We start from the raw sequence: 42300 nt of genomic DNA, 5'->3' as shown, positions 1-42300 counted from the left end.
CCCCTTGACACCGGACACCCCACGCTTAACTACATGGCGTTGGATCTAGATCCGCACAGGACCAGAGGGTCCTTGCCGTCGATGCAGTTCTCCAGCTCGCTGAGGCCGGTGAGTGTCTTGGTGACATCCCACAGCTGGTTCATCGCGTCGTTGAACGCGGGGCCCATGGAGAGGATTTCGCACATGATCTCCTTGTGCATGCACCAGCGGACGGGGGTTGTCCGTCAAATCGCAGTTGGGGTCGAGCGGGCCGCATCGGTACTGCTTGCGCGCCTGCGCCCCGGGGGAGTTCTCCGCCGCTTCCTTGGCCTTGAGGAGTTCCTTGCGCCGGGCCTCTTCCTCCTCCCGCTGCTTCTTGATCGCGATCTTGAACGCGTCGGCGGTCGCGTCCAGGGCCGCTCCCGCGTCCTTGCCGGCCGCTATCGCGGAATCACGGGCCTGGTCTGCCGCGACCCATGCCTGAGACGCGAAGGCCTGAGCGTTCTCGGCGGACACCGTGGCCGTCGCGGCGGAAGCGGCGGCGTTGTCGGCGGCACGATTGGCGTTGTTCGCCGCGTCACGGGCCGTGTTCGCGGATTTGGCGGCGGCAGTGGCGGATGCCTCGGCGTCCTTGGCGTGCTGAGTGGCCTCATCTGCGTAGGTCTGGGCCCGGCCGACCAATTCCTTGGCCTGCTTGGCGTACTTGTCCGCCTCGGCCGCCGCCTTGCGAGCCGTGGCCGCGACCTTCTGCGCGGTCGCGGCGTCATGCTGTGCCGTGGCGGCGATCTCCGCGGCTTCCGAGATCATCTGCTGGACCTGGGCGACATGCGTGGCTGCCAGAAGGTCCTTGCGCTGCGCCATGTACTGCCCCGACGCGATGAAGGCGTGCAGCATCTGCGGCGAGCCGTCGAGGGCGATACGTGCCGCGGACTTGACCTCGGGGCCACCGCTGCCGATAGCTGTGCGGCTCGGACGCGTTCGTCCTCGCCGCGCGCTACGTACTGGGTCGTGGTGAGAAACGTCCGGTAGGCATCGATGGTCCCGGCCTCCAGGCGGCCCGGCCCGTGCGTCCGACTTCGGGACCGCCCTCCGAGATGGCCTGTGCGATCGCGACCCGGAACGCCTCCTCCCCGGCCTCGTACTGTCCGACCTCCAGGAACGTGCCGATCGCGGCCGCATCACCCTTCAGCGCCACGTCCGCCGCGTCGCGCACCTGCTTGATCGAGCTGTCCGCGGCCAACCGCTCCACACGGACCCGCTCATCCTGCTCCGCGGCTTCACTCCAGCAGTTGCGGATGTAATCGAGCACCACCGCGTCTGTGCCACCGAGGGCCGATTCGGCGGCGGCACGCCCCCACGGGCTGCCGCTCTGCATGGCCTGCAGGGCGAGCTTGCGTCCGTCGGCGGCGATGGCCGCGGTGTCGGCCCCGGGCCGATCGGCCGCCGCGGCCAGACGGCGTGCCTCTGCCTCCCGGGCCAGCCGCCGCTCGACCGCCCGGGCCTCATCGGCTTGGCGCGCCTCGTACTCGGCCTTGGCGTCCTTGGCCCGCTCGATGCCCGCATTGGTACGGCCGAGCAGTTCCTCGGCCTCGACCTCACGGGCCAGTGTGTACACGGCCTGGGCCTTCGCCACGGCGTCCGTCGCCGCATCGGCCGCCTCGGTGGCCGCCACGGCGTGCGCGGTGGACCGATCCGCGGCCTCGGCCGCCTCGACGGCGTGGTCCGCGGCGTCGTCGGCCGCCTTCGCCGCGTTGTTCGCGTGCTTCGCCGCGGAACGGGCCTCGTCCCGCGCCTGTCCGGCCGCGGTGGCGGCCTTGCGCGCCAGCGCCGCCGCGGTGGCAGCACGCGCCTGTACGGCCTGGGCGGAGCTCCGATCGGCGAACCCGCTCGCCGCCACAGCGGCGTCCGCGGCCAGAATGGCGTTCGCGCCCGCGCTCGCGGCGGAAGCGGCGGCGTCCCCGGCGGCCGTCGCCGCCGTATCCGCCTGGTCAGCGGCGTCGGCCGCCAGCTCGGGCCCTTGGCCGCCTTCCGGGCGTTCTCCGCCGCCTTGCGTGCCGCAGCGGCGTTCCCGGCGTCCACCGCGGTGTCCGCGGCCGCGCCGCGCGCCTTCGCTGCGGCCAATGCCGCGTCCCAGGCGGCCGCGGCCGCCTGGGACGCGGCATTGGCCGCGATGCGCGCCGAGTTGTTGGCCGCGTTCGCAGCGTTGATGGCCTTCTGCGCCGACGCGGCGGCCTGGGAAGCCGCCTTCGCCGCACGCCCTGTCGCCTGGGACGCCTTGTTCGTGTCGTTCTTCGCCGCCTCGGCCTCGGCGGCCGCCTTCCTCGCGGCCTCCTTCGCCGCCTCGGTCTCCTTGGCCGCCTGACGCCCCGCCTCCTTGGCCTGCGCGGCCAGATCCGCAACCGTCGCGTGCTCCTGATCGCGCGACCGCGCGACGAATTGGCCGACTTCCAGGAATTCCTGGATGTCCTGCGCGGTCCCGCCCAGAGCCAGGCGCCCGGCCGCCTGCACAGCGGGTCCACCGACGCTGATGATCTGTACCAGCTAAACCCTGTTGTCCTGCTCGCGCCGGCTGTACTAACCCGAGTTGAGGAAAGTCCGCATGTCCTCCGCAGAACCCGCCAGAACCGCCCGTCCGGTCTCCTGCACCTCCGGACCGCCCACGCCGATGATCTGGGCCACCAGCACGCGCTGGTCCTGTTCGAGCGGTTCCTGCCAGCCCGTCCACAAGAACTCCCACAAATTCTCGGGAGGCCCTGCCAACGCGGCGCGGGCGGCAGCCAGCAGTTCCTTGCCCCCGACACCGGCGAGCTGCGCCACCCCCACCCGGTTGTCCTGGATGGCGTCGTCGCCCGCCCCGGCGAGGAAACGCATGACGTCTTCGTCGGTGCCCGTGAGAGCCGCCTCGGCAGCAGCCTTCACGGCGGGACCGCCGGACTTCCAGAGGTCGACGACCACTCCCCGCTGGGAGAGCGAAACCGCCGGCACCTCGCCGGGATCCGTCGGCGGTTCCGCCGCAGTGGCCGGTGCGGAGCCGAGCAGCCCCACCATCAGCGAAAAGGCCAGCAAATACGGGAAAATCGCGCCTACCACCCGTAGCGCGCCCCGAAGAGCATCGCCCGTTCAATCACTCTGTTCACAAATAATCCGCCTTGAGCGCAAGGAATTCACAATGATTACGAATATCAACCGGGAAGACTACCCACACCCATCACCCCACCTCCATCCATTGGGCGATTTTCTTCGCACCCTCCCATTTCACCTATGTGGCACGTACAAACAAAAATCGCCCGAATTGGAATCTTTGCGGTTCAATTCCACACGGCGAGCCCGGTGCCATGTCATTCGTCCGGAATGAATTCGATGGCGCCGCTCGCCGGAGCCGTTCAGGGTCTTCGCGGGAGGAGCGGATCGCCGATGCAGCCGAAGACGGATCACGGAACACCGGCACGGAAACCACAGACTGATTTCCGGTCGTTTCGTCGCAGAGAAGAGTCGTTCCGTCGAAGAGAAGGTCCGGGCGGACCGGCGAAGGACGGCTCGGCCGGGCATCGGGCCGACTCCTTCCCCGTACCGATGTGCCCGCCGCCCGCACACGGCCGGCCGCCCATCTCTCGGGCCCGGCCGCCGCACGCGCGTCAGCATGGCGCGGTTGCCCACACCGGTCGCGGGGATGAGCGGGGCATCGGCCCCGACCTGGCGCCGCCCGGCCGGCGGATCCCGTACAAGGGGTAGAGGTCCGAACACCCTTATGCTTTCCAGGCGAATCGACTCTCCGAAAGGCACACGACGTGAACTACAGGGTGCAGCCCACCGCCCAGATCGACGAGACCGCCGAGATCGGGGCAGGGAGCAGCGTCTGGGAGCTGGCGCAGATCCGCGAGGGAGCCAGGCTCGGCGAGGGTTGCGTCGTCGGCCGCGGTGCGTACGTGGGTACCGGCGTACGCATCGGCGACAACGTGAAGCTGCAGAACTACGCCCTGGTCTACGAGCCCGCGGAGCTCGGTGACGGTGTCTTCGTCGGGCCCGCCGTGGTCCTCACCAACGACCACAACCCGCGGTCGGTCGACCCCGAGGGAAAGCAGAAGCGGGGCGGCGACTGGGAGGCCGTGGGCGTGAAGGTCGCGGAGGGCGCGTCCCTCGGCGCGCGCTCCGTCTGCGTCGCGCCCGTCAGCGTCGGTCGCTGGGCCATGGTGGCGGCTGGCGCCGTCGTCACGAAGGATGTGCCGGACTTCGCCCTGGTCGTGGGGGTCCCGGCCCGACGGATCGGCTGGGTCGGCCGGGCCGGCGTGCGTCTGGTCGAGCAGGCCGGCGAACCGGGCGTGTGGAAGTGCCCGACGAGCGGCGCGCTGTACGAGGAGAAGGACGGCGTCCTTTCCGAGCGCGGTGAGTGATTCCCACTCGCGAGCGGCTCGACGCCGCACGACGTTCCGACCGACGCCTCCGCGGGGCGCCGCCGACGTCCGGTCCCCGTCCCCTCCCTCGGCCACCGTGCGCATGACCTCCGGCGGGCTTCCTCCGGCGCGCTCCCGGAAGATGCCCAGGCCGACCGAGGCCCTGCTTCCCGCCCCTCACCGGTACCAGGCACCCCGCGCTGGCCGCCCCTCGTTCCGGAGGCGGCCGGCCCTCCTCGGCGGTGTGCCGTGGAGGGCCCTTCGGACCAGGCCTGTCGCCGTCTCGTCGTCATGTACCCGCGATAAGCTGTCGAACGGTGCGCCGCGCGTATGTGCGACAAGCCCGAAATGGTCGCCCACCCCACTGTCAGGGTGCAGAGCGAACGTGCGAAAGGATCCAAATGAATAGCCACGTGCTCTATCTCGCACACGGCAGTTACCGAGTGCGAGCGGCACGCGAGCACGTGAAGAGACTGGCGGCGGCCGGCGATCGGGTCCTGCTGGTCGCGCCCCGCACCGAGGAGTGGACGGACCTCGTCGCGGAGCTGGAGACCTCCGACGGCGTCGAGATCGTCCAGCTCGACCCCGACAAGCACGGGTCTGTCCTGAAAGCGGCCAAGAAGGTCGTGCTGTCGAAGTCGGGGCCCGCCGCCTCCGTGGACACGGTCGTCGCCGGTGACGCGCAGTGCCTGCCGACGGCGTGGGCGCTGAAGAAGCTCCGCCCCGCGATCACGCTCCGGCTGGAGCCGTACGACACCCAGGGGCGCACCGCGGAGCCCGCCGACATCGCCGTCGTGACGCCGTGGTACCCGTCACCGAACAACCCTTTCGCGGGCGCTTTCGTCAAGATGACCACGCGCAGCGTGGCGGACCGCTTCGAGCGTGTGTCGATCATTCACACCGAGGACTGGTCCGGGCGCGCCGACGCCGCGCTGAACGACGCCATCAAGATCACAACGGACCGCCTCCAGGACCAGCGGGAACTGGTCCCGGTGCTGGACACCCAGGAAGGCGCGCTGCTGCGCGTACCGGTGCCTCTCGTCCACCGCAAGAACTACAGCCCCTGGGTGGCGGCCCAGGAGACCGCGCTGCGCAAGGCGCTGCCCGGTGGTCGGATCAAGGCGCCGGTCATCCATGCGCACGCCGGGATCTACGGCGGCGCGCTCGCCATGCGGCTGGCGCAGCCGGATGCCCGCATCGTGGTCACGGAGCACGCCACTTTCCTGGACAAGGTCTTCTCCCAGCCGGCGGCACGCGCGATCTACCGTGCCGTACTGGAGAGGGCGGACGCCTTCCTGTGCGTCAGTCGGTACCTCCGCGACCAGATCGCAGCGGAATTCCCCGATCTCGGGGACAAGTTGCAGGTCGTCCCGAACGTCATCGACTTCGACTCGTTCTCTCCCGGCTGCGTCTACTCCCCAAGCCTGCTCAAGTGGCTGTACATCGGCCGGCTGGTCAAGCACAAGGGAGTGCGTGAGCTGCTGGAGGCGTTCGCGCTCGTCGCCGAGAAGGAGCCTCTGGCCACGCTCACCCTGGTCGGCAGCGGCGCCATGGAGGACGAACTCCTCTCGCGCGCCGAGGAGTTGGGGGTGGCCGACCGGTTCCAGATCCTTCCTCCCGTCGCTCCGGACGAAGTGAACGGTCTGATGCACCGGTACGACCTGCTCGTCCACGCGAGCAAGATCGAGACGTTCGGCATGACGATAGTCGAGGCCGTCGCCGCCGGGCTGCCGGTGCTCGTCGCGCGGAGCTTCGGGCCCGAGGAGACCCTGGCGGGCATCGAGGACCAGGCGGGGGCGCTGATGGACGTCAGCGACGACCCGGTGGTCATCGCCGACGCCTACTGGGACCTCCGCTCGCGCGTTGCCGGACTCGATCTGCCCGCGGCGCGCGCGGAGCTGGAGCGACGGTACGGCGCTCCGGCCGTGGCCGAGCAGCTGATGAGCGTCTACCAGGGCCGCCCCTTGCCCGTGGCGGCGGCCGCAGTCGCGACGCGGAGCGAGAAGACCGCGCCGGCGGAAGGCCGCGACGCCGCCGCGGCGGCGTCCGGGTCCGGGCCGAAGGACCTCGAAGCGCCCGCGGCGGGTTCGGCGGGCCGGGCGGTGCTGCTCGCCCTCACTCCGCCCAAGTCGCGCCGCGTCGCGGACTTCGCGAATCACCTGCTGGAACGCGGCGTTCACGTCACCGTGGTCACAGCCAACACCTCGGCGTGGCACCGAACGAAGCTGGACCCTCGCGTGGGCCTGGTGAGCATCGAGCAAGGAGAGAAGAAGCTCCTGATTCCTCGCGGCGAGCGCTTCCTGGTCTATCGGGTGCCGCGCGCCGTCCTGGGCCGGGCCCGCAGGACCGCCCAGAAGAAGCGGAAGTCCATCACGCCCGAGCTCCTGGTCGCCGCTGTGCAGCGAGGCCACAGAAAGGCCGCGAACGCGTTCCACAAGAAGGTGTTCAACCGCGGCTACCAGGAGGTTCGGCCGCAGCTGCTCTCCCGGATCGCGCGTCGCGAGGCGCTGCCCGAACTGCGGCTGGATCTCACGGACCACGTGTTCGTGTGCGACATCAACAGCACGGTCACCGGGTGGAAGTGGGCCAAGGCCTATCCGAACCTCACGGTGACGACCAACCTCGACCGCACCCTGTACTCCCCGCAGGACGCGTGACCACAATGGGGCCCGGCAGGACGGCCGGGCCCCATCGGCCCCTTCGGGATCTCCTGCGTCGGCGTGTGGTTCGCCGACAGCGCGTTCCCATGGCATCGCCCCGCCCTCCGCTCGTGGAGGACGGGGCGATGCCGTGTGCTCGCGGTCCGGCCGACATCCCCGCCGAGGACCGCCGTCATCCGTGACGGGCACGTGACGGCGGTCGCTCTTCCGGGCCGGCGCTCTCAGCTCGTGACCGGACGGCCCACGATTTCCCTCAGACGCTCCTCGAAGGGCACGAGAACGGCTTCCCGCGTGTAGGCGTCGGCATGGCTGCGGGCGGCTTCACGCTGTTCCGGTCCCAGATCCTTGGCCGCCTTCCCCGCCGCCACCATCGACGACGCCAGGGCGTCGACGTCGAGGCTGTTCGCGTTGAACCACAGCGGATAGCCCTCGAGCACGTCCTGGGCCGCGATGCCCGGTGCGTGAACGGAGACGATGGGGTGTCCGAACGCCATGTACTCGAAGATCTTGCCCGAGGTGACGTACTTCCCGCCGCCTGCCAGGAACACCAGCACATCGGCGTCCTCGTAGACCTTGCCCACCTCTGTCTTGGAAACGGGCCCGCAGTAGCGGAGGCCGGTGTCCTCCTCGCCGCGCTCGCCGACGTCGCCGTCCAGGCCGAGACGCTGGAGCAACGCCTGCGGGCTGTTCTTGAAGAATCCCAGATGCCCGTGGATCTGCAGCTCGGCACCGGCCAGTTCAGGATGCTGACGCGCGATCTTGAACGCGGCGGCCATCTCCTCCACCGGCTGCTTGGCGGTGAGTGTGCCGAGGTAGGCGAACTTGAGCGGGCGCTCCGCCTTCCCGGGCTCGACCGTTCCCCTCTCCGGCTCCGATGCCGTGACAGCGGGGATCACATCGGCGTCCCAGCCGTTCGGGACCACCATCATGCGGTCGGCCACGTCCGGATAACGCTCCGCGTGCCAGTTCCGCAGCGCCTCGTTCACGAAGACCGCCGCGGACGCCCGCTGGAGGGCACGCTTCTCCCAACTCCATGCGACATGCCCGTCCGCGAAGGCCGGCTCGTCGGTGAAGAGGTCCAGAGTCCAGGAGTCGCGGTAGTCCATGACGTACGGAACTCCCGTGAGGCGGTTGAACAGCCAGGCAGCCCCGAACGAGGCGAACGGGTTCCCCGTCGCGACGACGACGTCGAATCGCTTCCTCGCGTGCAGCTTCAGCCCGCGTGCCACCGACGCCCAGGCCCATGAGGCATAGCGCTCGGGGAAGACCTTCTCCTGGCCGAAATCGTAGAGACGGCGCGCCATGAGCGGGAAGGTGCGGCGCAGCTTGCTGTAGCTGCGGAGGTCCTGCTGCCAGGAGTACTGGTTCAGCGCCGGGCGCTCGACTCGGATGCGCGGGTCGACGGTCTCGGAGAGACCTTCGTCGACCGAGCCGATGACGTCGTAGAGGAAGTCGAGCGGTGCGGCGCAGACGGTTACGTCCCAGTCCTTCTCCGCCAGGTGGTTGGCCGTGGCCCTGGCCCGGTACACGCCGCTGGCGCGCGAGGGCGGGAAGTAGAAGGCCAGATACAGCACCCGAGGGCGTCGACCGCTACGGTTCTTCATCGTCATTCCTGTGTGGAGGCGGTCAGCGGTTGCTGACTGTGGGAGGTACGTCGTAGTCCAGGCCGTAGCACACGCGGGGCGCGACGCCCCGGGCGGTCCAGGCCTGCATCAATTCCACCGCGCGGGGGACGGACAGCGCGTCACTGACCACCAGCAGATCGAGCCCGCCGCGAGCAGCGAACGCCGCGCTCACCATGCGGGCCCGGGAGTCGGGCCACAGACGGCGGTGCAGCGGCATGAACACTTTACGGTGCACTCGGCCCGCCACTCGCCGTTCGTACGCCTTGAGAGCGCGTCGCGACCGGCCGCGCAGCGGCCCCTGCCCGATCGCCCGGACCGTCGCCCGCGGCGCGCTGTAGAGAACCGCGTGCTCCAGCCGCCTGGGCAGGTGCCGTGCCTCCAGCTCCTTGAACGTCGCCACCCTGACGCCCGGCGCGAACTTCGCGCCGCTCCAGGACTTCTTCTTGTCCACCACAACGATGACCTGCGCGCCGTTCGACGCGGCCTCTGCCGACTCGTCCAGTACCGCCCGCTTGCGAGACGCTCCGAGGGCCAGGAACAGTACCTGCATGTCACTCCATCATTCGCGGGTGCCGACCTGTCCGGATTCCTCACCCTGATTGTGTGCCGCGGCGGGGAACCAGAGCCGGTAGTGGGCCTCGGCGACGGCTTCGTACCCATAACGGCCGGCCAGGGTCTCCTGGGCCAGCTTCAGGTCCAGACCGTGTTCGAAACGGTCACGGAGCCGCCAGTAGCCGTCGCTGATCGATTCCGAGTTCTCCTCGACGTCGATCATCTCGCCCGCGACTTCCTCGATGCCCGCGAGAGTCTCCTCGGGCCCGCCGCAACGCGTGACGAGAACGGGCATGCCCGCGGCGACGGCCTCCACGATCGTCATGCCGAACGTCTCGTACCGGCTGGGGTGCACCAGGAGGTCGTGTTCGCGCATCAGGTCCAACGCCGTGTCGGGCGGGACGGCTCCGAGGAACCGGATCGCCTCCCCCAGCCCCAGCTCGGCCGCGCGCGCGGTCAGCTTCGCCCGCAGCTCGCCCTCTCCCACCATCGTCAGCGTCAGCTCGGGGTCCTTGGCATGGCACTGGGCGAAGGCCTCGACCAGCCAGTCGACCCCCTTGCGCGGGATCAGACCGCCCAGGAACAGCCACTTGCGGAGCTCGGTGACCGGGGCGGGCCGCTGATCACGGAAGGAGATGGGGTTGGGGATCTGCTGAATCTTCCCCGCGTGGTGCGGGAACGCCTCCGTGAGCACCTCGCGGATCGGGTCGCCCACGGCGAAGAACCCGTCGACCCGGTGCAGCACCTCGTCGTAGAGGGCACGCGCTTCCGGCTCGGCCAGTACCCGGTCCAGGTAGGTGGCGTGCTCGGTCACGAACACGCGGGCGTCCGGGCGCGCGTTCTGCAGAGCCGCCCAGGCGCCGGGCAGCCCGACATGGGCGTGCACCACCGGTGCGTCGATGGGCTTGCCGCCCAGGGCCGCCCTCAGCTGGCGTTCGTGGTTTCTCGCGAGAGGTCCGAACTCCTGGGCCCGGGGAGTCGTGACGGCGAGATGGACCAGTCGCGCGCCTCCCACCGTCGGGACGGGGCGCACGGCCATAGGGGCGAGGATCCGGTTGGCGGCCTCCACCGACTCCGTGGTCCGCTCGTCCATCCGGGAGACCCAGGTGTCGCAGTGGTAGACCACCATGCTGTCGCAACCGGGAGCCGTGGCATCGACCATTGCCTGGACGAAGGCACCGCGGAACGGGAGCTCTCGCGAGGGGTACCAGGGCGTGACAACCGCTACGTCCCGGGACGCCGCCTCGTTCATCTACGACTTCCTCCCCGCGACACAGTCTTTCAAGCAGACTTTATCATCGGGTCGATCCCATCGTCCCAAGTCACCGGGCCGGACGGGATGCGGCACAGACTGTTCATCCGGCGCGTGGCCGGCTGATATCACCTCTGCAAGGAGCACATCCCACCATGAAGGTCCTCAGCGTTGTGGGCGCGCGCCCCCAATTGGTCAAGCTCGCGCCCATCGCAGCTGCGTTCGCGGCGACCGATCACCAGCACGTGATCGTGCACACCGGCCAGCACTACGACGCAGACCTGTCCGATGTCTTCTTCTCCGGTCTCGGCATCCCGGATCCCGACGTGCACCTGGGCATCGGCTCCGGCAGCCACGGCGTCCAGACCGGTGGCGTCCTCGCCGCCATCGACCCCGTGCTGACCGCCGAGCGTCCCGACTGGGTCCTCGTATACGGCGACACGAACTCGACGCTGGCGGGCGCGCTCTCCGCGGTGAAGATGCACCTGCCCGTCGCCCACCTGGAAGCCGGTCTCCGCTCCTTCAACCGCCGGATGCCGGAGGAGCACAACCGCATTCTCACGGACCACGCCGCCGACCTCCTGCTCGCTCCGACGGAGGAGGCCATGCGGCACCTCGCCGCGGAAGGCCTGGGAGAACGCTCGGTGCTGGCCGGCGACGTCATGGTGGACGTCTGCCTGCGGATCCGGGACGCCGTCACCACGGGCGCGCAGCCCGCGCCCGAGCTCCCGGAGGGCATCGACCCCCGGGCCCCCTACCTGCTGGCCACTCTGCACCGGCCGGACAACACGGACGACCCCGAGCGTCTCGACGCCCTGGTCGGTGCCCTCGCGGCCCTTCCCGTCCCGGTCGCCCTGCTGGCCCATCCCCGGCTGACCGCCCGCGCCGAGCAGCACGGCATCGAGCTGAACCGGGGCTCGCTGCGCGCCGGAAGGCCGCTGCCCTACGCGGGCCTGGTCGCCGCAGTGCTCGGATCCTCCGGTGTGGTCACGGACTCCGGCGGTCTGCAGAAGGAGGCGTTCCTCCTGGACCGCGTCTGCACGACCATCCGGCCCGAGACCGAGTGGGTGGAGACCCTGGAGGGCGGTTGGAACCAGCTGGTGCCCGGCCCCCACCTGCTGTCGGCGGCCGAATGGGCCGGGATCGCCACCCGTCCGTCCCCGACGACGCCGCGCGGTCTGCCCTACGGCGACGGCACGGCCGCCCGGCGCGTCGTCGAACTGCTGGAGAGCCACAAGCGGTGACCCCGGCCGACCTCGGTGCGCGTCGCCCGCATCGCCCGCATCGTCGGGCGACGCGGGCGACGCGTCCGGGGCACCCGTCCCCGCTCAGTTCTCGGGCATCTCCTGGGTCACATAGCGCCGCAGCCAGGTCCTGAAGTCCGGTCCCAGGTCCTCGCGTTCGCAGGCGAGCCCGACGATCGCCCGCAGGTAGTCGCCCCGGTCGCCGGTGTCGTAGCGGCGGCCTCGGAAGACGACGCCGTGCACGGGCCCGGCGATGCCCGCATCGCCAGCGAGCACTTGCAGTGCGTCGGTCAGCTGGATCTCGCCGCCCCGGCCGGGCTCGGTCTCCTTCAGCACCGGGAAGATCCCGGGGGCCAGCACGTACCGGCCGATGACCGCGAAGTTGCTGGGCGCGTCGGCGGGGGCGGGCTTCTCGACGAGCCGTGTGACGCCGACGACGTCCTCCTCGTCCGTGGCCTCGATCGCCGCACAGCCGTAGAGGTGGGTCTTCTCGGGCTCGACCTCCATGAGCGCGACGACGCTGCCGCCGTGCTTCTCCTGGACCTCGATCATCCGGGCGAGCAGGGGGTCCCGGGGGTCGATGAGGTCGTCGCCGAGGAGCACCGCGAACGGCTCGTCCCCCACGTGAGGTTCGGCGCACAGCACCGCGTGCCCCAGACCCTTCGGGTCCCCCTGGCGCACGTAGTGCATGGTGGCGAGGTCACTGGACTCCTGGACGCGGAGCAGTCGCTCGGCGTCGCCCTTGCGGGTGAGAGCCGACTCCAGTTCGTAGTTGCGGTCGAAATGGTCCTCCAGCGGACGCTTGTTGCGTCCCGTGACCATCAGGACGTCGGACAGGCCGGCTGCCGCCGCCTCCTCCACGACGTACTGGATCGCCGGCTTGTCCACGACCGGGAGCATCTCCTTCGGCGTGGCCTTGGTGGCCGGCAGGAAGCGGGTCCCGAGGCCCGCCGCGGGTATCACTGCTTTCTTGATCATGTGGTGCCGCGTGCTCGCTTTCCTTGGGCAGCGCGGGACCCCGACGGCTGCCGTCGGGGTCCCGGGAGGAGTCGTGTGCGGTTACGGGCTCAGCCGCCGATGACGACGCGGCGGACGCCCTCCCAGCGGGCCGGGTCCGTGGTGCGGCGGCCGTCGACCAGGACGCGGACGTCCGGGAGGTCGGAGGCGGCCAGTTCGCGGTACTCGGCGTGGTCGGCCTGGAGGATCGCGGCGGTGACGGTCTGGCCCTCGTGCGGGACGAGACCGTGCGCGGCCAGCTCCTCGGCCGTGTACATCGGGTCCGAGACGAAGGGCACCGCGCCGCGCGCCTTCAGCGCCTCGACGGTCGGGAAGACGCCGGAGAAGGCCGTCTCCTTGACGCCGCCGCGGTAGGCCGCGCCCAGCACCAGCACGCCGGCCCCCGTCAGGTCGCCGTAGGCGGCGGCGAGCAGGTCGACCGCGTACTCGGGCATGGCGGCATTGGCTTCGCGCGCCGAGCGCACCACGGTCGCCGACGGGTCGTTCCACAGGTACATCCGCGGGTAGATCGGGATGCAGTGGCCGCCGACGGCGATGCCCGGCTGGTGGATGTGGCTGTAGGGCTGGGAGTTGCAGGCTTCGATGACCTTGAGGACGTCGATGTTCTGCTGGTCGGCGAAGCGGGCGAACTGGTTCGCCAGGCCGATGTTGACGTCCCGGTAGGTCGTCTCGGCGAGCTTGGCCAGCTCGGACGCCTCCGAAGTGCCCAGGTCCCAGACGCCGTTGGGGTGCGGCAGGTCGGTGCGCTCGTCGAAGTCCAGGACCGACTCGTAGAACGAGACGCCGTGCGCGGCCGACGCCTCGTCGATGCCGCCGACCAGCTTCGGGTAGCGGCGCAGGTCCGCGAAGACCCGTCCGGTGAGGACCCGCTCCGGGGAGAACACCAGGTGGAAGTCCTCGCCGGCCTTGAGGCCGGAGCCCTCCTCCAGCATCGGCGCCCAGCGGGTGCGGGTGGTGCCCACCGGCAGCGTGGTCTCGTAGCTGACCAGGGTGCCGGGCTTGAGTCCGGCGGCGATCGCCCGGGTCGCCGAGTCCATCCAGCCGAAGTCGGGGGTCCCCTCGGCGTCCACGAAGAGCGGGACGACGACCACGACGGCCTCGGACTCGGCCACGGCGGCGGCGGTGTCCGTGGTGGCCGTCAGCAGCCCCGCGTCGACGGTCTCCTTGAGCTTGACGTCGAGGTCGTGCTCGCCGGGGAACGGTTCGACTCCGGCGTTGACCAGCTCCACGACCTTCTCGTTGACGTCGGCGCCGATCACCCGGTGGCCCTTGGCCGCGAACTGCACGGCGAGCGGCAGGCCGATCTTGCCCAGGGCGACTACACAGATGTTCATGGTCACTTCCTCTTGGAACGCGTGGCGCGGGTCAACCGGGATCGCAGTCGCGAGCCCAGCGAGTTCTTGGGCGGATGGAGCGGGCCCGTGCTGATCACCACACGTCCCTTGGAGTTGAGCTGGGCCGCTGCCCGGTACGGGTCCTTCTCGCCGTGCCAGCAGCGGGCCAGCGGCAGGGGTTGTCCGTCCGCGCGCACGGGGATCTCGTAGGTGTCCCCGGCCACGTCCACGAAGACGCGCACCCCGCGCTTGATCCTGCGGGGCTCCAGCGGGATCAGCGCCCGGATCAGAGTGGCGTCGCCGTCGGGCGCGAGTTCGCGGGTGATCTCCCCCCGTGCCGGGGGAGGTTCGTGCCCCTCCGGCAGCCGGCGGGCGCGTGCCTTGTCGGCGCTCTTGGGCATGGCGCCCTCGACGAGCCGGACCACCGCGGAGCCGGTGTCGCCGACGACCCCGACGCCGACCGTCAGCGCGAGCGCGAGCGCGTCGCCGGTCTGCACCCATTCCGACCGGACCAGCCGGGTCCTGCCGGCCAGCCGGCCCGGGACCTTCTCCCCGACCAGCTCGAAGCAGCGGTCCGGGAGATCGACAGCGGCGTCGCGGAAGCCGGGGTAGCGGGCGAAGGCCCGGTCGCCCTCCAGGTGGAAGGGCGGCGCCCCGTGCTCGGCCTCCTCGCTGATCGCGCGGCAGAGCAGGTCCACGGCGCCGCGCTGGGCGAGCCTGAGCCTGGCCCTCAGCTTGACCGGGAGCGCGTCGCTCAGCTCGTCCGTCAGATAGGCGTCCGCGAGCCGGGCGATGCCGGCGCAGATGTCGCGCTTCGTCTCGTCGTCGAGCGCCACGAAGTCGTCCTGGATGAGCTTGGAGAGCTCCCAGGTGAAATGGCGTCGCAGGACGGCGTCCCGCTTCGGCCCGGCCTCGATCAGCCCCGCCGTGTGATCCATGATCAGCGCGGTGCAGCGCAGCCGGGACAAGTGGTTCGCGCGGTAGGTGATGTTGCTGGCGTCCCCGCGCTTCACCGCGTAGTAGCAGGTGTAGTCGGCGACCACGGATATCCGGCGCGCCCGGACGCACGCCTCGATGGTGAAGGGCTGGTCGCTGCCGACCGGCATGTCCTCGGGGAAGCGCAGCTTGTGCTTCTCGACGAGGTCGCGGCGGAAGAGCTTGGTGTTGGCCAGGGCGAACGGCAGCTCGGGGCCGTAGAGGCTGATGTCGGCGTCGTTGGCCTTGTACAGCGACTGGCGCACGTACCGTCCGTTGGTGCCGACCATCTTGCCGATGACGACGTCCGAGCCGTTGGCGTCGGCGCAGGACACCATCCGCTCCAGCGCCTCCTCGCCGAGGTAGTCGTCGGAGCCGATGAAGTAGACGTACTTGCCGGTGGCGAGTTCCAGGGCCCGGTTGCTCGGCATCGCGGGTCCGCCGGAGTTGGCCTGGTGGACGACCTTGACCGTGCCGGGGTAGCGGGCGGCGAAACGGTCGAGCTCGGCGCCGCTGTCGTCCGTCGAGCCGTCGTCGACCGCCACGACCTCCAGGCGGTCGAGCCCGATGGACTGCCCCACCAGCGAGTTCAGGCACTCGGTGAGGTAGGGCATGGTGTTGTAGACGGCGACGACGACGGTGACGTCAGGTGTGGTCATCTCTCCGCCCCTGGTCCTGACCGGTGGACTCCGTGAGCCGGATCGTGGCGCCGGTGTTCGCGGACTCCAGCACCGCGGCCGCCACCTCGACGGTCCGCAGGCCCTGCCGCAGCGTGCAGATGTCGTTCGACGTGCCCCGCACGGCGTCCCTGAAGAGCTCGTGCTCGACGAGCAGCGGCTCCCGCTTCTGTATGGCGTAGCGGATCATGTCGCCCTCGGAGACGCCGCGGAACGCCTGGAGCGCCTCCCACTCGGTGGTCACCGCGGCGTTCGAGTGGAAGGTGAGGTCGGCGGTGAGGGTGTCGGCGATGAAGGTGCCGCGCTCGCCGGTGACCGAGGTGAAACGTTCCTTGAGCGGGCTCAGCCAGTTGACCAGGTGGTTGACCATGGTGCCGTCGGAGAGCCGGCCCACGGCGGAGACCATGTCCTCGTGCGGGCGGCCGGACTTCGACACGGTGTGGGCGGCGATCGACGTGTAGGCGCTGCCGGTGACCCAGCCGGTGAGGTCGATGTCGTGGGTGGCGAGGTCCTTGACCACGCCGACGTCCGCGATGCGGTGCGGGAACGGGCCCTGGCGGCGGGTGACGACCTGGTACACGTCGCCCAGCTCGCCGGCCTCCAGGCGGGCGCGCATCGAGCGGAGCGCCGGGTTGCAGCGTTCGATGTGCCCGACGCCGGCGACCAGGCCGCGCGACTCGAAGGCGTCGACGAGGCGGCGGGCGCCCTCGACGGTGTCGGCCAGGGGCTTCTCGACCAGCGCGCAGACGCCGGCCTCGGCCAGCTGGAGGCCGACCTGCTCGTGCAGGGCGGTCGGGCAGGCCACGACCGCGTAGTCGACGCCCAGGGCGATCAGTTCGTCGACCGTGGAGAGTACGGGGGCGCCCTGCGCCCAGCCGTTCTTGTCGCCCATCGGGTCGACGACGCCGACCAGCGTCACGCCGTCGAGGCCGGCGAGGACGCGGGCGTGGTGACGGCCCATGGAGCCCAGGCCGATGAGTCCGGCCCGCAGCGTCGTGGCGGTCACAGGTTCTCCCCCAGCGCGTTCACGGCGGCGGCGATGCGCTCCAGCTCGTCCGGTCCCAGGGCCGGGTGCACGGGCAGCGAGACGACCTCGGCGGCGGCCCGCTCGGTCTCCGGCAGGTCCCAGGCGCGGCCGGCCTTCTGGTCCGGCTCCCAGTACGGCTTGAGCCGGTGGATCGGGGTCGGGTAGTAGACGGCGTTGCCGATGCCCGCCTCGGTGAGCTTCGCCATCGCGGCCTCGCGGTCGCCCCGCACCCGGATCGTGTACTGGTGGTAGACGTGGCGGGCGCCCTCGGAGACCGGCGGCGTGGTGACGTTCGGGGCGCTGATGTGGGCGTCGAGGTAGGCGGCGTTGGCGCGGCGCCGCTCGGTCCAGTCGGCCAGCTTGGTCAGCTGGACCCGGCCGACGGCGGCGGCCACGTCCGTCATGCGCATGTTGGCGCCGACGATCTCGTTGGCGTACCGCTGCTCCATGCCCTGGTTGCGCAGCAGCCGGAGGGTGCGCGCGACCTCGGCGTCGGCGGTGGTGATCATGCCGCCCTCGAGGGAGTGCATGTTCTTGGTGGGGTAGAAGCTGAACGTGCCGCCGGAGCCGAAGGCGCCGACCGGGGTGCCGTTCAGGGCCGCGGCGTGCGCCTGGCAGGCGTCCTCGACCACGGCGAGCTTGTGCTTCTCGGCGATGGGCATGAGCCGGTCCATCGCGGCCGGGTGACCGTACAGGTGCACCGGCATGATCGCCGCCGTGCGCGGCGTGACGGCGGCCTCGACGGCGGCCGGGTCCAGGCAGAAGCTGCCCGGCTCGATGTCGGCGAAGACCACGTCGGCGCCGGTCAGCCGGACGGCGTTGGCGGAGGCCGCGAAGGAGAACGACGGGACGATCACCTCGTCGCCGGGGCCGATGCCGAGGGCGAGGAGCAGCAGGTGGAGCGCCGAGGTACCGGAGTTCACCGCGACGCAGTGGCGTCCGGCGACCAGCTCCGAGAAGCCCTCCTCGAAGGCCGCGACCTCCGGGCCCTGCACGACGCGGCCGCTGCGCAGCACGCGCACGACGGCCTCGATCTCCTCGTCGCCGATCGCCGGTCGGGCAGCAGGGATGGGCTCCCTGTTGTCGCTCGACATGGACTTCCTCCTTGAACACCGCAAGAGTTGTGACCGACGACGATTCCCGAGGCACGCGAATGCCGGCACGGGGCTCCGCCGCCTCGACGCATGGCCGATTCTGTAACGATATATTGCGCTTAAATCACCCTCCTGACCCAGGAGTGGCATGTCTGGGACATAGAGGGTGATTCGTCCTGCCGGAAGCGGACTGACATGCTGATGAACATTCTCAGGAATGACATAGCCCACATCAGCTGCGTCACATTATCAGGCTTTTCACGGCATGTTTCGCTCAGGTTATGGCCGCTGAGACGTGCCCCACAGAGGGAAACCGCGGCCGCCCCGATCGCGTCTCACAGGCATGGCCCCCGGCTCCGAAGAGGCGCGGCGCGCACGCCGAAGAGGCGCGGCCCGCAGGTGCGGGCCGCACCTCTTCGGCGTGTTCCGGCGGCTTTCCTCTCGCCGTCGTCAGCCGGCCGTCAGCTCTCCGCTCCGGCCGACACGGACGGCTGTGACGACTGCTCGGCCGCGACGGTCTTCTTCGCCGCCGCCTTCTTCGTCGTCGTCTTCTTCGCCGTCGTCTTCTTCGCGGCGGTCTTCTTGGCCGTCGTGGTCTTCTTGGCGGCCGTCTTCTTGGCGGCCGCCTTCTTGGCCGGGGCCTTCTTGACGGTCTTGCGGGCCGTCTTCTTGGCCGGAGCCTCGGCCACCTCGGTCGCCTCGGCCGCCGGGGCCTCCGCGGTCCCGGCCGCCTCGGCGGCGGGCTCGGACCCGGTCTCCGGCGCGGAGCCGGCGGTCACCACGACGATCTCCGCAGCGTCCGCCCCGGCGGGCGAGCCCGCGGGAGCCGTGACCTTGCGGGTCGCGCGGCGACGGGGCCGCGCGGGCGGGGCCGCCTCGGGAACGGGCGTCTCGGCGACGGCCGCCTCGGGAACGGGCGTCTCGGCGACGACCAGCTCCGGTACGGCCTCGGCCGCCGGGGCCTCGGCGTCGACCGGGACCACCACGACCACCGTCTCCTCGGCCGGCACGAGCTGCTCGGCCGGGGCCGGCGAGCCCGCCGGGGCGGTCGCCTTGCGGGTCGCCCTCCGGCGCGTACGGCCCTGGGGGGCCTCGGCGGCGGGCGCCTCGGCGGCCACGGGCGCGGCGGCCGGCTCGGGCTCCGCCGCCGGCGCGGGCTCCGCGACCACGGCCGGTTCCGGCTCGGTCACCGGGGCAGGGGCCGGGGCGGCCTTCGGGGCCCCGGCCGGGGCCGATGCCTTACGGGTCGCACGGCGACGGCCGCGACCGCGCGCGGCGGCCGCCTCGGCCTCGGCGGCACTGCTGTACAGCTCCTCGTCCGGGGCGAACTCCGGCTCGGGCAGCGCGACCGGGGCGGCCGCCTCGGCGGCGACCTCCGCCTCGGTCTCGGCCTCGGCGCCGGTCCCGGCCGGGGCCTCCGCCACCTGCTCGGTTCCGTGCTCGTGGTCGTGCTCGTGGCCCGCGCCGCCGCGGCCGCGCTTCTTGGCGCGCTTGCCGTTGCCGCCGCCGATCGAGGCCGGCTGCGGCATGTGCACGATGACGCCGCGCCCGTTGCAGTGGACGCACGGCTCGGAGAAGGACTCCAGCAGCCCCTGCCCCACGCGCTTGCGGGTCATCTGGACCAGGCCCAGCGAGGTCACCTCGGCGACCTGGTGCTTCGTACGGTCGCGTCCCAGGCACTCCAGCAGTCGCCGCAGCACCAGGTCCCGGTTGGACTCCAGCACCATGTCGATGAAGTCGACGACGACGATGCCGCCGAGGTCGCGCAGCCGCAGCTGGCGCACGATCTCCTCGGCCGCCTCCAGGTTGTTCTTGGTGACGGTCTCCTCGAGGTTGCCGCCCTGGCCGGTGAACTTGCCGGTGTTGACGTCGACGACGACCATCGCCTCGGTCTTGTCGATCACCAGCGAGCCGCCGCTGGGCAGGTAGACCTTCCGGTCCAGCGCCTTCATCAGCTGCTCGTCGATCCGGTAGGTCGCGAAGATGTCGGTCTCGGAGGTCCACCGGGACAGACGATCCGTCAGGTCCGGGGCCACCTGGGAGACATAGCCGTGGATGGTCTCCCACGCGTCGTCGCCGCTGACGATGACCTTGGAGAAGTCCTCGTTGAAGATGTCCCGGACGACCCGGACGGTCATGTCCGGCTCGCCGTAGAGCAGCGTCGGCGTGTTGGAGCCGGTGGTGCCCTTGGCCTTCTTCTGGATGTCGTCCCACTGCTGCTGCAGCCGCTCGACGTCCCGGCGCAGCTCCTCCTCGCTCGCGCCCTCCGCGGCGGTGCGGACGATGACGCCCGCGTCCTCGGGGACGATCTTCTTGAGGATGGTCTTCAGCCGGGCCCGCTCGGTGTCGGGCAGCTTGCGGCTGATGCCGGTCATCGAGCCCTCGGGCACGTAGACCAGGTAGCGGCCGGGCAGCGAGACCTGGCTGGTCAGGCGGGCGCCCTTGTGGCCGATCGGGTCCTTGGTCACCTGGACGAGGACGGACTGGCCGGACTTGAGCGCGGTCTCGATGCGGCGCGGCCCGTGGGCCATGCCGAGCGCCTCGAAGTTCACCTCGCCGGCGTACAGGACGGCGTTGCGGCCCTTGCCGATGTCGACGAACGCGGCCTCCATGGACGGCAGGACGTTCTGCACCTTGCCCAGGTAGACGTTGCCGACGTAGCTGGTGGCCTGCTCCTTGTTGACGTAGTGCTCGACGAGCACGTTGTCCTCGAGGACGCCGATCTGGGTGCGCTCGCCGTTCTGGCGGACGACCATCACGCGCTCGACGGCCTCGCGGCGGGCCAGGAACTCGGCCTCGGTGATGATCGGGACACGGCGGCGGCCCTGCTCACGGCCCTCGCGGCGGCGCTGCTTCTTCGCCTCCATGCGGGTCGAGCCCTTGATGGACTGGACCTCGTCGAAGCCCGTGCCCGGCTCCCGCTCCTCCTTCTTGCGGGGCTCGCGGACCTTGACGACCGTGCGCTCGGGGTCGTCCGCGCCGGTCTCGGCGTCGGCGGCGAGGTCACCGCTGCGACGGCGGCGGCGGCGGCGACGGCGGCTGGTGCTGGACGCGCCGGAGGCGGCCTCCTCGTGCTCGTGCTCGGCCTCCTCCTCCGCCTCGGCCTCCTGGACGTGCTCCTGCTCGTCCTCGGCGTGGTCGGCGGGCGCGGCCTCCTCGTCGTGCTGCTCGGCGGTCTCCTCGCCCTCGTGGCTCTCCCCACGACGGCGGCGGCGGCCGCCCCGGCGGCGACGGCGCGCGGGCCGCTCCCCGTACTCGTCGGTCTCGCCCTCGTGCTCGGCGTCGACCGCCTCCTCGGGCTCCTGCTCGGACTCGTCCTCGGCGGGCTCCTCCACCGCGGGGGCGGCCTGCTCGGGCTCGACGGCCTCGCCGCGACGGCGACGGCGGCGGCGCGGGCCGGCCGACGACGCGGCCTCGGCCTCGTGCTCCTCCTCGGCCTCGGCCTCGGCGTGCCGCGAGGCGGCAGCGGCGGCCGCCGCGGTCTCCGGCGTCTGGAACATGGGCTCGGTGAAGACCGGCGCCTGGAACACGGCGACGGCGGGACGCGCGGCGCGGCGGCCCTTGCGGGCGGGCTCCTCGTCCTCGCCGGCGGTCCGGGGCTCGGCGGCCTGCGGGCCGCCGGTGAACTCGGGCCGGCCCGCGGCCGCGGTGGCCCGGCGGCGACGGCGGCCGTGCGGCGCGGCGTCCTCGGCCTGGGTCACGGGCTCCACCGCCGGGGCGACGGGCTCGGCGGCCGGGGCCGCGGCGGCGGTCCCGGGCTCGGGCCGGCTCGCGGCGGCGTCCGCGGCGGGCTCGGGGGAACCGGCCGGGGCGGTCGCCTTGCGCACCGCACGGCGACGCGTACGCGCCGGCGGCGCCTCCACGACTTCGGCGGCGGGCTCGGCGACGCCCTCCGCGACGGCCTCGGCCGACGGCTCGGAGACGGCCTCGGTCACCGTCCCGGCGGACGCCTCGACGGAGCGCGGCGCACCGGCCGGGGCCGACGCCCTGCGCCGGGCACGGCCGCGCGGCGCGGGGGCGGGCTCCACAGCGGGGGCCTCCTCCTCGGCGCTCTCCTCGTCCTCGACGGCGTCGGCGGGCTCGGCCGCCTCGACGATCCCGGCCGTCTTCGGCGAACCGGCCGGGGCGGTCGCCTTGCGCACCGCACGGCGACGCGTACGCGCCGGCGGCGCCTCCACGGCCTCGGCGGCGGGCTCGGCGACGCCCTCCGCGACGACCTCGGCCGACGGCTCGGACACCGCCTCGGCGGTCTTCGGCGCGCCCGCGGGGGACGTCGCCTTGCGGACGGCCCGACGGCGCGGGCGCGCGGGCGGCGCGGCCTCCGCCTCCGGGGCGCCGTCGGCCTGCGCGGCGACGGCGGGGGCGGCGGTCGCCGCGGCTTCGGCCGGTATGGCCGGGGCGCCGGTGTCCTGCGCCTCCGTCACCGGCGGGCCCGCCGGGCGGGACGCGGCGCGGCGCCTGCGGCGCGGCGGCAGCTTGTCGCCGGGGGCGTTGTTCTCTTCGGTGATCCCGGTCTCGCCGGGTTCGTTTGCCTGAGGCATGCGGGCGGTTCTCCCGTCGGGCTCCCGGGCGCCGCGCCTGATTCCGGTCCGGTACGGCCGCGTGATGTGCGCGGTACCGCCGTCCGGGGCGCGGGCGCCGCACGGGAGCTTCAGTGTCTGGCTCGCCGGTTCCGTACGCGCTGTGCGCACGGCCTGGCGAAAGTCTTGTCGGTTCATCGCGCGGTCCGACCCAGGTGGCTCCCGAGTCGAGGAACCGCGCCGCAACGACCGTCCTACGCGGAATCCATACCTTCCGGCGCCGTCGCGACGGCGGTCCCGGCGGCCGTGGTCGAAACGGCCGGGGCTGCCTCGCGGTCGGGCGCGAGCGGGTCGGTCACCGTGCCGGACTCCTCGTCGAAGAGCCCCTGCGCCAGCCTGGTCACCGCTACCGGTACCGGCGGCGCCAGGTCGGCCACGACACGGAGACCGGAGAGGACGTCGTCGGGTCGGACGGCAGGTGTCACGTGCCGTACAACCAGCCGCAGTATCGCACAGGGCCGGCCCTCGGGCCCATCGGGCCGCGGATCGGCGACCCGCAGTTCCACCACGGCGGCGCGGGCGTCGAAGGTCCGCACGCCGTTCTTCGTCCGGCGCTGCACCTCGACGGTCTCCGCGCCGTCGAAGACCTCCACGGCCTTGGCCGCCTCCTCTGCGGAAACCCCGTCGAGACGCAGTTCCCACACGGACGCGGTCAGCCGGTCGGCGAAGCCCGAAGTACGGACCTCCACGGCCTCGACGATGTCGAGCCCGTCCGGCAGCGAGGCGTCCAGCAGCCCGCGCAGCACCTCCGGGTCCCGCGCCTGGGCGAGGGCGATCTCCAGGTACTCCGCCTCACTGCCCGTGCCGGTGGGGGCGGCATTGGCGTACGACACCCTCGGGTGGGGGGTGAACCCCGCCGAGTAGGCCATCGGCACCTCGGAGCGGCGCAGTGCCCGCTCGAAGGCCCGCTGGAAGTCGCGGTGGCTGGTGAACCGGAGGCGTCCGCGCTTGGTGTAGCGCAGTCGGATGCGCTGCACCGCCGGTGCTGGCGGCGGGCCTTCGGGCTGTCGCTTGCCCAGTGCTTCTTCTCCTCGGTGCGGGGCGGACGCGGTGGCATGCCGCCCACGAAATGCGGGGTGGCCCGGGGTGCCCGGTCCGGCTCACCCCGGTCCGGCGTTCTTCTCTCCGGCCGGGGAGATCTCTGGTACGGGCGCCGCGCTGGGCACAGTCGTTGCAGTACCCAGAGTACGCGCAAGGGCGCTCCCTGGTTCCCAGGGCTCGTCCGGCCCCGGTCCGCCGCCCGCGTCCGCCGGGCGTCACGGCGCTTCCGGGGGCCGTTCCGCGCCCCCGCCCGGCGGCGGGGACGCGGTGCGCGGGCTACCGCGTCGGCGTCACTGCTTCACCATGAGCGGCAGCAGCTTCTTGCCGGTGGGGCCGATCTGGATGCTGGTGTCCATCTGCGGGCAGACGCCGCAGTCGAAGCACGGGGTCCAGCGGCAGTCCTCGACCTCGGTCTCGTCGAGCGCGTCCTGCCAGTCCTCCCAGAGCCAGTCCTTGTCCAGGCCGGAGTCCAGGTGGTCCCAGGGCAGGACCTCCTCGTAGGACCGCTCGCGGGTGGTGTACCAGTCGACGTCCACGCCGTGCTCGGGCAGCGTCTTCCCGGCGGCGATCATCCAGCGGTCGTAGCTGAAGTGCTCGCGCCAGCCGTCGAAGCGGCCGCCGGACTCGTAGACCGCGCGGATCACGGAGCCGACGCGGCGGTCGCCGCGCGAGAGCAGGCCCTCGACGATGCCGGGCTTGCCGTCGTGGTAGCGGAAGCCGATGGAGCGGCCGTACTTCTTGTCGCCGCGGATCTTGTCGCGGAGCTTGGCGAGCCGGGCGTCGGTGTCCTCGGCGCTCAGCTGCGGGGCCCACTGGAACGGGGTGTGCGGCTTGGGCACGAAACCGCCGATGGAGACCGTGCAGCGGATGTCGTTCTGGCCGGATACCTCCCGGCCCTTGGCGATCACGTTGACCGCCATGTCACCGATCTGGAGGACGTCCTCGTCGGTCTCGGTGGGCAGCCCGCACATGAAGTACAGCTTCACCTGGCGCCAGCCGTTGCCGTACGCGGTGGCGACCGTGCGGATCAGGTCCTCCTCCGAGACCATCTTGTTGATGACCTTGCGCATCCGCTCGGAGCCGCCCTCGGGGGCGAAGGTGAGCCCGGAGCGGCGACCGTTGCGGGTCAGCTCGTTGGCCAGGTCCACGTTGAACGCGTCGACGCGGGTGGAGGGCAGCGAGAGGCCGATCTTGTCGTCGGTGTACCGGTCCGCGAGGCCCTTGGCGATGTCGCCGATCTCGGTGTGGTCGGCGGAGGAGAGCGAGAGCAGGCCGACCTCCTCGAAGCCGGTCGCCTTGAGGCCGCGGTCGACCATCTCGCCGATGCCGGTGATGCTTCGCTCCCGCACGGGGCGCGTGATCATGCCGGCCTGGCAGAAGCGGCAGCCGCGGGTGCAGCCGCGGAAGATCTCGACGGACATCCGCTCGTGGACGGTCTCGGCGAGCGGGACGAGGGGCTGCTTCGGGTACGGCCACTCGTCGAGGTCCATCACGGTGTGCTTGGACACCCGCCACGGCACGCCCGACCGGTTCGGCACGACCCGGCCGATGCGCCCGTCCGGGAGGTACTCGACGTCGTAGAAGCCCGGGACGTAGACGCCGCCGGTCTTCGCGAGACGGAGGAGGACCTCCTCGCGCCCGCCGGGGCGGCCCTCGGCCTTCCAGGCGCGGACGATGTCGGTGATCTCCAGGACGGCCTGCTCGCCGTCGCCGATGACGGCGCAGTCGATGAACTCCGCGATCGGCTCGGGGTTGAACGCGGCGTGGCCGCCGGCCAGCACGATCGGGTCGTCGGCCGTGCGGTCCCGGGCCTCCAGCGGGATGCCCGCGAGGTCCAGCGCGGCGAGCATGTTGGTGTAGCCGAGCTCGGTGGAGAAGCTCAGCCCGAAGACGTCGAACGCCTTGACCGGGCGGTGGCTGTCGACCGTGAACTGCGGGACCCGGTGCTCGCGCATCAGCTCCTCCAGGTCGGGCCACACGCTGTAGGTGCGCTCGGCGAGGACGCCCTCGCGCTCGTTGAGCAGCTCGTAGAGGATCATGACGCCCTGGTTGGGCAGTCCGACCTCGTACGCGTCCGGGTACATCAGCGCCCAGCGGACGTCGCACTCGTCCCACGGCTTGACGGTGGAGTTCAGCTCACCGCCGACGTACTGGATGGGCTTCTGCACATGCGGGAGCAGAGCTTCGAGCTGTGGGAAGACCGAATCGACAGACGAATCGACAGACATCGCGAACTTTCGTGAGCCGGCATGGATGACCATCCAGCGTACCGCGACGCCCGGCGTCCCCACGCCGTCCGCTCGGCCGTCCGGAGGCCGCGGGCCGGCGCCCGTCACCCCGCCGCCGGGGCCTTCGCGCGCTCGTCCCCCGCCCCGCTTCCCCGCCCCGCCGCCCGGCCGCGCCCGTCGCGGTCAGCCGCCCAGGGCCCGGCGCGTCTTCGGCCGCGAGGCCCGCCGCCACACCTGAGGCAGCCGTCGTTCGGCCTCGGCGGCGGCCGCCTCCTCGCGTCCGTGGAGCAGCCCCCAGGTGAAGGTCTGCTCCCCCGCCGCGTACGCCTGGACGGCGAGGGCGCGCAGGGCGCCGCGGGCCACCACGGCGTCCTGGTGGTCGCCGAGGAGGGTCTGCAGGGCCTTCATCCGGGCGGCGAACCGCTCGGCCGGCCGGCCCAGCGCGGGGCCGGCGGCCTCCGCCGCGTACCGGGCGCGCTTGGCGGCCTTGCGGGCGTCGTGCAGGGCGCGGTCGCGGTCGTCGCCGGGCGGGAGTTCCAGGGCGCGGCCGGTACGGGCCGCGAGCCGGCCGTACTCCTTGAGCACGGCGCGGGACAGGACGCGCCGGGGGGCGCGGGCGGCGGCGGGCCGCAGCGGCGGGTCCGCGAGCAGCGCGTCGAGACGGTTCAGCAGGGCCAGATAGCGCTCGCCGTCGAGCACGGCCGCGGTGCGCCGCCGGGAGCCGCCCCGGCGGGTCGTCGACCAGATCCGCAGCCGGGCGCGGGCCGGGCCGAGGACCAGGGTGCGGGGCAGGGCGTCGAGACGCGCGCGCAGCCGGGCGTCGAGGACCTCCTGGTCGCGGTCGATGCCGAGCTCGGCGGCCAGCCACCTCAGCTCCGTGCCGATCGGATCGGTGACGTCCCGGTCGAGGACCCTCCGGTACGTCCGCAGCGCGCTGCGGAGCCTGCGGGTGGCGACCCGCATCCGGTGCACGGAGTCGGGCAGGCCGCGGCGCACGGCGGGGTCGAGGGCGACGATCGCCTCGGCCTGGGCGCGCAGGTACGCGAGGACGTGGTCGCCCGCGCTGACCGGGGCGGCCGCCTTCCGGCCCTCCGGCCCGGGTCCGGTCCCCCGGCCGTCCTCCGGCGCGGTCTCGGCCAGTGCCCGGGCCGCCTTGGAGGGCGCCGCGGACGGGCGGACGCCGGCCTTGCGCAGCCGTCTGCCGACGGCGTCCAGGAGGGCGGGGTCGGCGTCGTCGGCCAGCTCGACCTCGATCTCGGTCCAGTCCGCCGTGCCCGTGCCGCCGGCCAGCCGTTCGGCGCGCACGGCGTCGACGCAGACCTCGGCCAGCGGCGCGCCCCCGGCGCCGGTCAGCCGGTGGACGTCACGGGAGGTGCGGAGCCGGACGACGGGGACGAGCGTCCCGTCGCGGACCCTGGAGCGGAGCAGTCCGGCCAGGGCGGGCGGCGGGGTGTCGGAGAGCGGTTCGCGCAGCTCGTCGCGGATGCCGGAGGCGACGGGGAACTTGAGGTGCCAGCCGGCGTCGTCCCCGCCGGTGCGGCGGCGCAGCGTGACGGAACCGGCCGCGAGCCGGAGGTCCTCGGTGTCGTAGTAGACGGCGTCCAGTGCGGTGACGCCCCGGTGGACGACGGACGAGACCCCGGCCACCCGGCTCAGGTCGGGGAGCCGGGTCTCCGCGGTGGCTTCGTACTTCCGCTCGATCTCGCGTTTCGAGTCCGCCATAGACCGAATCTAGACGGATTGCCCCGATATGGGCAGCCCTCCGGGACCGCCCGCGCCGGTCCCGCGCCCGCCCGGGCCGCCCGGGTCCCGCCCCGGTCCGCCCCGGGTCCGCTCCGGGCCCCGCTCAGGCGCTTATCGGCCGCTGCACCCTGATCGACTGGAGCAGCCCGACGGCGACCCAGACGGCGAACATCGAGGAGCCGCCGTACGACACGAACGGGAGCGGGAGTCCGGCGACCGGCATGATGCCGAGCGTCATCCCGATGTTCTCGAACGACTGGAAGGCGAACCAGGCGATGATCCCGGCGGCGACGATCGTGCCGTACAGCTCGGTCGTCTCGTGGGCGATCCGGCAGGCGCGCCACAGCACGACGCCGAGCAGGACGAGGATCAGCCCGGCGCCGAGGAAGCCGAGCTCCTCGCCCGCGACGGTGAAGACGAAGTCGGTCTGCTGCTCGGGGACGAACTGACCGGTGGTCTGGGTGCCCTGGAACAGTCCGGTCCCGGTGAGGCCGCCGGAGCCGATCGCGATGCGGGCCTGGTTGGTGTTGTAGCCGACGCCCGCCGGGTCCAGCGCCGGGTTGGCGAAGGCGGCGAAGCGGGCGATCTGGTACTCGTCGAGCAGGTGGAGCTGCCAGACCGCGACCGCGCCGGCCACCCCCGTGCCGAGCAGGCCGAAGACCCAGCGGTTGGACGCCCCCGAGGCCAGCAGCACGCCGAGCACGATGACGGCCATGACCATCACCGAGCCGAGGTCCGGCATCCCCATCACGACCGCCATCGGCACGGCAGCCAGGCCCAGCGCCTTGGCGACGGTCCGGTGGTCCGGGTGGAGCTGGTCGCCCGCGTCGACGCGTTCGGCGAGCAGCATCGCCATGATCAGGATGATGGTGATCTTGGTGAACTCGGACGGCTGGATGGAGAAGCCGCCGCCGATGATGATCCAGGCGTGCGCGCCGTTGACGGTGGCGCCGAGCGGGGTGAGGACCGCCAGCACGAACAGCACCGACAGGCCGTACAGGATCGGCACGGCCCCGCGCAGGGTGCGGTGGCCGAGCCAGATGGTGCCGACCATCAGGGCGAGGCCGATGCCGGTGTTGAGGACGTGCCGGAACAGGAAGTAGTACGGGTCGCCGTGGGTGAGCGAGTCCCGGCCCCGGGTCGCCGACCAGACCAGCAGCGAGCCGATGAACGAGAGCGCGAGCGCGGACCCCAGCAGCGGCCAGTCGAGCCGGCGGACGACGGAGTCGCGGGCGACGAGCTTGCCCCAGGCGGAGCGCTCGGGCGTGTAGCGCGAGACGGAGAAGCCGGCCATCAGTCGCGCCTCCCCACGATCGCGGCGAGGGTCTGCTCCTCGGGCGTCTTCTGCGAGGCCGGGTTGTAGGGCTTGATCTCCGGGGCGTCGATGGAGCCGTCCGACTGGATCTTCGGCAGGGACTTCTGCGGGGTGGGCAGCAGCGCCTTCTTCAGGTCCTGCTTCCCGGAGTCGTCGAGGCCGTAGATGGCGTCGTAGATGTTGCGCACGGCGGGCCCGGAGGCGCCGGAGCCGGTGCCGCCCTGGGAGATCGTCATGACGATCGAGTAGTCCTTGGTGTACGTGGCGAACCAGGAGGTCGTCTGCTTGCCGTAGACCTCCGCCGTACCCGTCTTGGCGTGCATCGGGATCTTGTCCTGCGGCCAGCCGCCGAACCGCCAGGCGGCCGAGCCGCGGGTCGCGACGCCGGCGAGCGCCTCGTCGATGTGGTCGCGGGTCTTGCGCGAGAAGGGCAGCTTGCCGTGCGACTCGGGCTTGATCTCCTGGACGGTCCTGCCGTCGCCGCTCACGATCGCCTTGCCGACGGTGGGGTCGTAGAGGGTGCCGCCGTTGGAGATCGCGGCGTAGATGGTGGCCATCTGGATCGGGGTGACGAGGGTGTCGCCCTGGCCGATCGAGTAGTTGACGGAGTCACCGGCGCGCATCCTGTCGCCCTCGAGGCAGTTCTCGTACGCGATCTTCTCGACGTACGAGCCGTCCTTCTTGCCCTGCTTGCACCAGGCGTCCTTGTTCGCCTCGTAGAACTTCTTCTTCCACTCGCGGTCGGGGACCCGGCCGCTGACCTCGTTGGGGAGATCGATGCCGGTCTCCTTGCCGAGGCCGAACTCGTGGGCGGTCTTGTAGAACCAGTCCTTGGGGTGCTTCTTCGGCTTGTTGCCGCCGTCCTTCTGCCACTCCTTGTGCGCGATGCCGTAGTAGACGGTGTCGCAGGAGACCTCCAGGGCGCGGCCGATGGTGATGTCGCCGTAGCCCTGGGACTCGAAGTTCTTGAAGACCTGGCCGCCGATGTTGTACGAGCTGGGGCAGGGGTAGTGGCCGTCGAACGGGTAGCCGGCGTTGACCGCGGCGGTCGACGAGATGACCTTGAAGATCGAGCCGGGGGCGGCCTGGCCCTGGATCGCCCGGTTCAGCAGCGGGAAGTTGGACTTGGGGCCGGTGAGCTTGGCGTAGTCCTTGACGGAGATGCCGCCGACCCAGGCGTTGGGGTCGTAGTTGGGCAGCGAGGCCATCGCCACGACGCGTCCGGTCTTCGCCTCCATGACGACGACGGCGCCGGAGTCGGCCTTGTAGTTCTCGCCGGTGTTCTTGTCGAACGACTGACGGGCCGTCTTCATCGCCTCGTTGAGCTCGTACTCGGCGACGGCCTGGACCCGGGCGTCGATGGAGGTGACCACGGTCGAGCCGGGCTGCGCCTCGTCGTTCTTCGCCTCGCCGATGACCCGGCCGAGGTTGTCGACCTCGTAGCGGGTGACCCCGGCCTTGCCGCGCAGCTCCTTGTCGTAGGTGCGCTCCAGGCCGGAGCGGCCGACCTGGTCGGAGCGCAGATACGGCGAGTCGGTCTTCTGGGCCTTGGTGATCTCCTCGTCGGTGACCGGCGAGAGGTAGCCGAGGACCTGGGCGGCGTTGGCCTTGCCGGGTGCGGGGTAGCGGCGCACGGCGGTGGGCTCGGCGGTGATGCCGGGGAAGTCCTCGGCGCGTTCCCGGATGGTGAGGGCCTGCTGGGTGGTGGCCTCGTCGGTGACCGGGATCGGCTGGTAGGGCGAACCGTTCCAGCAGGGCTGCGGGGTCTTGGCGTCGCAGAGCCGGACCTTGTCCATGATCTCCTGCGGCTTCATGCCGAGCACGCCGGCGAGCCGGGTCAGCACGTCCTTGCCGTCGTCCTTCATCTTCAGCAGCTCGGTGCGGCTGGCGGAGACGACCAGCCGGGTCTCGTTGTCGGCGAGGGGCACGCCGCGCGCGTCGAGGATGGCGCCGCGGACGGCGGGCTGGACGACCTGCTGGACGTGGTTGTTCCTCGCCTCGTCGCTGTACTCGCGGCCGTTGCGGATCTGGAGGTACCAGAGCCGCCCGCCGAGGGTGAACAGCAGGGAGAACACCAGGACCTGGATGACGACGAGCCGGACCCGGACCCGGGAGGTCCGGCCGGTCTCGGGGATGTTGCTCACGGGGCGCCCCCGGTGGTGGTCGGGCCGGCGGTACGGGGGATGCGGGAGGCGCGCGGAGCGCCCGGGACGCGGGACGTGCGGCGCGGGCCCGGGGCGCCCGCTCGGTGGTGCGGCCTCACAGTCGCTTGACTCCCTTGATCCGTCCGGCGCGTGACGCGCGGCCGCGGGCGGCCCTGACGCGCAGTCCGCCGCGCTGGTCGCCGACCCTGAGTCCGGTGCCGGAGGCGAGCCAGCCGGAGGAGACGTCGCCGCCGGACGCCTCGGCCACCGGGTCGTTCACCGTGCGTCTGGCGACGGCCATGATCAGCGGCACGGTGAACGGGGCCAGCAGCAGGTCGTACAGGGCGGCGGTGAACAGCAGGCTGCCCAGGCCCACATGGCGGGCCGCCGTGTCCCCGACGAGCGCGCCGACCAGGGCGTAGAGCAGGGTCGAGCCGATCGCCGCGCCGACGACCGCGACCATGGGCACGGCGGCCGACTTGAGCTGCCCGTTCTCCGGCTTCACCAGTCCGGCGAGATAGCCGATGACGCAGAGGACCAGGGCGTAGCGCCCGGCCGCGTGGTCGGCGGGCGGCGCCAGGTCGGCCAGCAGGCCCGCGCCGAAGCCGATCAGGGCGCCGCTGACGTGCCCGTACACGAAGGCGAGCGCGAGCACGACGAGGAGCAGCAGGTCGGGCACGGCGCCGGGGAGCTGGAGGCGGGCGAGGACCGAGACCTGGAGGACGAGGGCGGCCACGACGAGGACGGTGGAGAGCAGAATCCGGTTCAGACGCATGGGGATCAGCTCTACCTCTGCTCGTCGACCGCGGTGCCGGCGCCCGCACTGCTGCTGGGGTCCGGGCCGCCGCTGGGGCTCGGGCTCTCGTGGATGTTGCCGACGACGTTGCCGTCGGTGTCGACGATGTCGCCGTTGGGCGAGATCGTCACGGTGACGGTCGGCGTGGGCTTCGGCTTGGCGGGCTTGGGCGGGGCCTTGGGCAGGACCATGTCCCGGGGGTCGTGGCGCGGGGCCTGGACGACGATGCCGACGATGTCGAGCTTGGTGAAGCCGACGTACGGGCGGACGTAGACGGTGCGGGTGAGGCCGCCGCCGGACGGGTCGACGCGGACGACCTCCCCGACCGGGACGCCCGGCACGAACGGCTTGCCCTTGCTCGAGCCGAAGGTGACCAGGCGGTCGCCCTTCCTCACCTTGGCCTTGCCGTTGAGGAACTGGACGGACAGCGGGCGGGAGCCCTGGCCGGTGGCGAAGCCCAGCTCGTCGGTCTTCTCCATGCGGGTGCCGACGGTGAAGTCGGGGTCGTTGGCGAGGAGCACCGTGGCGGTCTCCGGGCCGACGGTGGTGACCCGGCCGACGAGTCCGTCGCCGTTGATGACGGTCATGTCGCGCTCGATGCCGTCGCGGGAGCCCGCGTCGATGGTGACCGTCCAGGAGAAGCCCTGGGCGGCTCCTATGGCGATGACCTCGGCGGCCTTGATGCCGTACTGCCCGGCGGCCGACTTCTTCAGCATCCTGTCGAGCTCGCGGACCCGGTTGCGGTTGCGGTCGTCGCTGCCGAGCGTGGTCTTGAGCGCGGCGTTCTGGCGCTCCAGTTCGGCGATGCGGTTGTGCCGGTTGCCGGAGTCGCGCACCGCTCCTATGGCGTTGCCCACCGGGTCGACGGCGGCCGCGACGCCGTTCTCGACCGGGCCGAAGACCGCGGCGGCGGCCCGCCTGGCGCCGTCCACCGGTGATCCCTCGCCGCCCCGGATGTCCACCGTGATCAGTGCGAACGCGATGGCGATCAGCAGCACCAGGAGCAGCCGGCTCTCTCGTGTGTCCCTCACGTGCGGCGGCCGTGCCTTCCTCGTCGGAATGTTCGTGCCTGTATACCAGCGATCGGCCGTGCGGAGCCGCTGTGGTCCGCACGGCAGACCGCTGTGTTGTTCTCGTGCGGTTCCCGTGTCGCCGTCCCGCGCGCGGTCCCCCGCCCGCGGGCCGTGCCGGGCGCCCGCTATCTGCGGGGCTGGGCGTCCAGCACCTGCTGGAGCGCCTCGAACTCCTCGACGCACTTGCCGGATCCGAGGGCCACCGAGTCCAGCGGGTCCTCCGCGATGTGGATCGGCATGCCCGTCTCGCGCCGCAGCCGCTCGTCCAGCCCGCGCAGCAGCGCGCCGCCGCCGGTGAGGACGATGCCGCGGTCCATGACGTCGCCGGAGAGCTCCGGCGGGCACTTGTCGAGGGTGGTCTTCACGGCGTCGACGATCGCGTTGACCGGCTCCTCGATGGCCTTGCGGACCTCGGCGGCCGAGATGACCACGGTCTTGGGCAGCCCGGAGACCAGGTCGCGGCCCCGGATCTCGGTGTGCTCGTCCTTCTTCAGGTCGTCCGCGGAACCGATGGTGATCTTGATCTGTTCGGCGGAGCGCTCGCCGAGGAGGAGCGAGTACTCCTTCTTGATGTGCTGGATGATCGCGTTGTCCAGTTCGTCGCCGGCGACCCGGATCGACTGGGCGGTGACGATGCCGCCGAGCGAGATGACCGCGACCTCGGTGGTGCCGCCGCCGATGTCGACGACCATGTTGCCGGTGGCCTCGTGGACCGGCAGCCCGGAACCGATGGCCGCCGCCATGGGCTCCTCGATGATGTGCACCTGACGAGCTCCGGCCTGCGTCGACGCCTCGATGACGGCGCGGCGCTCGACCCCGGTGATGCCGGAGGGCACGCAGACCACGACCCGCGGGCGGGCCAGGTAACGGCGCTTGTGGATCTTCAGGATGAAGTAGCGGAGCATCCGCTCGGTGATCTCGAAGTCGGCGATCACGCCGTCCTTCAGCGGGCGCACGGCGACGATGTTGCCCGGTGTGCGCCCGATCATCTTCTTGGCCTCGGAACCGACCGCCAGGATGCCGCCGGTGTTGGTGTTGATGGCCACGACGGACGGCTCGTTCAGTACGATGCCGCGCCCCCTGACGTACACCAGCGTGTTGGCAGTCCCGAGGTCGATAGCCATGTCACGACCGATGAACGACATTGAGTTCCCCTTGTTCCCCATGAGGATGCGTCGGGCCGTCCAGGAAAGCGACGATGGCTTGTTCTGGTCGGCGAGGTGAGCGCTGTGGGCGTGGAAGATTCCATCGTAGTGCCGTGTGCACCGACACCGCGCGAGGGTCCTTCGCCATTGCGGGCGGAACGGGTGACCGTTCCACTCATGGTGACGTTACGTCGAAGTGATGCGTTCCCGCGACCCGGGTTCCTATACCGAAGGGCGACCGAATTAATTCGGTCGCCCCAGGTCATGAGCGCTGTTCGGCTGATTCGGGATCAGAAGACTCCGGGAAAGAAAAGCTTCAGTTCACGCTCCGCGGACTCCTCCGAGTCCGAGGCGTGGATGAGGTTCTCCCGGACGATCGTGCCGAAGTCGCCCCGGATGGAACCCGGCGCGGCGGCGATCGGGTCGGTGGGGCCGGCCAGCGTGCGGACGCCCTCGATGACCCGCTCGCCCTCGGCGACCAGCGCCACGACGGGGCCGGACAGCATGAACTCGACGAGCGGCTCGTAGAACGGGCGGCCGACGTGCTCGGCGTAGTGCTGCTCCAGGGTGGCCCGGTCGAGGGTGCGCATCTCCAGCGCGGTGACCCGCCAGCCGGCCTTGCGCTCGATCCGCCCGACGATTTCGCCGACGAGTCCGCGCCGGACGGCGTCGGGCTTGAGCAGAACGAGGGTGCGCTGGGTCATGGTGTGCGGCTCCTTGCGGGCATGCGAGTGCGGTGAGGCGAGGCTACAGGGGTACGGGGACGGACCCGCGAGCGGGTTTGGCCAAAGGATGCGAAATCAGTCACCGTCCGGTGCCGGGACGCCGCATGGCCTTCCCCTTCCCCGGGCGGGCGGCGCGGGCGTCCTCCGGGCGGCTGGCGCCGGCGTCACGACACGCCCTCGGCCGGTTCCTGCGCGGCGGCCCAGCGGGCCTTCGCCTCGTCGATCTCGCGCCCGTAGTGGACGGAGGCCCACCACAGACCGCCGAACACCACCCCGAGGACGAACATCATCGGCACGAAGAATCCACTGGCCACCAGGGCGATCTGCAGGGCCCAGCCGAGCTGTGCGCCGCCGGGGCGGCCGATCATCCCGCAGAGCAGCACGGAGAGCAGCATGCCGATGCCGCAGACCGTCCAGACCGTGGCGGTGGTCAGGTCGTCGGATTTCATCGCGACGAGACCGGCGAATCCGATCACGAAGAATTCGCCGATCAGCGTCGACGCGCAGAGCATTCGCACGGTTCAGCGCCTTCCCAGAAGCAGTCGGGCCTCGCCGACGGTGATCACGGAACCGGTCACCAGCACACCGGCGCCCGCGAATTCCGCCTCCTCCTCGGCGAGGGTGATGGCCGCCTCCAGCGCGTCGTCGAGGCGCGGCTCGACCTGGACGCGCTCCTCGCCGAAGACCTCGACGGCCAGGGCGGCCAGGGCGTCGGCGTCCATCGCGCGGGGGGTGGAGTTCTGGGTGACGACGACCTCGGCCATGATCGGCTCGAAGGCTTCGAGCAGGCCCTTGACGTCCTTGTCGTCGCTGACCCCGACCACGCCGATGAGCCGGGAGAAGCCGAAGGACTCGGTGATCCCGTCGGCCGTGGCCCGGGCGCCCGCCGGGTTGTGCGCGGCGTCCAGGACGACGGTCGGGCTGGAGCGGACCACTTCGAGGCGGCCCGGCGAGATCACCGAGGCGAACGCCGCGCGGACCGTGTCGGCGTCGAGCGGTCCGGGCCGCTCGGCCCCGACTCCGAAGAACGCCTCCACGGCGCAGAGCGCCACCACCGCGTTGTGCGCCTGGTGGGCGCCGTACAGCGGGAGGAAGACGTCCTCGTACTCGCCGCCCAGCCCGCGCAGCGTCAGCAGCTGGCCGCCGACGGCGACCTCGCGGGAGACCACGCCGAACTCCATGCCCTCGCGGGCGACCGTGGCGTCCACCTCGACGGCCTTCTTCAGCATGACCTGGGCGGCGTCGACCGGCTGCTGGGCGAGGACGACCGTCGCGTCCCGCTTGATGATCCCGGACTTCTCCCCGGCGATCTCGGCGGGCGTGGCGCCCAGCCGGTCGGTGTGGTCCAGCGAGATGGGGGTGACCACGGCGACCGGGGCGTCGATGACGTTGGTCGCGTCCCAGCTGCCGCCCATGCCGACCTCGACGACGGCGACGTCGACCGGCGCGTCGGCGAACGCCGCGTACGCCATGCCCGTCAGCACCTCGAAGAACGAGAGCCGGTAGGGCTGCCGGCTGTCGACCAGCTCCACGTACGGCTGGATGTCCCGGTAGGTCTCGATGAACCGCTCGGGGTCCATCGGCGCGCCGTCCAGGCTGATCCGCTCGGTGATGGACTGGACGTGCGGCGAGGTGTAGCGGCCGGTGCGCAGGTCGAAGGCGCCGAGCAGGGCCTCGATCATGCGGGCGGTGCTCGTCTTGCCGTTGGTGCCGGTGATGTGGATCGAGGGGTACGCGCGCTGCGGCTCGCCGAGGACGTCCATCAGAGCGGCGATGCGCGTGACGGAGGGCTCCAGCTTGGTCTCGCCCCAGCGCCCGGCGAGCTCCCGCTCCACCTCGCGCAGCGCCTTGTCGACCTCGGGGTCGGCGGGTCGGGCGGGGACGTCCTGGCCCTGCGGCGGTCCGGACCGGGTGCGGAGCGTACGGCTCCCGGCCTCGATCACCGCCAGGTCGGGGTCGCGCTGGGTCGCCTCGTCGACGATCTCCGCGAAGGCGTCGTCGGGCTCGGAGGCGTCGTGCCGGTCGGAAGGGCGGGGCTCACTCACGGGGCCAGTCTACGGACCGGCGCGGGCGACGTGCGCGGCACCCGAGGGCGCGCCGAGCCGCGGCGCGCGTCCGGCGCGGTGAGGCCCCCGTGCTCCCGCGGCGCGGGAGCACGGGGGCCTCGTATGCCGACGGCTCAGCCCTGCGGCAGGTTCGCCAGCTGGGCGGCGATCCGCTCGATGTCGGCCTCGGCCCTGGCGAGCCGGCCGCGGATCTTGTCGACCACGTTGTCCGGGGCCTTGGCGAGGAACGCCTCGTTGCCGAGCTTGGCGGCGGCCTGGGCCTTCTCCTTCTCGGCGGCGCCCAGGTCCTTCGTCAGCCGCTTGCGCTCGGCCTCGACGTCGATGGTGCCGGACAGGTCGAGGGCGACGGTGGCCCCGGCGACCGGCAGCGACGCGGTGGCCTGGAAGCCCTCGCCGGCGGGCTGGAGGCGCAGCACCTGGCGGATGGCCGCCTCGTGCGGGGCCAGCGCCGTGCCGTCCAGGGTGAGCCGGGCCGGGACCTTCTGACCGGGCTGCAGGCCCTGGTCGGAGCGGAACCGGCGGACCTCGGTGACGACCTGCTGGACCAGCGCGATCTCCTGCTCGGCCGCGGCGTCCCGGAAGCCGCCCGGGGCGTCGGCCCCGGGGACGGTCACCGCCGACGGCCAGTCGGCGACGACGACGGACTCCTTGCCGGTGAGCGTGGTCCACAGCGTCTCGGTGACGAACGGGACGACCGGGTGCAGCAGCCGCAGCATCACGTCGAGGACCTCGCCGAGGACCCGGCCGGAGACCTTCGCCTGCTCGCCGCCCGCGAAGAACGTGGTCTTGGACAGCTCGACGTACCAGTCGAAGACCTCGTCCCACGCGAAGTGGTAGAGCGCCTCGCTGAGCTTGGCGAACTGGAAGTCGTCGTAGAACGCGTCGACTTCGGCGACGGTCTTGCCCAGCCGAGACAGGATCCACCGGTCGGTCACCGACAGCTTCTCGACGGGCGGCAGGTCGCCCTCGACCGTCGCGCCGTTCATCAGCGCGAAGCGGGTGGCGTTCCAGATCTTGTTGGCGAAGTTGCGGGAGCCCTGGACCCAGTCCTCGCCGATCGGGACGTCGACCCCGGGGTTGGCGCCGCGCGCCAGGGTGAAGCGCAGCGCGTCGGAGCCGTACTTGTCCATCCAGTCCAGCGGGTTCACGACGTTGCCGAAGGACTTCGACATCTTCTTGCCGAACTCGTCGCGGACCATGCCGTGCAGGACGACGGTGTGGAACGGCGGGACGCCGTCGTTGACGTACAGGCCGAACATCATCATCCGGGCGACCCAGAAGAAGAGGATGTCGTAGCCGGTGACCAGGACGGAGTTCGGGTAGAACTTCGCGAGGCTGTCGGTCTTCTCGGGCCAGCCCAGCGTGGAGAACGGCCACAGGCCGGAGGAGAACCAGGTGTCCAGGACGTCGGAGTCCTGCGTCCAGCCCTCGCCCGTGGGGACCTCGTCGTCGGGTCCGACGCAGACGACCTCGCCGTTCGGGCCATACCAGACGGGGATGCGGTGGCCCCACCAGAGCTGGCGCGAGATGCACCAGTCGTGGAGGTCGTCGACCCAGTCGAAGTAGCGCTTCTCCATCTCCTGCGGGTGGATCTTGACCTTGCCGTCGCGGACGGCGTCGCCGGCCGCCTCGGCGAGCGGCGCGACCTTGACCCACCACTGGAGCGACAGGCGCGGCTCGACGGTGGTCTTGCAGCGCGAGCAGTGGCCGACGGAGTGGACGTACGGGCGCTTCTCGGCGACGATCCGGCCGTCGGCGCGCAGCGCGGCGACGATCGCGGACCTGGCCTCCAGCCGGTCCAGGCCCTCGAACGGACCGGGGACGGTGATGACGGCGCGCTCGTCCATGACCGTGAGGAACGGCAGGTCGTGGCGCTTGCCGATCTCGAAGTCGTTCGGGTCGTGCGCGGGCGTGACCTTCACGGCGCCGGTGCCGAACTCGGGGTCGACGTGGTGGTCGGCGACGACGGGGATCGTGCGGTCGGTCAGCGGCAGCTTGATCTGCTTGCCGATCAGGTGCCGGTAGCGCTCGTCGTCGGGGTGGACGGCGACGGCGGTGTCGCCGAGCATCGTCTCGGCGCGGGTGGTGGCGACGACGATGGTGTCCTCGCCCTCGCCGTACGTCATCGAGACGAGCTCGCCGTCGTCGTCCTGGTACTCGACCTCGATGTCCGAGATGGCGGTGAGGCAGCGCGGGCACCAGTTGATGATGCGTTCGGCGCGGTAGATCAGCCCGTCGTCGTACATCTTCTTGAAGACGGTCTGGACGGCGACGGACAGGCCCTCGTCCATGGTGAAGCGCTCGCGGGACCAGGCGACGCCCTCGCCGAGCCGGCGCATCTGGCCGGAGATCTGGCCGCCGGACTCGTTCTTCCACTGCCAGACGCGCTCGACGAACGTCTCACGGCCCAGGTCGTGGCGGGACTTGCCCTCCTTGGCGAGCTCGCGCTCGACGACGTTCTGGGTGGCGATGCCGGCGTGGTCCATGCCCGGCTGGTAGAGCGCCTCGAAGCCCTGCATCCGCTTGCGCCGGACGAGGGCGTCGATCAGCGTGTGCTCGAAGGCGTGCCCGAGGTGCAGGCTGCCGGTGACGTTCGGCGGGGGGATGACGATGGAGTACGGCGGCTTCTCGCTGTGCTCGTCGGCCTCGAAGTAACCCCGTTCTACCCAGCGCTCATACAGCTTCCCCTCTACCTCGGCCGGTGCGTACTGGGTCGGCAGTTCGGGGTTGCTGGCTGGCGTCTGCTGAGTGTTCTCGGTCACGGGGGACAGTTTACGGCCGTCACAGGCGTGTGCTGAATCAGGTTGGTTCCGTAACGGTGTACGCCCCGATCGCCCATACGAACGCCCCTTCCGTCAGGATGTTCGAAACGTATAAGCACATCGCCGCACTCCGATGAGCACTTCCGAACAGGGGACACCGCACATGAGCCACAACCAGCCGGGACCGTACGGGCCCCCGCCGCCCCAGGGCCAGCCGGGGCCGTACGGCGGCCCGCCGCCCCAGGGCCAGCCGGGACCCTACGGCCAGCAGCCGCCCGGCCAGCCGGGCCCGTACGGCCGGCAGCCCGGCCCGTACGGCGGCCGGCCCGGCTACGGCTACCCGCAGCAGGCACCGGGCCCGCAGGGCGTCCCCCCGCAGCAGCCCCAGCCGGGTTACGGCCACCCGCAGCAGCCCGGCCCCTACGGCCAGCAGCCGCCCGCTCCCCCGTACGGCGGCCAGATGCCGGCGCCCCCGGCCCAGCCGAAGAAGAAGACCGGTCTGATCGTCGGCGGCGTCGTGCTGGCGCTCGCGGTCATCGGCGGCGGGGTGTACTTCGCGCTGTCGGGCGACGGCGGCGCGAGCAACAGCGACGTCGCGGACTCCACCAAGGGGTACAAGCTGACGCCGGCGGCGTCGGTGGACGACTTCAAGAAGAGCACCGGCTCCTCGGCCTCCGAACCTTCGGGACCGATGACCGGCGAGCAGAAGTCCCGGGCCGAGGCCATGGGCATCAAGAACCCCCAGAAGGCCGGCGCCGAGTACCTCAGCGGCAGCGAGGACAATCCGCTCACCGCGAAGTTCCTCTCCCTCACCGGCACATGGGGCGAAGTCACCGATCCGGCGAAGGTCATCGACGGTTCCTTCATGAGCGCCAAGCAGGAGGTGGAGAAGACCGACGACTCGAAGGTCTCGCTGGTCGGCAGCGCCGAGCAGGTCACTCCGTCCGGTTTCAAGGGCGCGCTGATGAAGTGCCAGAACCTCAAGGTCGTCAACGAGGAAGGTGACGGGACGGCCGCCAAGGGTCCCAAGGAGTTCCTCACGCCCGTCTGCGTGTGGGCCGACTACAGCACGGTGGGCGTGGTCGTCGGCCTGGACGTCGGCGGGGCCCTGACCGAGAAGCCGATGTCCCAGGACGACCTGGCCGCCCTGACCGCCAAGCTCTACAACACCTCCCGCACCAAGCTCTGACCGCACCACGACACCACGAGGGGCGCCCGGCAGACGGATCTGCCGGGCGCCCCTCGGGTGTGCGGGCCGCTACGCGGACTTCTCGTGGCGGCCGCCGTCGTTCTTGCCGATCGCGCGGGGCTCGCGCGGGACCAGCGTCGGGTTCACGTTGTCGCGGACGACGTCCGCGGTGATGACGACGCGGGCGACGTCCTTGCGGGACGGCACCTCGTACATCACGGACTGGAGGACCTCCTCCATGATGGCCCGCAGTCCGCGCGCCCCGGTGCCGCGCAGGATCGCCTGGTCGGCGATGGCCTCCAGGGCCGGGCGGTCGAAGTCCAACTCCACGCCGTCGAGTTCGAAGAGGCGTTGGTACTGCTTCACCAGCGCGTTACGCGGCTCGACGAGGATCTTGAGCAGGGCCTCGCGGTCCAGGTTGTGGACCGAGGTGAGGACGGGAAGACGGCCGATGAACTCCGGGATCATCCCGAACTTCACCAGGTCCTCCGGCATGACCTCCTGGAACTGGTCGCTCGCCTCGATCTCCCGCTTGGAGCGGATCGTCGCGCCGAAGCCGATGCCCTTGGCGCCCGCGCGGGACTCGATGATCCGTTCCAGGCCGGAGAACGCGCCGCCCACGATGAACAGCACGTTCGTCGTGTCGATCTGGATGAACTCCTGGTGCGGGTGCTTCCGGCCGCCCTGCGGCGGCACGGAGGCGGTGGTGCCCTCCAGGATCTTCAGCAGGGCCTGCTGGACGCCCTCGCCGGAGACGTCGCGGGTGATCGACGGGTTCTCGCTCTTGCGGGCGACCTTGTCGATCTCGTCGATGTAGATGATCCCGGTCTCGGCCTTCTTGACGTCGTAGTCCGCGGCCTGGATCAGCTTGAGCAGGATGTTCTCGACGTCCTCGCCGACATAGCCGGCCTCCGTCAGCGCCGTCGCGTCGGCGATGGCGAACGGGACGTTGAGCATGCGGGCCAGGGTCTGCGCGAGCAGCGTCTTCCCGGAGCCGGTGGGGCCCAGCAGCAGGATGTTGGACTTGGCCAGCTCGATGGCGTCGTCCCGGCCCTGCGCGCCGCCGTTCTCGCCCGCCTGGACCCGCTTGTAGTGGTTGTACACAGCGACCGAGAGGGCCTTCTTCGCGGGCTCCTGCCCGACGACGTACCCTTCGAGGAACTCGTAGATCTCGCGCGGCTTGGGAAGCTCCTCCCACCGCACCTCGGAGGTCTCCGCGAGCTCCTCCTCGATGATCTCGTTGCAGAGATCGATGCACTCGTCGCAGATGTACACACCGGGTCCCGCGATGAGCTTCTTCACCTGCTTCTGGCTCTTTCCGCAGAACGAGCACTTGAGCAGATCGCCGCCATCACCGATGCGTGCCACGAGGTGCTTCCCCTTCGCCTGGGAGCAGCTTGGTTCAGCGGCTCCTGGTGCCTCTATCCGACGGTACCTTGCCTTGCCCCCCGTTCGGGCCCCCCTTGGCGCGGTTCACGCGGTTCGCGCGGTCCAAGCGTCCCGAAACCGCCCGAAACCACCGCGCCAAGGGGTGAAGACCGACGTCAGGCGGCCGCTCCGGCCGCGCTCTTGCGGGTCGACACGATCTGGTCGATGAGACCGTAGGCGAGGGCGTCCTCGGCGGTCAGGATCTTGTCGCGCTCGATGTCGTCGCGGATCTTCTCCA

General features: G+C 71.3%; 31 protein-coding genes and 1 pseudogene (1 of these 32 running past the window's edge). 5 read left to right on the top strand and 27 right to left on the bottom strand.

Annotated features, from left to right (window positions below; translation table 11 throughout):
* Nucleotides 1–45: 45 nt before the first annotated feature.
* Nucleotides 46–936 carry an ALF repeat-containing protein gene (locus WA762_RS15930; RefSeq protein WP_335936371.1) on the bottom strand — a complete coding sequence of 297 codons (891 nt, stop codon included), beginning with the start codon at nt 934–936 and terminating at the stop codon, nt 46–48.
* Between the two features lie 37 nt (nt 937–973).
* A complete protein-coding gene (locus WA762_RS15925) occupies nt 974–1876 on the bottom strand; it encodes an ALF repeat-containing protein (protein WP_335936364.1) in 903 nt (300 codons plus the stop codon).
* 120 nt (nt 1877–1996) lie between these two features.
* On the opposite strand from WA762_RS15925, the gene WA762_RS15920 reads away from it, so the two are divergent.
* Nucleotides 1997–2341, top strand: coding sequence for a hypothetical protein (locus WA762_RS15920; protein WP_335936363.1), 345 nt, complete (start codon nt 1997–1999; stop codon nt 2339–2341).
* A gap of 77 nt (nt 2342–2418) precedes the next feature.
* Here the strand turns inward: WA762_RS15920 and WA762_RS35700 are convergent.
* Both WA762_RS35700 and WA762_RS15915 read right to left on the bottom strand, forming a co-directional pair.
* Nucleotides 2419–2508: pseudogene (locus WA762_RS35700) on the bottom strand (ALF repeat-containing protein); the annotation flags it as partial.
* A gap of 45 nt (nt 2509–2553) precedes the next feature.
* Complete coding sequence (locus WA762_RS15915) at nt 2554–3027, bottom strand: ALF repeat-containing protein (protein ID WP_335936362.1); 474 nt, start codon at nt 3025–3027, stop codon at nt 2554–2556.
* A gap of 740 nt (nt 3028–3767) precedes the next feature.
* Between WA762_RS15915 and WA762_RS15910 the strand changes: the two genes are divergently transcribed.
* Nucleotides 3768–4370, top strand: coding sequence for an acyltransferase (locus WA762_RS15910; RefSeq protein WP_335936361.1), 603 nt, complete (start codon nt 3768–3770; stop codon nt 4368–4370).
* Between the two features lie 401 nt (nt 4371–4771).
* Complete coding sequence (locus WA762_RS15905; RefSeq protein ID WP_335936360.1) at nt 4772–7027, top strand: glycosyltransferase family 4 protein; 2256 nt, start codon at nt 4772–4774, stop codon at nt 7025–7027.
* A 224-nt stretch (nt 7028–7251) separates the two neighbouring features.
* On the opposite strand, the gene WA762_RS15900 is transcribed toward WA762_RS15905, so the two are convergent.
* The 3 genes from WA762_RS15900 to WA762_RS15890 are packed head-to-tail and all read right to left on the bottom strand — an operon-like array spanning nt 7252 to nt 10369.
* Complete coding sequence (locus WA762_RS15900; protein ID WP_335936359.1) at nt 7252–8634, bottom strand: glycosyltransferase; 1383 nt, start codon at nt 8632–8634, stop codon at nt 7252–7254.
* 22 nt (nt 8635–8656) lie between these two features.
* A complete protein-coding gene (locus WA762_RS15895) occupies nt 8657–9205 on the bottom strand; it encodes a hypothetical protein (RefSeq protein WP_335936358.1) in 549 nt (182 codons plus the stop codon).
* Between the two features lie 9 nt (nt 9206–9214).
* Nucleotides 9215–10369 carry a glycosyltransferase family 4 protein gene (locus tag WA762_RS15890; RefSeq protein WP_335936357.1) on the bottom strand — a complete coding sequence of 385 codons (1155 nt, stop codon included), beginning with the start codon at nt 10367–10369 and terminating at the stop codon, nt 9215–9217.
* Nucleotides 10370–10614: 245 nt separating this feature from the next.
* On the opposite strand from WA762_RS15890, the gene wecB reads away from it, so the two are divergent.
* The gene (gene wecB, locus WA762_RS15885; RefSeq protein ID WP_335936356.1) at nt 10615–11703 is read left to right on the top strand and encodes a non-hydrolyzing UDP-N-acetylglucosamine 2-epimerase; all 1089 of its coding nucleotides are present in this window, start codon (nt 10615–10617) and stop codon (nt 11701–11703) included.
* Between the two features lie 84 nt (nt 11704–11787).
* On the opposite strand, the gene galU is transcribed toward wecB, so the two are convergent.
* The 18 genes from galU to WA762_RS15795 form a co-directional block, all read right to left on the bottom strand.
* A complete protein-coding gene (gene galU / locus WA762_RS15880; protein WP_335936355.1) occupies nt 11788–12681 on the bottom strand; it encodes a UTP--glucose-1-phosphate uridylyltransferase GalU in 894 nt (297 codons plus the stop codon).
* An 89-nt stretch (nt 12682–12770) separates the two neighbouring features.
* Complete coding sequence (locus WA762_RS15875) at nt 12771–14054, bottom strand: nucleotide sugar dehydrogenase (RefSeq protein ID WP_335936354.1); 1284 nt, start codon at nt 14052–14054, stop codon at nt 12771–12773.
* A gap of 2 nt (nt 14055–14056) precedes the next feature.
* Entirely contained in the window at nt 14057–15688 is a 1632-nt protein-coding gene (locus WA762_RS15870; protein ID WP_335936353.1) for a glycosyltransferase family 2 protein, read from the bottom strand.
* Nucleotides 15675–16712, bottom strand: coding sequence for a Gfo/Idh/MocA family protein (locus tag WA762_RS15865; protein ID WP_335936352.1), 1038 nt, complete (start codon nt 16710–16712; stop codon nt 15675–15677). Before WA762_RS15865 ends, WA762_RS15870 begins: the two co-directional genes overlap by 14 nt.
* On the bottom strand, nt 16709–17827 hold the full coding sequence (locus WA762_RS15860) for a DegT/DnrJ/EryC1/StrS family aminotransferase (RefSeq protein WP_335936351.1): 1119 nt from the start codon (nt 17825–17827) through the stop codon (nt 16709–16711). The genes WA762_RS15865 and WA762_RS15860 overlap by 4 nt, the downstream gene beginning before the upstream one ends.
* Before the next feature lie 461 nt (nt 17828–18288).
* Entirely contained in the window at nt 18289–22368 is a 4080-nt protein-coding gene (locus tag WA762_RS15855; protein WP_335936350.1) for an Rne/Rng family ribonuclease, read from the bottom strand.
* A gap of 233 nt (nt 22369–22601) precedes the next feature.
* Complete coding sequence (locus WA762_RS15850) at nt 22602–23384, bottom strand: TIGR03936 family radical SAM-associated protein (RefSeq protein ID WP_335936349.1); 783 nt, start codon at nt 23382–23384, stop codon at nt 22602–22604.
* Nucleotides 23385–23738: 354 nt separating this feature from the next.
* Complete coding sequence (locus tag WA762_RS15845) at nt 23739–25676, bottom strand: TIGR03960 family B12-binding radical SAM protein (RefSeq protein ID WP_335936348.1); 1938 nt, start codon at nt 25674–25676, stop codon at nt 23739–23741.
* Nucleotides 25677–25859: 183 nt separating this feature from the next.
* A complete protein-coding gene (locus tag WA762_RS15840) occupies nt 25860–27398 on the bottom strand; it encodes a CYTH and CHAD domain-containing protein (RefSeq protein WP_335936346.1) in 1539 nt (512 codons plus the stop codon).
* Between the two features lie 124 nt (nt 27399–27522).
* A complete protein-coding gene (gene rodA, locus WA762_RS15835; RefSeq protein WP_335936345.1) occupies nt 27523–28713 on the bottom strand; it encodes a rod shape-determining protein RodA in 1191 nt (396 codons plus the stop codon).
* Nucleotides 28713–30878 (bottom strand): penicillin-binding protein 2, encoded by a 2166-nt coding sequence (gene mrdA, locus WA762_RS15830; RefSeq protein WP_335936343.1) that lies wholly within the window; start codon nt 30876–30878, stop codon nt 28713–28715. The genes rodA and mrdA overlap by 1 nt, the downstream gene beginning before the upstream one ends.
* A gap of 115 nt (nt 30879–30993) precedes the next feature.
* Nucleotides 30994–31653, bottom strand: coding sequence for a rod shape-determining protein MreD (mreD, locus tag WA762_RS15825; RefSeq protein ID WP_335936342.1), 660 nt, complete (start codon nt 31651–31653; stop codon nt 30994–30996).
* Between the two features lie 11 nt (nt 31654–31664).
* Nucleotides 31665–32705, bottom strand: a complete 1041-nt coding sequence (gene mreC, locus WA762_RS15820) for a rod shape-determining protein MreC (RefSeq protein ID WP_335936341.1) — start codon at nt 32703–32705, stop codon at nt 31665–31667.
* A gap of 167 nt (nt 32706–32872) precedes the next feature.
* Entirely contained in the window at nt 32873–33892 is a 1020-nt protein-coding gene (locus tag WA762_RS15815; RefSeq protein WP_335936340.1) for a rod shape-determining protein, read from the bottom strand.
* Nucleotides 33893–34182: 290 nt separating this feature from the next.
* The gene (gene ndk, locus WA762_RS15810) at nt 34183–34596 is read right to left on the bottom strand and encodes a nucleoside-diphosphate kinase (protein WP_335936338.1); all 414 of its coding nucleotides are present in this window, start codon (nt 34594–34596) and stop codon (nt 34183–34185) included.
* Nucleotides 34597–34781: 185 nt separating this feature from the next.
* Complete coding sequence (locus WA762_RS15805; RefSeq protein WP_335936337.1) at nt 34782–35135, bottom strand: DUF4233 domain-containing protein; 354 nt, start codon at nt 35133–35135, stop codon at nt 34782–34784.
* A 3-nt stretch (nt 35136–35138) separates the two neighbouring features.
* The gene (gene folC / locus WA762_RS15800; protein ID WP_335936336.1) at nt 35139–36662 is read right to left on the bottom strand and encodes a bifunctional tetrahydrofolate synthase/dihydrofolate synthase; all 1524 of its coding nucleotides are present in this window, start codon (nt 36660–36662) and stop codon (nt 35139–35141) included.
* 134 nt (nt 36663–36796) lie between these two features.
* Nucleotides 36797–39445, bottom strand: coding sequence for a valine--tRNA ligase (locus tag WA762_RS15795; protein ID WP_335936335.1), 2649 nt, complete (start codon nt 39443–39445; stop codon nt 36797–36799).
* Between the two features lie 163 nt (nt 39446–39608).
* On the opposite strand from WA762_RS15795, the gene WA762_RS15790 reads away from it, so the two are divergent.
* On the top strand, nt 39609–40634 hold the full coding sequence (locus WA762_RS15790) for a hypothetical protein (protein WP_335936334.1): 1026 nt from the start codon (nt 39609–39611) through the stop codon (nt 40632–40634).
* A 69-nt stretch (nt 40635–40703) separates the two neighbouring features.
* Here the strand turns inward: WA762_RS15790 and clpX are convergent, their stop codons facing one another.
* Both clpX and WA762_RS15780 read right to left on the bottom strand, forming a co-directional pair.
* On the bottom strand, nt 40704–42002 hold the full coding sequence (clpX, locus tag WA762_RS15785; RefSeq protein WP_335936333.1) for an ATP-dependent Clp protease ATP-binding subunit ClpX: 1299 nt from the start codon (nt 42000–42002) through the stop codon (nt 40704–40706).
* 176 nt (nt 42003–42178) lie between these two features.
* Nucleotides 42179–42300 carry the final stretch of an ATP-dependent Clp protease proteolytic subunit gene (locus tag WA762_RS15780; protein WP_335936332.1) on the bottom strand. 547 nt of this gene lie beyond the right edge of the window, so only the last 122 of its 669 coding nucleotides appear in the window; its start codon lies beyond the right edge, outside the window; it ends in the stop codon at nt 42179–42181.

It is taken from the genome of Streptomyces tyrfis (assembly GCF_037034285.1).
Taxonomy (GTDB): Bacteria; Actinomycetota; Actinomycetes; order Streptomycetales; family Streptomycetaceae; genus Streptomyces.
The sequence above is the reverse complement of the archived record's forward strand: the minus strand, read 5'-3'. Positions and strand labels throughout refer to the sequence as shown.

Coding starts and splice junctions, on each gene's coding strand:
- WA762_RS15875 (WP_335936354.1), bottom strand. CDS start 14,054: ATGAACATCTGTGTAGTCGCCCTGGGCAAGATCGGCCTGCCGCTCGCC.
- WA762_RS15905 (WP_335936360.1), top strand. CDS start 4,772: ATGAATAGCCACGTGCTCTATCTCGCACACGGCAGTTACCGAGTGCGA.
- WA762_RS15895 (WP_335936358.1), bottom strand. CDS start 9,205: ATGCAGGTACTGTTCCTGGCCCTCGGAGCGTCTCGCAAGCGGGCGGTA.
- mreD (WP_335936342.1), bottom strand. CDS start 31,653: ATGCGTCTGAACCGGATTCTGCTCTCCACCGTCCTCGTCGTGGCCGCC.
- WA762_RS15845 (WP_335936348.1), bottom strand. CDS start 25,676: ATGTCTGTCGATTCGTCTGTCGATTCGGTCTTCCCACAGCTCGAAGCT.
- WA762_RS15860 (WP_335936351.1), bottom strand. CDS start 17,827: ATGTCGAGCGACAACAGGGAGCCCATCCCTGCTGCCCGACCGGCGATC.
- WA762_RS15900 (WP_335936359.1), bottom strand. CDS start 8,634: ATGAAGAACCGTAGCGGTCGACGCCCTCGGGTGCTGTATCTGGCCTTC.
- wecB (WP_335936356.1), top strand. CDS start 10,615: ATGAAGGTCCTCAGCGTTGTGGGCGCGCGCCCCCAATTGGTCAAGCTC.
- WA762_RS15870 (WP_335936353.1), bottom strand. CDS start 15,688: ATGACCACACCTGACGTCACCGTCGTCGTCGCCGTCTACAACACCATG.
- galU (WP_335936355.1), bottom strand. CDS start 12,681: ATGATCAAGAAAGCAGTGATACCCGCGGCGGGCCTCGGGACCCGCTTC.
- WA762_RS15890 (WP_335936357.1), bottom strand. CDS start 10,369: ATGGTCGATGCCACGGCTCCCGGTTGCGACAGCATGGTGGTCTACCAC.
- WA762_RS15915 (WP_335936362.1), bottom strand. CDS start 3,027: ATGGTGGGGCTGCTCGGCTCCGCACCGGCCACTGCGGCGGAACCGCCG.
- WA762_RS15855 (WP_335936350.1), bottom strand. CDS start 22,368: ATGCCTCAGGCAAACGAACCCGGCGAGACCGGGATCACCGAAGAGAAC.
- WA762_RS15790 (WP_335936334.1), top strand. CDS start 39,609: ATGAGCCACAACCAGCCGGGACCGTACGGGCCCCCGCCGCCCCAGGGC.
- WA762_RS15840 (WP_335936346.1), bottom strand. CDS start 27,398: ATGGCGGACTCGAAACGCGAGATCGAGCGGAAGTACGAAGCCACCGCG.
- rodA (WP_335936345.1), bottom strand. CDS start 28,713: ATGGCCGGCTTCTCCGTCTCGCGCTACACGCCCGAGCGCTCCGCCTGG.
- WA762_RS15815 (WP_335936340.1), bottom strand. CDS start 33,892: ATGTCGTTCATCGGTCGTGACATGGCTATCGACCTCGGGACTGCCAAC.
- ndk (WP_335936338.1), bottom strand. CDS start 34,596: ATGACCCAGCGCACCCTCGTTCTGCTCAAGCCCGACGCCGTCCGGCGC.